This is a genomic window from Corynebacterium gallinarum, assembly GCF_014837045.1.
GTDB classification, from domain to species: Bacteria; Actinomycetota; Actinomycetes; order Mycobacteriales; family Mycobacteriaceae; genus Corynebacterium; species Corynebacterium gallinarum.
Genome location: NZ_JACSPR010000007.1, coordinates 114,528 through 155,092, shown reverse-complemented (window position 1 = coordinate 155,092; position 40,565 = coordinate 114,528). Strand labels below are relative to the sequence as shown.

The window sequence follows — 40,565 nt, the reverse complement described above, 5'->3', positions numbered from 1 at the left end:
AGCTAAGCCTGGTTACGCTGATGGTACTGCACTCGGGAGGGTGTGGGAGAGTAGGTGACCGCCGACCAACAACTTAAAAAAGATAGATATGTGTGTGACCGTATCACCCCGTGGTGGGTGATACGGTCACACATTTTTATGTGTCCACTATGCGGTAGTAGGGGGTGTGGTGAATTCACGGGGTTTCCCGGGGTTCACCACACCCCCTTTTTTGATGTCTAACCCCCGGATTATGGCAGGCTGACCACGAATGATTTCGCGGCATGAAATAGAGTTGCCGACATGAAGAACAAGTACGTCGTCAAGCGTCTGCGTCCCTTCGGGGAGACCATCTTTGCCACCATGACCCAGCGGGCCAACGAGGTGGGTGCCATCAACCTGGGGCAGGGATTTCCCGATGAGGACGGGCCGGCACAGATGCTCGAGATTGCCTCCCAGCAGATCCTCGGGGGCAACAACCAGTACTCCGGGGGCAGGGGAGAGCTGGGCCTGCGCACGGCTGTGGCAAAGGACAGACATAAACGCTTCAAACTCGACTACAACCCCGACACCGACGTCCTCATCACCGTCGGCGCCACCGAGGCGATCTCCGCGTCGGTACTCGGACTGGTGGAACCCGGGGACGAGGTGATCGTCCTGGAACCCTATTACGATGCCTACGCCGCAGCCATCGCCCTGGCTGGCGCGACCCGCGTGGCCGTGCCCCTGAAGGAGGAGGACAACACCTGGGTGCTCGACACCGATGCTGTCCACGCCGCGGTGACGAAGAAGACGAGCATGATCATCGTCAACAGTCCGCACAACCCCACGGGGTCGGTGTTCTCCAAGCGGTCACTGGAAGCCCTGGCGGGTATCGCCCGTGCCTATGATCTGCTGGTGCTCTCTGACGAGGTGTATGAGCATCTGACCTTCGACAAGGTCTCCCACACCGCTGTTGCCAGTCTGCCGGGCATGTGGGATCGGACGATCACGGTCTCCTCGGCAGCCAAGACCTTCAACGTCACGGGATGGAAGACCGGCTGGGCGCTGGCACCCGCCCCGATACTCGATGCGGTCATCCGGGCGAAGCAGTTCATGTCGTACGTGGGGGCCACACCGTTCCAACCCGCTGTCGCCCATGCCATCACCCATGAGAAGCCGTGGGTCAAGCAGATGCGCAAGGGGCTGCAGACCAAGCGGGACATCCTCACAGACGCGCTGACCGAGGCGGGCCTGACGGTCCACGACTCCCACGGCACGTACTTCGTCGTCGCAGATATCGGCGAGCGTGATGGTGCGGAGTTCTGCTTCGATCTCATTGACCGGGTCGGGGTGGCTGCGATCCCGGTGCAGGCGTTCGTCGACAAGCCCGAACAGTGGTCCTCGAAGGTACGGTTCGCGTTCTGCAAACAGGAGGACACACTGCGGGAGGCGGCACAGCGGCTGCGCGCGGCCGGCTCCCTGTAACGACAGAAGGTCGCCCCGGGGTCCACCCAGGCAGACAAAAAGCCGGTGGCAACCACCGATTTCTCAGCGGCCGCCACCGGCAGCAGGTTCCTTCGGAAAACTCTCTAGAGCACCAGCAGGTTCATGCGGGTGTTCTTGACCTCGTCGAGCCTGCTGCGGTTCTTCTCCAGCTTGCTCCACAGGTCGTGGGGGATGGTCTTCTCGGCGCGACGGACAACATCGGCATCCGTGGTGCCCCAGGTGATCGGCATGGGGCTGACCTCATCCCAGTGGTCCTGGTCGCGCATGGTGCGTCGGCCACTGACGGCGACGGATGGCACACGTTCACCCAGTTTGCGCTCATGCACGCCCAGGCGGTTGATGGTGCGCACCGCCAGGCCCCAGCGTGGGGGCAGGGTCTCATCCACATTGGTGTTGACCAGGGTCAGCAGCACCACATCGCGGGGATTGATCTCGGCAACCACGGCCGGGACCAGGGGGTACCGGTTGTAGAGGGAGGCCGCGGAACCGACCTGGCGGGGCAGGATCGGGATCATGATGAAGCTCAGGGCCGCCATGATGCCCATGACGATGAGGACCATCCAGCCCCAGACGGCGCCGTCGGCGAGGTAGTACAACACCCCGCCGATCGCCAGCAGCACCAGGCCGAAGAAGAATGCGGAGATCTGGAGGCGTTTGGTGTCGCGGAGGAACTCGTTGTTCTTCCGGGCGTAGGCTTCGTCGACGTCAAAGGAGAAGTGCTTCATCTATGTTTCTTTCTCGGTAATGGGGAAGAGGAGATCGTCGGCGTCGATGATCCGGTAGGCATAACCCTGTTCGGCGAGGAACCGCTGTCGGTGGGCGGCATACTCGGTGTCCAGGGTGTCGCGGCTGACCACGGAGTAGAAGTGGGCTTCGCCGCCGTCGGCCTTGGGTCGCAGGAGCCTGCCCAGACGCTGGGCCTCCTCCTGGCGGGAACCGAAGGTGCCGGAGACCTGGATGGCCACGGCGGCCTCGGGCAGGTCGATGGAGAAGTTCGCCACCTTGGACACCACCAGCACATTCAGTTCGCCGGAACGGAATTTATCAAACAACTCCCCGCGTTTCTTGTTGGAGGTCTTACCGTCCACGACGGGGGCGTCGAATTCCGCCCCGAGGTCCTCCAGCTGGTCCAGGTACGCGCCGATGATGAGGGTGGGTTGACCCTCATGCTGTTCTAAGATCCTGCGAACCACACGCGTTTTGGTGTGGGCGGTGGCGGCCAGACGGTAGCGGTCGGCGGTCTCCGCGGTGGCGTAGACCATGCGTTCGGCATCGGTCATGGTGGTGCGGACCTCCACGCAGTCGGCGGTGGCGATAAAACCCTGGGCCTCGAGGTCCTTCCACGGGGCGTCGTAACGCTTCGGGCCGATCAGGGAGAACACGTCCCCCTCGCGGCCGTCCTCGCGCACCAGGGTGGCGGTCAGGCCCAGCCGACGCCTGGACTGCAGATCGGAGGTCATGCGGAACACCGGGGCGGGCAGCAGGTGTACCTCGTCGTAGATGATCAGACCCCAGTCGCGGGAGTCGAACAGCTCCAGCGCCTTGTATTCGCCCTTGGTGCGGCGGGTGACCACCTGGTAGGTGGCGATGGTGACCGGGCGGATCTCCTTGCGTTCACCGGAGTATTCGCCGATCTCCTCCTCGGTGAGGGTGGTGCGGCGCAGCAGCTCATCCTTCCACTGGCGCCCGGCGACGGTGTTGGTGACCAGGATGAGGGTGGTGGCCTGGGCCCTGGCCATGGAGGCTGCACCCACCATTGTCTTGCCGGCACCACAGGGCAGCACCACCACGCCGGAGCCACCCTCCCAGAAGGAGTCGGCGGCGTATTGCTGGTAGTCGCGCAGCGACCAGTCCTCCACCTCGGTGGACAGCGCGATGGGGTGCGCCTCACCGTCGACATATCCGGCCAGGTCCTCGGCCGGCCAACCGATCTTGAGCAGTTCCTGCTTCAACCGGCCCCGCTCGGAGGGGTGCACCGCGATGGTCTCGGGATCCAGCTGCTGTCCCAGCATCGGCTTGATCTTCTTGTGGCGGGAGATCTCCACGAGGATCGCCGGTTCGGCGGATTCCAGAATCAGACCATGGGCGGGGTGTTTGTGCATGCGCACACGGCCGTAGCGGGACATGGTCTCGGCGACGTCGACAAGCAGGGGTTGGGGGACGGGGAAACGGCTGTACCGCTCGAGGACGTCGACCACCTGCTCCGCGTCGTGGCCCGCGGCGCGGGCGTTCCACAGTGCCAGCGGGGTGATGCGGTAGGTGTGGACGTGCTCAGGTGCGCGCTCCAGCTCGGCAAAGGGCGCGAGTGCGGCGCGGGCTTCACCGGCCAGCGCATGACCGGTTTCCAGCAGAACGGTTTTGTCGGATTGGACGATCAGAGGTCCATCGCCAAAGGCCACTAAGTGTGTCTCCTATCGATATACAAACCTCCATTATGTCACTGTTTTCCCACTAGTCCACTATCACCTCTGTGATCCTGTGCAACATGAAACGGTGCACGGCGCCGGTGCTTTCATCCAGCGCGTCGACCTGGCCGGCGTTGACCGTCAGGGGCTTGACCGTCCGGTGCACCGCAACCCCCTGCTTATCGACGAACCCCAGCGTCACCGTCCGCTGTCCCCGCACCGCCGCCTGCAGCACCGCCAGGGTGGGCTGATCGGAGACCGTTCCGGTTCGGGCCACCTCCTCACGTCGGATCGCGGCCACCGCCGCCCTGATGCGACTCTCATCCAGCGGGCCGGCGGACCGGGGTTGTTCCGCGGACGGCACACGGGCCGGTCGCGGTGCCAGATCGAGGCTGGCCCCCAGGGCATCTTCCGCCACCGGCTGCATACCGGCCTTGCGCAGGGCGGTGATCACCTCGATGAGGGAGGCGTTGGACACCGCCACGGTCGGCGCGATCTGGCGCAGCCCCAGTGCACCTGCGGCCTCCACCGCGGAGTGCAGCAGGGCCGGATCATCACTGCGCAGATAACACATGGCGGGTCCACCACGCAGCGTGCCGTGCCGACGGGCGATGTCCTGCAGCAGGTACGCCACCGACTGGGGCAGCCCGGTGGCGCTGTGCTGGGTGAGGAAATCCTCGATCTCCGCGGCGGTGAGCCCCAGATCCATCGCCTGGCGCAGCGACGCCTCACTGATGCGATACACACTGGCCAGACCCGGGGACTCCAGATCGGCGAGCTGCCCGATGATCTTCTGCATCTCCGGTTGGAGGGGACCGGGCACCATGACGGTGTAATCGGCCTGGACGATGAAGTAATCCACCGGTTTCGGGGCCCGGACCGCCGCGGCGATGTCCGCGATCTCAGGGATCACGCCCGCCGGGGACTTCGCCAACACCCGCGCCGGCGAGGTCACGCCCCCCTCAGCCACCGCACCGATCCAGCGGGCCTCCTCCAGGAGGTGACTGATGGTGTCCCGCGGAATACGGGATGCAGCCAGGGGATGGTGGAAGAACAGATCCGCCTCCAGATCATCCTCGTTGACCCGGGTCAGGGACTGCAGGATCATGGCGCGGGTCTCCGGCAGCGTATCCCGTCGGGAGGCCGGACTGAGCAGGTGGATGGGTTTGTTCTTCTCATCGGCCTCGCCGACCAGCCAGGCGGCGAAGGTCTGCGTCCACCAGCCACGCATCAGGTGGGCGAGTTGCTCGGCCAGGGGGGCCTGCAGCCACTCATCGGCCGCCGGGGTCGGCGCGATATAGTCACCGCCGTCGTCATCGGCCGGGAGGGGATCAGGCACCCCACGGCGCAGCAGTCCGCTGGCCACACCCAGGCCGACCACCCTGGCGACCTGCTGTTCATCCACCTGCAGCTCGCGGGTCAGGCGGGTGACCATGCGCACGCCGAGCGCTCCCTCCTTGAGGGTGGATACCGGGGCGGTGGAGAGGGCGTCGATAAGCATCCGTTGCAGGCGCACCACCTCGAGCCCCGCGGCGATACCCGCATCGTCTGCGCCCGGGACCGCGCTGGGTTCGACGGGCACCACACGCCAGGCGGTGTCCTCCTGGCCCTCCAGCACGCGCCGCACCACGCCCGGCAGCTTGACGGTCTGCTCATCCACACGCGAGAGCAGACCTGCCTTGATCAGCTGGGGGATCGGGCGTGCGGGATCCGCGGACAGCGCGGCATCACGGGTGAGCCCCAGCCCGTTGGAGGTGACCAGCGTGACCAGGATCTTGCGGTGACGCGCGGGCAGCGCCTCAATGCTTTGCGACGCCTCCCCAAACGTCAGGCTCATCCCGTGCTCCTCCGGCAACAGCTGCCAGTTGGCGGGAAGCGTGGCCATGGTCTCGGGGAGGATCATGAACCGCTCCCCACCGAAGACCAGAGCCAGCTGCCGGAGACGGTCCAGCGCCTTACCGATCTGTTCGGCGGTGGGCACGGCGGTGGAATGACGCAGGGCCCGGTGGAGTCGGTCCACCACTTCGGGGGCAGTAATCGGGTTGAGTTCCGCACCCGCGTTGGCAGCGGCCTCCAGCACGGCCAACTCGAGGGCGGACAGTTTGTGGACAGCACGCTGGATGGAGGCACGCAATTGCAAACGTGCAGCAAGGGAGCCTAAACCAGGAGGTAGAGGCAGGGCAGTGTCAGGTCGGTTACGGAGAATTCCAGACAGTTGGTCATCGTCGAGCTGCTCCAACCACCCCGTGAGGGTGGGAACGGGGGAATCTTTTTTCATGATGTCCCCAAGTTTAGGTGCAGTTGAGGTGACTTTTGTTCGCCGGATTTGAGACAATGGGAAACATGGCAAATGTAGAGAAGAAGGGTTACGTTGATCCGGCTTGGCCCGATCACGACCCAAGCGAAGGTCACGTAGTCACTGAACTCATTGCTCCCTACGCTGGTGCGTCCAGCCCATGGGGCGACGATTTGGAACTCCCGGTCCCGGCCGAGACTATCGGCTACGTCCACCCGTACACCCGTATCAACCGCTAGAGAGTTTTCGCGGGTCCTCAAGCAGACCCCCGCCTGACGGACCTGATGGTCCGCCAGGCGGGGGTTTCTTTATGGCTGCGGTGCGCGGGGTGGGGCAGGTGTGGCCTGGGGGCTCCGATTGGCCGAGCGCATACGCAAAAGGGCGGGCCCTCCCATGCTGTGGGAGGGCCCGCCCTTCTGGTGTTGTCAGTGCAGGTGTTTCTAGCGGCCGACGAAGGCGTTGTAGTGTGCCTCGACCTCTGCGGGGATCTGCACACCGTACTGCGCCAGGGTGCCGGCGACGGTGTCGTAGATGCCCTGGACGGAGTTGAGGTCGCTGGAGCCGACAGCCGGGTTGGTGTTGGCGCCCACGGTGGCACGGTACTCGGCCGGTGCTGCTGCAGGGGCCGGAGCCGGTGCAGGTGCGGGAGCCGGATTGAGGTTACGCGGGGTGGGGGCGGAGTTCAGTCCCAGCTTGCTGGAACAGGCTGGCCATGCGCCCCAGCCCTGGCCGGCGAGGGTGCGCTCGGCGACAGCGATCTGCTGCTCGCGGGAGGCCTGGTAGGCGAACGGTGCGAACTCAGCGCCACCGTAGGCACGCCAGGTGCCGGCGGAGAACTGCAGGCCACCGTGGTAGCCGTTGCCGGTGTTGATGGCCCAGTTACCACCGGACTCGCAGTTTGCGAGGCGGTCCCAGTCAGAGTCGGGGGCTGCGGAGGCTGCCGGGGCGAAGGCCACAGCGGCGGCACCGAAAGCAACGGTGGTGGCAGCCATCTTGACGAACGGGGTAGCGGTCTTGGCGGAATGACGTCCCATGAAAAGCATGTCCTCTCATCTGTCGCCGTCGAGGTTAGCTGTCGGGTTAGGGCGGAGGATGTGCCCTGCCGAAGAAGAACTTCGGCTTCACCCCAAGGAGTTACCTCCGGTGCCCGTGATGGGCAGGTGGGTTCCCCGTCCCTGTCTGCAAGTCTTCTACCGGGTAGAAGCGTGTGTGGTTTTTTAAGGTCTGATGCATCTGCGGTAAATGTTCACCCTCCAGCCCCAGACAGGGTTTGGCGATGAGCCGGATGTGACGAACTGCTGCAGTGCCTGAGGGACACCGTAGCCGGTAGGTCACGATTGTGTCACGTTTTTTATACGTTCTTCACCAAGCGTGGGGTGGGGGAGGTGGGATTTGCGCAGGTCACCCCAATGGCTGACGGGTCTGTGAGGTATGTCACAAAACGGTTCTTTCCGTAACTCAAGGGGGCTTTTGACGGATTTTAGTGGCACCGGGCGAGGTGTATAATAGTCTCTTCGTACTTTTAGCTAGTGGTTGGTTTTCTCGAGGAAGAAAGTGGTGAGGGCACGTGCCTGTCGGAACTGTGAAATGGTATGACCCTGAGCGTGGTTTCGGCTTTGTCTCCAATCCGGGTGAGGAGGACTGCTTCGTGGGCAAGCAGGTCCTGCCCAAGGGGGTCACCGAACTCCACCAGGGGCAGCGCATCGAATTCGACTTCGCCGCGGGGCGTAAAGGTCCCCAGGCCCTGCGCGTGAAGGTGCTGGACACCCCACGCCGTCGCCCACAGCACGCCCATAAGCCCGAGGAACTCAACGGGATCATCTCCGACATGGTGACCATGCTGGAGGGAACCGTGCAGCCGGCGCTGCTCAAGGGCCACTACCCGGACCGCAAGGTCGGGGAGCAGGTGGCCAAGATCCTGCGCGCCGTGGCCAAGGAACTCGAGGCATAACAACGAGGTGTAGCAGCCGGGTACGGCAACCTGATACGGCAACGGTCCCCGGGGTTCAGCGTGATCTGAACCCCGGGGACCGTTGTCATATCTGCGGGTGGGCTGGTGCAGCGGTGTCGCGGCTCCTACTGCTCCACGGTGGCCAGGGACCAGGTGGTGGTGTAGGGGGTCTCCTCACCATTATCATCCGTGCCGATCATCACGGAGGTCACCTCCACGACCACCAGGCGGGGACGTTCGCCGCCCTCTGTCAGGGGATCAACCGAACCGGGAATGGTGGCCTCGGTTGCTTCATAGCTGGTGTGGTAGATCTCGTCGTTGGCTGCCGGGTCATCGTAGATGGTCAGCAGGTACCAGTCATGGTCGTGGACGGTCTCGGGGATGGTCAGTCGCAGTTCCTCATCCGCACCGACCGCGAGGGTGGGAACATCGTTCTCCTCGCACTCCACACCCGGCTCGCAGATGCTGTACGGGAAGACCTCGATCTCACCGGCGGGGGAGCTGGCGGTGAGGGAAACGGTCTCCGGTTCCGGTTCGGGGCGGCTATTCCACCAGTTCTGGAATACGACAGAGATCACCACCACGATCACCACCGCCACCAGGAGCGCCGCGATCTGGATGAAGTTCTTGCGTTTGGTCTTCCGACTAGCCATGGGATCTGATTCTAGTCAGCGTTGATCGGCGTCGACGAACCGGACCTCGTAGAGGTCGGGCCAGCGTTTACCGGTGAGGTAGAAACGATCACTCCCGGGGATGTGGGCGATGCCGTTGAGCACGTTGTTCGGATCGGGCAGGGCATTGTTGGGCAGCGCCGAACCGTCGATGACGGCGGTGACCTCGCCGGTGTCGGGATCGAACCGGAGGATGTCGGTGGCGAGGAAGATGTTGGCGTAGACCTCGCCTTCCACGCACTCGAGCTCATTGATGCCGGTGACCGGTTGTCCGTCGAGTGTGACCGCGACCCGGGAGGTTTCCTCGAAAGTGTCCGGATCCAGGTGTCGGATTTCATTGGTGCCATCTGACATGATGAGGGTGTCCTGGAAGGAACACAGTCCCCAGCCCTCACCCTCATAGGAGACACGGTCGATCTCCTCCAGGGTCCCGGCATCCCGCTTGAAGGCGGTTCCCGCCTTCCAGGTCAACTGCCACACATGGTCATCGGTGCGGGTGATGCCCTCACCGAAGAACCGGTCCTCCAGCGGCTGGATATCAACGCGTTGACCGCCGGGCGTGGTGCGGAAGATCTCCGAACCGCCGTACTGGCCGGTGCCCACCAACAGCTGATCCCCGTCGACCTCCAGGCCCTGGGTGAAGACGGTGTCATCGAAAGGATGGACAGTGATGATCTCCGGGATGAGACGCTCAACCGTTCCCGTGGGTGACGGGGAGGAATCGGGGGAACCGGGGGCATCCATAGCCGTGGAACACCCGGAGGACAGGGCTGAGGACAGGGCGACGGACAGCACCCCGGGGAGGACAGACAATTTATTGGGCAGCATGCTTGCTGATTCTAAACCGTCTCCGCCTCATCCCACAGGTGTTGGTTCACCTCGGAGAAGGTCGGCATGAACGCCGCCACCGGTCGCTTCTCCCCGATGCGGAAGACGCTGCCGTATTCCACCCAGGCCTCCACCAGCTGGATGCCTCTGAAGGAACTGATGAACCACACCTCGGCGCTGCGCATCTCCTCGATGTCAAAACCATCCGGGCGGGCCTTGGGGGTGGCGCCCTGGGTGAGGAGGTAGTTCATCACCGGGGCCTCCGACACCGACGGCAGGGCACGCTCGTGGGTGGAGTGGAAGACCATGTCACCCCGGAGGACGAGGAATGATCCCTCAATGGGGCTGATGGCCCTGCCACGTTCGTTGATGAGCAGGCCGGTGTCGGCGCCACGACGACGTGACGCGGCGTGGGTGCTGGACTGCCAGGCCTGATCACGGCCCCTGACACCGGGGCTTTCCCGCTCATCGGCGTGCCCGTGGGCATCTACGGTGATGGTGGGGGAGAAGGGGCGGGACGGACGGGCCTCTACATTGAAACCGTGGTTCTCCGCCAGGATGGTGACAAAGACATCGGGTCCTGCGGAGCGCAGTCTCGCGCGGATCTCATCCTCGTACGCAGCTGTTGCAGGGATCTGGGTGACCAAACGCTCCATATGGGCGGAAAACGCCCGGACTCGGCCGTTGATCATGTGAAAACTTGTGGCCACCACGGTGTGTCGATGCACCTTCCGTTCTAGATCTGACGGCTGCCAAATAACTTCCAAATTAATGGAGGACAGCCAAATAGTAGCATCTCAGCCATGGGTTTAGTTGACGTGGGCCGTTATTCACCCGTCTTTCTGCCACAGGAGTTGCCTGCCAACGGGTAGGGGTGAAACAATTTCCACGCACTCATAGCACCTAACCGATTGCCGGTTGTGGACGCCCACCATGGATGGACCAATGGATGGACCGATGGATGGACCGTGTACCGCAGGCAGTGGGCGGGATGCAGACGCGTCGCTTTCAGTGCGTCCCCAGCCGGGGCGCTTCCCAGCATAGAAACAGGTTTGCGGTAATGACGTCGAAAAACACAACGGGAACCAGGGGTGCCCTGGACCGTTATTTCTCCATCTCCGAGAGGGGGTCGACCATCGCCACGGAGATCCGTGCCGGTGTGGTCACTTTCTTCGCGATGGCCTATATCATCATCCTCAACCCGCTGATCCTCGGTACCACCGAGGACATCAACGGTAATACCCTCGGCATCCCCCAGGTCGCGGCGGTCACTGCGCTGGCCGCCGGTGTCATGACCATCGCTTTCGGTCTGATCGCCCGGTATCCCTTCGGTATCGCGGCGGGCCTGGGCCTCAACACCCTGGTCGCAGTCACCCTCGTCGCCAGTGAGGGATTGACCTGGCCGGAGGCCATGGGCCTGGTGGTCATCGACGGCATCGTCATCGTCATCCTGGCGGTCTCGGGATTCCGCGCCGCTGTCTTCCGTGCCATCCCGCAGTCCATGAAGGCCGCCATCAGTGTCGGCATCGGCCTGTTCATCGCGATGATCGGTCTGGTGGATGCCGGTTTCGTCCGTCGTATCCCCGACGCCGCCGGAACCACCGTCCCCGTCACCCTCGGTATCGACGGGTCAATCGCCTCCTGGCCCACCTTCGTGTTCATCATCGGTGTCCTGCTGTGCGGCATCCTCGTCGTCCGTGGTGTTCGCGGTGGCCTGTTCATCGGCATCCTGGGTACCACCGTCATTGCCATCATCGCCGAGACGATCTTCGGTGCGGGCGCCTCCTTCGAGGACGGCGAACCCAACCCTGAGGGTTGGTCGCTTGCGGTTCCGGGCATCCCCAACTCCTTCGGTGGTGTTCCCGACCTGTCCCTGGTCGGTGCATTCGATCTCGTCGGTGCATTCACCCGCGTGGGTGTCCTCGCCGCCAGTCTCCTGGTGTTCACCCTCGTGCTGGCCAACTTCTTCGACGCCATGGGCACCATGACCGCGCTGGGCAAACAAGGCAACCTCACCGATGCCGACGGCAATCTGCCGGACATCAAGAAGGCCCTCGTCGTCGAGGGTGCCGGAGCCATTGTCGGTGGTGCGGTTTCCGCATCCTCCAACACCGTCTTCGCAGATTCCTCCGCCGGTGTGGCCGACGGTGCCCGTACCGGCCTGGCCAACCTCGTCACCGGTGGTCTGTTCCTGCTCGCGATGTTCCTCACCCCGCTGTATGAGATCGTCCCGATCGAGGCCGCCGCCCCGGTCCTGGTCATCGTCGGCGCGATGATGATGGGCCAGATCCGCGAGATCGATTTCTCCAAGTTCTACATCGCCCTGCCGGCCTTCCTCACCATTGTCACCATGCCGTTCACCTACTCCATCGCCAATGGCATCGGTGTCGGCTTCATCATGTATGCCGTCATGGCCGCCGCCGCGGGTAAGGGCAAGCAGGTCCACTGGTTGATGTGGCTGGTCGCCGCCCTGTTCGTGGTGTTCTTCGGCATCGATCCGATCATGTCCGCGGTGTCCTGACCGTGATAGACGTAGAGCGCATCACCATCACCGACCCGGCTGATCCCCGGCTGGATGACTTCCGCGATCTCAACCATTCCGATTCACGCCCCGACCTCCCCGGTGGCAAGGGCCTGGTCATCGCGGAGGGACCACTGGTGACCGGCCGCCTGCTGGAATCCCGGTTCCCGGTCCGCGCACTGGTCGGATTCCGGGGCAAGCTGGATGCCTTCCTCGCCGAGCACGAGGTGGGTGACATCCCCGTCTACGAGGTCACCCGGGAGGTGCTGGCAGAGGTCGCGGGATTCGACATGCACCGCGGTCTCCTGGCCGCCGCAGACCGCGTCGAGGAACCCACCGTGGCAGAGGTGCTCGAGGACGCACGCACGGTCGTGATCCTGGAGGGCGTCGGCGACCATGAGAACATCGGCTCCATGTTCCGCAACGCCGCGGGCATGGGAGTGGATGCCCTCCTCTTCGGCAACGGCTGCGCCGACCCGCTCTACCGACGCGTCGTGCGGGTATCCATGGGGCACGTCCTCCGCCTCCCGTACGCGCATCTGGCCGGCACCTACACCACGTGGCAGCGGTCCCTGACCGAGCTTTCCGACGCCGGCTTCCACCTCGTCTCCCTCACCCCGGATCCGGAGGCCGTCCACCTGGAGGACGCCCTGGCGGGGAGGGAGAAGGTTGCACTCCTCGTCGGCGCCGAGGGGCCGGGACTGACCGAACACGCCATGAGAGCCACAGATGTGCGCGCCCGGATCCCCATGGCACCCGGGACGGACAGCCTCAACCTGGCGACCTCCGCGGCCATCGCCTTCTATGAACGCGATCGTTCCCAGCGCCACCGGGACTGAAATACCGGCCCTGAGGGCCTACTCCCTGGAATCTCCGGCGGAGTCTCCCGTGTAGAGGTCCTCATCCGCGCCGGGACGACGGTCCCTCGGGCGGGCGCTGTTTCTGTCCCGGCCTCGGGTGGCTTCCGCACCAGTGCTGCGCTCTGCCTCCGGAGTCCCGGGAGTCGCCGCAGCCCCCGAAGAAGAAGCTGTTTCCGGTGGGGCCGGGGTTGTCTTGCGGTCGGTGTTCCTGAGCCGTTCCGCCATGGTGGAGCTGAGTTCCCTGCCCGCCCTGAACAGGGTTTTACCCAGGCTCTGGGCGGCGCGGGCGACCTTGCCGGCGCCGTCGACGACCCGGTGGGGCACCACCCGGTCTGGGATGTCATGCCGTTCGTAGTCGTCGTAGTCCGCTGATTCGCGCAGACCGAGTTTCTCGGCGGCGTTCTGGGTGATCTCATCCACGGATACCTGCCGTCGCGGGGCGGCGATCCGGGGTTCCGGACGTCCGTCCACGGCGAAGGCGACCACATTGATATCGGGTGAGGTGGCGGGATCGAATCCCAACCAGGCGCGCTGTGCCTCCCGGACCAGTTCGATCGGGTTGAAGGGCAGGGACAGTGGGCTGGTCCGTTCACCCTTCTTACCGGCCCAGTAGGGTGCCTCGAAGCCCCCGGGGACCCCGATGTCCTCAAAGACGCGTTCCTCGCGGGCGATGAAGGAACGTTTGATGGTATCGCCCCTGATGTGGGCGAACCCACCCAGGGTGGTGTGCTCGTTCTCGGCGAAGACATAGATGTCCGAGGCCGGCACGGATTTCAGGATGCGGGGATCGAGTGACTCCATGGAGGAGACATCCTCGAGGGCGGTCTGGATGATGGTGACACCGGGAAAACCGGCGATGTAGAACTCATTCGCCGAGGCGGGGGCGGACCTGCTCAGCGAGAACTGGCCGATGGGTGTGATCGGCCACGCGGGGTTCAGCTGCGCCAGATACTTGCGGCCGAATCCGCGGTCGGCACGTGGTCCCGACCGGATGATGGCGTGCGGATCGGCTGCCGTCACAAACCAGAAGGTGACGATGGCCGCATTCTCTCCCAGCTGTTGAGGCATGACTGATCAGTCCTATTTCTTCGGGCGCCGGGTGTTGGCGCGAACTCCCAGCAGAACATCTTCCCAGTGTGGGGTGACCGCTTTACGACGCCGGTTTCGTGGTGCCTCCTCCGTCGCGCGTCCGGTCTCACCCTCGGCTGCGGTGACGTCGTCATCCGCGTCGGTGGGGTCGGTCTGTCCGTCGGGGATGTTCCCGTGCTCGTCTGTGCGACGGTCATCCTCGCCGGCATCCTTATAGTCCGAACCGTCATCCCCCGGATAGTGTCCACCGCGGACCGAGGTCAGGGTGCGGACGGGCTGGATGAAATCAGGATCAATGAGGTCGGCTGCCACCGGGGTGCGTGGATCAGAGGTGGGGGAACTGGTGTTGTGCAGGTTGAGGGACCATTCAGCGTGGTTGTCGCTGAGTCCGGCCTTCCAGTCCACCCGGACGATCCACTGGTTGGAGGTATCCCGGTAGGCATCCCACACCGCGGAGGTCAGGTCATGACCGCGGGCCGCGAAGGCGGTGGCGAGAATCTCCCACAGGGTGAGCTTGGCGGGGCCGTTCTCGCGTACGGGATGTGACTGCTTGGCCAGTTCCGCGATGCGGGCACGCTCCAGGAGCACGGGGTGGGCATAGGGTTCGATGCGGGCCTCGGTCACACCGTTTTCCTCAGCGACATTAGCGACGGTGGCACCGGCGCGGATACGTGACTGGATTTCCCGCGGGGACATGATCAGGGGTGCGCTGATGCGGGGGTCGATCTCCCGTTCCTCCCGCGGGCTGCGCGCCGTGGGGGCCGGGGGAACCTCGGCAGGGTCAGTGGCAGCGGCATCCGGGGTCTCCGGATCCTCCGGGGTAACCGGGTCGGTATCTGCACTGACGGGGGAGAGGTGCACGGCACCTCCGGGAACGTAGACACCGTTGGCATCCGTGTCAGCGACGGGGGCGGGTGCCGGGTGACCGGCCACGATATCCCGGAGCTCGTCGGTGACTGCGATGAAGAATTCCTCGGCACCGTCCTCGTGGGAGGTCTTGAACACCAGGGACGATTCGGTGGAATCACCGCTGACGAGGAAGATTTCCCGCATGTTGACTCCTTTGGCTTCAGTGATGACGGTGAGTTTACTTCAAGGGGGCACCACCGTGATGTGTTTACCCAGCTTAACGAAAAAACGCGCTGCTCCGTGGTACCGGGGTGGTACCGGGGCAGCGCGTCCTGCAGGAAAGGCCTGCGCGGGTGTTACTTCTTGGCGAAGCCACCCTCGAGGATGTGGTCGATAGCCTTGGTCAGCTTCTCCACATCAACGGTGTCGATGGCGGGGAACATACCCACGCGGAGCTGGTTGCGACCGAGCTTGCGGTACGGCTCGACATCGAGGATGCCGTTGGCGCGCAGGATCTTGGCCACGACGGCTGCGTCGATGGAGTCATCGAAGTCGATGGTGCCCACGACGAGGGAGCGCTTGGCTGCATCCGCAACGTACGGGGTGGTCTCCTCGCGTGCCTCGGCCCAGTCGTAGAGGACGGAGGAGTTGGCGGTGGTGCGGGCAACCATGCCGTCCAGACCACCGTTGTCGTTCATCCACTTGACCTGGTTGTCCAGCATGAGCAGGGTGCCCACGGCCGGGGTGTTGTAGGTCTGGTTCTTCAGGGAGTTGTCCACTGCGGTCTGCAGGTTGAGGAACTCGGGGATGAAGCGGTCGGAGGAGTTAATCTTCTCGATGCGCTCCAGGGCGGCCGGGCTCATGGCAGCCAGCCACAGGCCACCGTCGGAGGCGAAGCACTTCTGCGGGGAGAAGTAGTAGACATCGGCGTCGGCGATGTTGACGGGCAGGCCACCGGCGCCGGAGGTGGCGTCGATGGTGACCAGGGAGCCCTCGGAGCCCTCGGGACGGGTGACCGGGACCATGGCGCCGGTGGAGGTTTCGTTGTGGGCCCAGGCGATGACGTCCGCACCCTCGAAGGCCTGTGGCTCGGGCGCATCGCCCGGCTCTGCGGTGACCACGTCGGGCTCCTCCAGCCACGGTGCCAGCTTGGAGGCCTTGGCGAACTTGGAGGAGAACTCACCAAACGAGAGGTGACCGGACTTCTTCTCGATCAGGCCGAAGGTCGCGGCATCCCAGAATGCGGTGGCACCACCCAGGGAGAGGATGATCTCGTAGCCCTCGGGCAGGGAGAAGAGTTCGGAGAGTCCATCGCGGACGGATCCGACGACGTTCTTCACGGCCGGCTGGCGGTGTGAGGTGCCGATGATGGAGGATGCGCCGTCAACGATCGCCTGGATCTGCTCGGGGCGGACCTTGGAGGGACCGCAGCCGAAGCGGCCGTCGGCGGGGATGAGCTCGGAGGGCAGGGTGGGGAAGTCGGTCATGTCTTCGGGCAACTTTCTGCGCTTGGAAGTGAGGCGTAGGTAAGAGGTCGGTTAGCGGCCCCCGCCTTATCTGACTTGATCACTATAACCCCACAGCACCCCGGTGCCTGTGTCCACGTCCCACAAAACCCGCCCATTTCGGGGGATTGTCCCGAAAAATGCGCGGGGGTTCCAGACCGGGTATGCCTATCGACGCATCACCCCTCCCCGGTACGTCCGGTAGGTGATTTATCACCATATTGGGGGTAGTGCCTATTACTGCGCCGGATTTTGTTTTCAACCCTGCGAATATCCCCTGTAGTTGGGTTTTGAACACATGGTTTACATGCGGAAAGAAAAAAGTTCGGGTTTTTTGTCGCACACATCACAACCTTTGCTAAACTGTGCCATGCTCCACTCCTTGGCGGAATGGCGCTAATGGAAATCAGGTGGAAAAGTACGGTTTTCCACCTGCAATTGATATGACGAAACACAAGTGAATAGCAGGAAGACGGCACAATTCCCGGCGTGACCGCACCTACTGACTACGGTGGGTGTGGGTGGTTGGGAAAGGTGGGTATCCAAGTCCGCAGAGGGGGGAAGTGGCCCTTAACCGGGATATGGCTAAACGGCATTTGTCGGTATAGCGTGTTAAACGGACCGGTTTGGAAACTTTTGTGTCGCGCAACAACATTCTGGCTGCACGTGATGCGTCCGACCTGGTTATTGAATCTGGTGAACTCCCGCAACCCGGGGGGAACCGACAAAAAGTTTGAAAGGGAAATCGTGGCTTCTGATAACAACAAGGCTGTACTGCACTACCCTGGCGGCGAATTCGAGATGGACATCAAGCAGGCCACCGAGGGTAACTCCGGTGTCATCCTGGGTAAGATGCTGTCAGAAACCGGCCTGGTCACCTTCGACCCCGGTTACGTCAGCACCGGTTCCACCGAATCCAAGATCACCTACATCGATGGTGATGCAGGCATCCTGCGCTACCGCGGCTACGACATTGCGGATCTGGCCGAAAACGCCACCTTCAATGAGGTCTCCTACCTCCTGATCAAGGGTGAGCTCCCGACCCCGGATGAGCTTCACAAGTTCAACGACGAGATTCGTCACCACACCCTGCTGGACGAGGACTTCAAGTCCCAGTTCAATGTCTTCCCTCGCGATGCCCACCCGATGGCCACCCTGGCTTCCTCGGTTAACATCCTCTCCACCTACTACCAGGATCAGCTTGATCCCCTGGATGAGGCTCAGCTGGACAAGGCAACCGTCCGCCTGATGGCGAAGGTTCCGATGCTGGCTGCGTACGCACACCGTGCCCGCAAGGGTGCGCCGTACATGTACCCGGATAACTCCCTCAATGCCCGTGAGAACTTCCTGCGCATGATGTTCGGTTACCCAACCGAGCCGTACGAGGTTGACCCGATCATGGTCAAGGCCCTCGACAAGCTGCTCATCCTGCACGCAGATCACGAGCAGAACTGCTCCACCTCCACCGTCCGCATGATCGGCTCCGCACAGGCGAACATGTTCGTCTCCATCGCCGGTGGCATCAACGCACTCTCCGGCCCACTGCACGGTGGCGCCAACCAGGCTGTTCTCGAGATGCTCGAGGAGATCGCAGCCAACGGCGGCGACGCAACCGACTTCATGAACCGCGTGAAGAACAAGGAGAAGGGTGTCCGCCTCATGGGCTTCGGACACCGCGTCTACAAGAACTACGATCCGCGTGCAGCCATCGTCAAGGACACCGCCCACGAGATCCTCGAGCACCTCGGTGGCGACCCGCTGCTGGATCTGGCTCTCAAGCTGGAGGAGATCGCTCTCAACGACGATTACTTCATCTCCCGCAAGCTGTACCCGAACGTGGACTTCTACACCGGCCTGATCTACCGCGCCATGGGCTTCCCGACGGACTTCTTCACCGTCCTGTTCGCCATCGGCCGTCTCCCGGGCTGGATCGCCCACTACCGCGAGCAGCTCGCTGATCCGGGTGCCAAGATCAACCGTCCTCGCCAGATCTACACCGGTGAGACCGCACGCAAGATCGTCCCCCGCGAAGAGCGCTAGGCAACGGGTCTGACGCGCCTTCGGTGCGACCCGCTTCGGCCGGAGCCAGTGAATCTGTCATAATGACAGGCAATGGTTCCGGCCTTTGCTGTGTCCCGGGAGACCCCGTCAGGGGCCACACGGGGACACGGCATCCGAACCCCACCATCGTCACGATCTTTCAAGGAGCATGTGAACCTCATGGAAAAGCCACAGATTGAAGCCCAGACCGGACCGGTGCCAGACGACCTGGTGATCAAGGACCTCATCGTGGGTGAGGGAGCCGAGGCGCAGCCCGGTGGCGTCGTCGAGGTCCACTACGTCGGTGTCGACTTCGAGACCGGCGAGGAGTTCGACTCCTCCTGGGACCGTGGCCAGACGAACCAGTTCCCGCTCACCGGCCTGATCGCCGGTTGGCAGGAGGGCATCCCGGGCATGAAGGTCGGCGGACGTCGTCAGCTGACCATCCCCCCGGAGGCCGCCTACGGCCCTGAGGGCAGCGGACACCCCCTGTCCGGCCGCACCCTGGTCTTCATCATCGACCTGATCAGCGCCTAGTTCAGTTCAGCCAGGCGCTCATAGTGCCTGAAACGCTGTTCCCGCCCCACCCTCTCCGGATTGGTTTCCAATTCGTGGAGGGTGTTGTCAATGGCGGCCACGACCTCGCCGATGAAGTCGTTGTTTTCCGCGATGAGCCCGTCGATGATCCCGGAGTCCAACATCGCGTGTGCGGACACCCCCTGCCGTTCCATCATCTCCGGGGCGTGGGATGTGTCGCGGTAGATGATCGCCGAGGCGCCCTCCGGGGGGAGGGGGGACAGCCAGGCGTTCTCCGCCGCCAGCACCCGATCGGCGGGCAGCATGGCCAGCGCACCGCCCCCACAGCCCTGGCCGAGGATGATGGAGACGGTGGGCACCGGAGCGTCGACAAGCTCGCCTAAGGTCCGGGCGATGGACCCGGCGAGCCCGCGCTCCTCCGCCTCCTGCGACAGTTCCGCGCCGGGCGTGTCGATGATGCTGATGATCGGCAGCTGCAGCTCCCTGGCCAGGGCGATACCGCGGCGCGCGAAACGCAGGGCCGCCGGCCCGAGCGGGAGGTGGTGCCGGTCCTGCCCGATGAGTACGACCGGACGGCCCCCGATTCGGGCCAGCGCCACCGTGGTTGCACGCGAGATCCGACCGTCGCCCGTGCCGGAGAGTGTCACCACATTCCGTCCCAGGCGCGACACCAGGTCGGCCACCCCGGGGCGACCGGGTTCCCGGGTGATCATGATCGACTCCCACGCGCCACGGGGTTCCCCGGGTGCGGCGAGCTCACGGGGCGTGCTTGGCGACGCCTCCCCCAACACCCTCATGATCTTGACCACCGCCGCACGCAGCTGGGTGGGGGAGACCACCCCGTCGATGACCCCGTGCCCGGCGAGGTTCTCGCCACGCTGCACGCCCTCCGGCATGGGGGTGCCGGTGGTCAGCTCCACCACGCGGGGACCGAGGAAACCCAGGAGCGCATCCGGCTCGGCATAGGTGAAATGACCGGCGGAACCCCATGAGGCCATCACCCCACCCATCGTGGGGTTGCGCAGGTACACCAGAAACGGCAGATGGGCATCCTTGTGCCGGTAGACGGCCGTGGTGATGGAGATCATCATGGCGAAGGCCGGGGTGCCCTCCTGCATCCGCGTGCCACCCGAACACGGGGAGATCAGCAGCGGGAGACGCTCCTGCGTCGCCCGGTGGATGGCCTGGATCAGGCGGCGCGAGGTGGCGGCACCGATCGAACCGCCGAGAAAGGCGAACTCAGAGACGATGAACGCCACGCGGGAACCGTCCACCGTGCCCTCACCCGTGATCACCGCCTCATCGACCCCGGATTTCTCCCGGGCGCGGGCGAGTGCATCCCGGTAATCATCACCTATCTCCCCGTACTCCGGGGGAGTGTCCCAGAAGCGGAAGCTGTCCTTGTCCAATACCTGATCGATCAGATCCCTGGCGGAGGTTCGTGTCATGGTCTCAACATTAACGATTCCGGGCCTGTTATTTCGGAGGTTGAGGCTGCTCGGGGTGGGCGCGGGTGGTGTTGAATGAGGGTATGACACACCACGATGCATCAAATCCGATGATGAGCCCGACACCGAGTCCGACACTGAGCCTGACCGACGGGTCCGAGATCCCCCAGATCGGGCTGGGGACCTGGCAGATGTACGGCGAGGAAGCCTACCGGACCGTCCGTGAGGCCATCAGTATGGGGTACCGCCACATCGACACTGCGAAACTCTATGACAATGAGGTGGAGGTCGGTCGCGCCGTCGCCGATGCCATCAGGTCGGGTGAGGTCACCCGCGATGAGCTGTTCATCACCTCCAAGGTGTGGAACGACGACCACGGCCGTGACCAGGCAGCCCGGGCCTTCCAGGCCTCACTGACGCGCCTGGGCCTTGATTATCTCGATCTGTACCTCGTCCACTGGCCGTGCCCGCGGCAGGGACTGTACAACGAGACCTTCGAGGCGATCGCGAAGATCCAGGGGCTGGGGCAGGTGCAGTCGATCGGCGTGGCCAATTTCTACGCCGGGGTGCTGGAGGATCTCGTGGCCACCACGGGGATCGTCCCGGCGGTGAACCAGGTGGAACTGCACCCGGGATTCAGCCAGGCATCCCTGAGAGCGTTGCACGACAGGCTCGGCGTGGTCACCACCGCATGGGCGCCACTGGCGCGGGGTGGGGTCCTGTCGCATCCGGTCATCACCGGGATCGCGGGCCGACACGGTGTCCCGGCATCCGCGGTGGTGCTGCGATGGCTGGTCCAACTGGGGGTGGTGGCCATCCCGAAATCATCCGATCCGGGGCGTCTCCGCAGCAATCTGGATGTGCACGGCCTCGAACTTTCGATGGAGGAGATGGGCCATATCACCGCACTCGATGATGAGCCGGGAATGGGCCGTCTGTTCCATGACCCCGAGGAATTTCCAGCCTAACCTGCCCGATATTAACCCCAGAAACGGAAAAGGTGCCAGAAAAGCCGGTATGTGAAGCCCGTTAACTATTGCAACCGTACGTTTACAGAGTTAACAAAGTCATCACTCTGTACTCTTTTGGGGGTAGATCGTCAGCGTCTATAACCGCTGGTCAGAATGGTTTTCGGGTGTATCGGGTGTGGAAGTTTGGGAAAAGTTTCTTTAATCGCTATCGCATTGCAATGTGAGTTAGGTAACTTCACATTCACACGTTTAGCTGTGACCGACAACATAATTTTCCGGTCGTTGGCGAAATGTAGTGAGATCATTCAGTTCCCGGGGGAGGCCGGCACCTCCCCCGGAAACCGGTTACCAACACCCTGCTCGAGGGATATGAAAGCGAGATGAATTTCCAGTGAGTGCAGAACCTTCAATCCGGGAGCGTCGCCAGCCGACAGCTCAAGAATTCCGGGACATGCAGAACAGCCAGGAGTTCGGTGAGCTCCGCAGCAAGTTCCGCTCCTTCGCATTCCCGATGACCATCGCGTTCTTCGTGTGGTACATCGCTTATGTGCTTATTGCGACCTTCGCCAGTGAGTGGATGTCCACCCCGGTGTTCGGATCCATCAACATCGGCCTGATCTTCGGACTGCTCCAGTTCGTCACCACCTTCGTGATCACCTACGTCTACATTCTGTTCGCGAATAAGAACCTTGAGCCCCGCCAGGCTGCAATCCGCAAGAAGATGGAAGGCTAAACCACAATGAACTCAACCCTTCTCCTCGCACAGGAAGCGACACCTGAGGGTGTCGGTAACCCGATCCTCAACATCGCTGTCTTCGTTGTCTTCATCGTCGTCACCATGACCGTGGTGATGCGCGTCGGTAAGAGCTCCGGCGAATCCACCGACTTCTACACCGGTGGCGCCTCCTTCTCCGGCACCCAGAACGGCCTCGCCATCGCAGGCGATTACCTGTCAGCCGCCTCCTTCCTCGGTATCGTCGGCGCCATCGCGTTGAATGGTTACGACGGATTCCTCTACTCCATCGGCTTCTTCGTGGCCTGGCTCGTGGCCCTGCTGCTGGTGGCCGAGCCACTGCGTAACGTCGGTCGCTTCACCATGGCGGACGTGCTGTCCTTCCGCCTGAAGCAGAAGCCGGTCCGCGTGGCCGCCGCCTTCGGTACCCTTGCCGTGAGTCTCTTCTACCTCATCGCCCAGATGGCCGGTGCAGGTTCCCTCGTGTCCGTTCTGCTCAACATCCACGAGTTCGTCTGGCAGGCCCTTGTGGTCGGCATCGTCGGTATCGTGATGATCGCCTACGTCCTCCTGGGCGGCATGAAGGGCACCACCTACGTCCAGATGATCAAGGCTGTCCTGCTGGTCGGTGGCGTGGGCGTCATGACTGTCCTGACCTTCTGGAAGGTCAAGGGTGGTATCTCCACCCTGCTGGATGATGCCGTGGCCACCCACGCTGCATCCGATCACCTCGCCAACAAGGGCTACGAGGCCACCCAGATCCTGGAGCCTGGCCTGCAGTACGGTGCGAACCTGACCTCCCAGCTGGACTTCATCTCCCTGGCCATCGCCCTGGTGCTCGGCACCGCCGGCCTGCCCCACGTCCTTATGCGCTTCTACACCGTTCCCACCGCCCTCGAGGCACGTAAGTCCGTCACCTGGGCCATCGTCCTCATCGGTGCCTTCTACCTGATGACCCTCATCCTCGGTTACGGCGCTGCCGCACTGGTTGGACCGGATGATATCCTGGCTGCGCCTGGCGCGCAGAACGCCGCAGCCCCGCTGCTGGCCTTCGAACTCGGTGGTTCCATCTTCATGGCGCTGATCTCCGCGGTCGCCTTCGCCACCGTGCTCGCCGTGGTCGCCGGCCTGGCCATCACCGCCTCCGCAGCTGTCGGCCACGACATCTACAACGGTGTTCTCCGTGACGGCAAGTCCACCGAGGCCGAGCAGGTCCGCGTCTCCCGCATCACCGTTATCGTCATCGGTGTCATCTCCATCGTCCTGGGCATCCTGGCCATGACCCAGAACGTCGCCTTCCTGGTCGCCCTGGCCTTCGCTATCGCAGCGTCCGCCAACCTGCCGACCATCCTGTACTCCCTGTACTGGAAGAAATTCAACACCACCGGTGCCGTCGCCGCCATCTACACCGGCCTGATCTCCGCACTGCTGCTGATCTTCTTCTCCCCGGCAGTCTCCGGCACCGAGACCTCCATGGTTCCCGGCGCTGACTGGGCCTTCTTCCCGCTGAAGAACCCGGGCATCATCTCCATCCCGCTGGCATTCCTCGCCGGCTGGATCGGCACCATGGTTGGTAAGCCAGACAACATGGATGACCTCGCAGCCGAGATGGAAGTTCGTTCCCTCACCGGCGTCGGCGTCGAGAAGGCTGTTGACCACTAGTCATCACCTGAACCAGAACCGGCGTGGCGTCGTCCGCACCCACTAGATTCCACCACTGTTCCCCCGCGGGAACGGTGGTGGTTTCTTTATGCATTAGGATTATTGGGCGTGTCGTCATCTTCCTACGTCCACCCCGGGTGGCGTCTTTCCACGTTTCTGCTCGCGGTGGTCATCGCCGTGGGCGGTCCGCTGATTATCCTCACCGGTGACGGGGGGAATGCCGGGGAGGTTACAGGGCAGCAGGTGGAGAAAACCGCGGTCTCCGCCGGGTCGGACATCACGGGTAATTCCAGCTATTCGGATTTTGTGGAGAACTCCACCGGCTCCCAGGTGACTTATGTGCAACTGGACGGGGACTTCCGGACGGGGACCGCCACCGAGCGGTTTGCCCGTCCAGCCCTCAGCCTGATCAAGCTCTACATCGCCGATTACGTTCTGGACAATGGCACCGTGGAAGAGAAGTACACTGCGGTGGATATGATCAACAGTTCCTCCGATGCCTCGGCCAGCCAACTGTTCGAGAAGTACCCCGCCGCTGTCGATGCCACAGCTGATAAATATGGTCTGCTATCCACCCGGGGGGCGGACCGCTGGGGATACTCGGTGACCTCCACCTATGATCTGGCGAAATTCGTCGCCACGCTCCTGGAGGAGGCCCCCACCTCGCCGATCCTGGTGGCCATGGCCGCGGCCGACCCGGTCGCCGCGGACGGTTACGAGCAGGATTGGGGCACCCATGTGTTGCCCGGTGTCATCGGCACCAAGTGGGGATGGTCCGATGATCGCATGCTGCACTCCTCGGTGTCCTTCGGTACCGACTTCGTCGTGGCGGCCGCGGTGACCGGTGATGCGGAGGATCTCACCCGGCTGGTGGAGAATCAGCTGGGGGATGTCCGGGAGCAGGCGGCGGGGGACTAGCGTGACCGCCTGCACACGAATGCACCCGGGCCGGGACACCACATGGTGTCCCGGCCCGGGTGCATTGGATGTGTGTGAGCTAGCTGGACAGTGTGCCCAGTACTTTCATGACCTCGGAGATGGTCTCCGGGTTGAGGGCGGGCTGGGGGAGGGGCTGCTGGGACCCCTGCAGCGGCGGGACCGCAGCATCGACCACGTTGCCGGGGGTCCACTGGCCCCAGTCGTGGGCGTAGACGTGATTGATGTCGATGCCGACCCCGTCCAGGCGGTCCTTGTCGATGCGTACCTGGTGCAGTGTGGTGCGGGGATGGATACGGCCGTTGGAACCCCAGTTGTGCATCCAGAAGAACTCACCGAGTCGGTCGTTGACGGCCCAGTCGATGACGTTGTAGTTTCCGTAGACGCCCAGGCTGTATCCGGCGGCCTCGAGTGCGGTCTTGAAGGCCTGGAGGTAGGGGCGGATCTGGTTGACGTACTGGGTCCACGTCGGGTTGTCATCGATGGCGACGTAGATGGGCCGGCGGGTGGGTCCACCCGCCGCCACGTGGAGGGCAATGGCCTGTGGTGCATGGACCGCGGCGCCGGCGGCCCCGTTGAGCCAGTCCGCGTTACCGGCCTTGCCGTACTGGTAGACCGAAGCCGTCTTCAGTCCCAGGGAGGCGAAGCTGCGGGTTTCAGCGAGGGTGACGGGCTTGCCGATCATCCATGACTCGGTGCCGGGTCGACGCTGGGAGACATACCGCACCGCGCCCAGGTGGCCCGCCGCCTTGATGGATGCCGCGCTGGGTAGACCGGCGGCGTAGTCGATGACGGTTCCCAGGATGGGGCCGAGGGCCGTCGCCTTCGGTGCCACGAGGATGCCCGCCGCGCCTGCTGCGGCGGCACCGGCGGCCACCTTGAGGAACGTCCTGCGGTTGATGGGTGTGTTCATGAGTCTCCGATCCCACTTGGGTCCCAAAAATAACGGTGAATAACACTGATTGACAGTGGATCACAGGGGATAACAGTGGTTAACAATAACAACATGGGACCATCGTGGCCAGAGGTCGCAGAAAAGCGCCCCAATCACGCCCATTATTTGTGATGTTCCACACAATGACAACCATGTTTCCTGCGAAAACTACCTATTGCCAGCTAAACGTGAGGGTTCATTCACCTTTCTCGGCTACGTTCGCGTAACCTACGCATTCGTAAGTGGTCATGGGACGCCTGTGCCCATTCCAAGACTTAGGAGCTTTATTTCGTGAGCATCTCTTCACTGACACCGCTGCATTCCTTCAAGGAGCCAGCAATTCTGTATGCAGGTCAGGCTTCCGCCTGGCAGCAGGTGATCGCCGACGCCAGTGTCGACCACATCGCCGCCTCCCATCTCCGCGAGCTGCTGTCCCGCGCCCGGGCCAGGACTGCCCCCTTCGCACGCCAGGTGACCTCCATCGTCCCCGGCTCTCTTGCACGTCTGGAGGAGCTGACCCGCGAAGGCGCGGATCACGAATCCGACGTCGATCCGCAGCCGGCCGTCTCCATCCCGGGCATCGTCCTGGGCCAGGTTGCCGCCAGCCGTCAGCTGCGCGATCTGGGACTTGATGTGGACAACGCCACCCGCCTGGGCCACTCCCAGGGCATCCTCGGTGTCGAAGCCGCCGTCAACGAGGAGGACGTCCTCGCGTTCGCCATCCTGCTCGGTGCCGCCGCCTCCCAGTTCGCCGGCAAGGGCTCGCACATGCTCTCCGTGCGCGGTCTCGACCGCGACACCGTCCACGGCGCTGTCGCCGATGTTGAGGGTGTCGAGGTCTCCCTGCGCAACGCACGCGCACACTTCGTCCTCTCCGGTAAACCGGATCAGCTGAAGAAGGCCGCCGCAGCCCTCCAGCACGCAGCCGACGCCTTCAATGAGGACATCAACAACAAGCGCAAGGGCGGCTCCCTGCTCGAGCCGAAGTTCGACTACCTGCCTGTTGCCATCCCATTCCACCACTCCTCCATGCAGGAGGCGGTCAACATCGCCGTCGAGTGGTCCGAGACCTGTGGTCTCAACGTCGACGCCAAGAAGCTGGCCTGCGCCATTCTGGTCGACCACTCCGACTGGGTTGCCCAGATCGCCCAGCTGAAGGCCGATTACGTCCTGACCCTGGACGCCGGTCTCGCACGCTTCACCGCACCCCTGCTCGACGGCACCGGCATCACCCAGCTGCCCGCCTACACCGCCGCAGAGCGCGACAACCTGGCACGCCCGGGTTACCAGATCCCGACCTCCGACGACTGGTCCGAGTTCGCACCGAAGCTGGTCAAGCTCCCCACCGGTGAGACCAAGGTCCAGACCCGCTTCTCCACCCTCACCGGTTACTCACCGATCCTGCTCGGTGGCATGACCCCCACCACCGTGGATGCCACCATCGTCGCCGCAGCCGCCAACGCCGGCTACTGGGCTGAGATGGCCGGCGGCGGACAGTACTCGGAGGAGGTGTTCAACCGCAACAAGGAGAACCTGGTCAAGCAGCTGAACCCGGGCCGCGCCGCCCAGTTCAACTCCATGTTCTTCGACCGCTACATCTGGAACCTGCAGTTCGGTGCGCAGCGCATCGTGTCCCGCGCCCGCGCTGCCGGTACCGCCATCGACGGTGTGGTCATCTCCGCCGGTATCCCCGAGCCCGAGGAGGCCACCGAGCTGATCGAGGGCCTCAACGAGGACGGCTTCCCCTACATCGCCTTCAAGCCGGGCACCGTGGACCAGATCCGCGCCACCCTGGCCATCGCCGAGAACAACCCCGACCATGACATCATCATGATGGTCGAAGACGGCCACGCCGGTGGACACCACTCCTGGGTCAACCTCGATGATCTCCTGCTGACCACCTACGCCGAGGTGCGTGCACGCAAGAATGTCGTGCTCACCATCGGTGGTGGCATCGGCACCCCCGCCAAGGCTGCCCACTACCTCACCGGTCAGTGGTCCGCGGACCTCGGTTACCCGAAGATGCCTGTCGACGGCATCATCATCGGCACCGCAGCCATGGCCACCAAGGAGGCCACCACCTCACCAGAGGTCAAGCAGGCCCTGGTGGACACCCCGGGTATCGACCCGCAGGATGCCGGTGGCTGGGTTGGCCGCGGTGATTCCCGCGGTGGCGTCACCTCCGGTCTGTCCCACCTGCATGCCGACATGTACGAGCTGGACAACGACTCCGCAGCCGCTTCCCGTCTGATCTCCTCCATCGACTCCGATGATGTCGACGAGCACCGCGAGGAGCTCATCGCCGCCATCAACAAGACCGCCAAGCCGTACTTCGGTGATCTCGAGGAGATGACTTACGCCGAGTGGATCGAGCGCTGGGTCGACCTGGCCCACCCATCCCAGGATCCGACCTGGGACGATCGTCTCTTCGACCTCGTGCACCGCCTGGAGGCACGTCTCCACGACGCCGACCACGGTGAGATCGAGACCCTTTTCCCGGACCTGGCCTCCATCGAGGACGCACCGGCCGCCGTCGAGAAGCTCCTTGCCGCCTATCCGCACGCCCGCGAGATCAAGGTCTCCGCACGCGACGCCGCGTGGTTCATCGGTCTGTGCCGCAAGCACCACAAGCCCATGCCGTGGGTCCCGGCCATCGACGCAGACCTCGCCCGCTGGTGGGGTCTGGACACCCTGTGGCAGGCACACAACCCGCGCTACAGCGCCCACGCCGTCCGCGTCATCCCCGGCCCGGTCTCCGTCGCAGGCATCGACCGCGTCGATGAGCCCGTCGCCGATCTGCTCGGTCGCTTCGAGGAAGCCTGTGTCGAGGCTGTCGACGGCGAGCCCGTCGAGATCTACGCCCGCCTCAACGAGTCCAAGAACGAGCGCGACCTGCTGCTGGCCGCACCGCACATCGTCTGGCACGGCAACCTCATCGACAACCCGGCCCACGTCCTCAAGGACGGTGCCTTCGAGCTCATCGAGGAGGACGGCTACTGGATCATCCGCATCCTGGCTGACTCCGTCTTCGATGACATCCCCGTTGAGCAGCGCCCCTACCTGGTCAAGCATGTCGACATCCCCGTCGAGCTGAACGATGCCGTGGCCACCGGTGCCTCCCCGGTTGTCTCCCGTGAGAAGCTGCCCGAGTCCGTCTACGCACTGCTCGCAGGTGTGGCCGGTGTCGGTTCGGTCTCCGCCGCAGGCGACAAGATCGAGGCACTGCCCACCAAGATCGACGATGGCACCGAGTTCGGCTATGTCCGCGACTCCTTCACCCTGCCGCGCGAGCTGCTCACCGCCCACACCGCCGTCACCGGCGCAGCGCTTGAGGAGCACAACGTCGGCACCGGCGACGTGCTGGTCGGCGTCTGCTGGCCCGCCCTCTACGCCTCACTGGGCACCGGCAAGCTTGCCGACGGTTACCCCGTCATCGAGGGTCTGCTCAACGCCGTCCACCTCGACCACCTCCTGGACCTGCGCGTCCCACTGGAGGAGCTTGCCGACGGCCGCACCATCGACGTTGAATCCCGCTGTGCCTCCATCGAGGAGTCCTCCTCGGGCCGCATCGTCACCGTGCGTCTGACCCTGTCCTCCGAGGGTGAGGTGGTGGCCAAGCTGGTCACCCGCTTCGCCATCCGTGGCCGCATCACCACCACCGACATGGCACAGCCTGCCGAGTCCTACGGTGGACGCGACGAGGTCATCGAGGACACCCCACGTTCCTTCGTGCGTTCCGCCACCGTCACCGCCCCGGCCGACATGACCCCGTTCGCCATGGTCTCCGGTGACTACAACCCGATCCACACCTCCGCCAACGCCGCCAAGCTTGTCGGTCTCGATGCGCCCCTGGTGCACGGCATGTGGCTGTCCGCCACCGCCCAGCACCTGGCAGGCCTCGGCTCCGAGGTTGTCGGCTGGACCTACTCCATGTACGGCATGGTCCAGCTCAACGATGTTGTCGACATCACCGTCGAGCGCGTCGGTCGCGCCGGACTGATGCCGGCCTACGAGGTCACCTGTCGTATCGACGGCAACGTGGTCTCCCGTGGCCAGGCACTGCTCAAGGCTCCGACCACCGCGTATGTCTACCCGGGCCAGGGCATCCAGGCCCAGGGCATGGGCCAGGGCGACCGCAACGCCAGCCCGGAGGCCCGCGCCGTCTGGGAGCGTGCCGACGCACACACCCGCGCCAACCTCGGATTCTCCATCCAGCAGGTCATCGACGAGAACCCGGTGGAGCTCAAGGTCGGGGACACCACCTTCGTCCACCCGAAGGGTGTCCTCAACCTCACCCAGTTCACCCAGGTCGCGCTCGCGGTCGTCGCCTACGCACAGACCGAGCGTCTGAAGGCTGCCGACGCCATCGTGGACAACTCCCTCTACGCCGGTCACTCCCTCGGTGAGTACACCGCCCTGGCTTCCCTGGGCAACATCTTCGAGCTCGAGGGTGTCATCGATGTGGTGTTCTCCCGCGGTTCCGCCATGCACTCCCTGGTCCCGCGTGATGAGCAGGGTCGCTCCAACTACGCCCTGGCCGCCTTCCGTCCGAACATGATCGGACTGTCCGGCGCCGAGGTGGAGAACTGGGTCGACCGCATCGCCGAGGAATCCGGTGAGTTCCTGCAGATCGTCAACTACAACGTCGACGGCCAGCAGTACGCCGTCGCCGGTACCCTCAAGGGTCTGAAGGCTCTCAAGGCCTCCGCCAGCGCCAACCCACGCGCCTACGTGGACATCCCCGGCATCGACGTGCCGTTCCACTCCAGCGTCCTGCGCCCGGGTGTCCCGGCCTTCGCCGAGAAGCTCGACGAGCTGCTGCCACAGGTCATCGACATCGATGCCCTGCGTGGCCGCTACATCCCGAACCTGGTCGCCCGCCCATTCGAGCTGACCCAGGACTTCGTCGACGCCATCCTGGCTGTCGTCCCGTCCGAGCGCCTCAAGGGTGTCAAGGTCGAGGAGATGGAGGAGAACAAGCTCGCCCGTCTGCTGCTCATCGAGCTGCTGTCCTGGCAGTTCGCCTCCCCGGTCCGCTGGATCGAGACCCAGGCCCTGATCATCGGCATGGTCGATCAGATCATCGAGGTCGGCCTCGCAGCATCCCCGACCCTGACTAACCTGGCACTGCGCACCATGGATGTCATCGGCGAGACCCGCCCGGTGTTCAACGTGGAGCGCGACCAGGACCAGGTCATGCTCAACGACGTCCGTCAGGCACCTGTTGCTGAGGTCGAGGAGGATGACGCCCCGGCGGCTCCCGCCGAGTCCTCTGCACCCGCCCCGGTCACCGAGTCCGTGCCCGCACCGGCCGCACCTGCTGCCGCACCGGTCGCCGTCGCCGATGCCCCTGAACTGAAGTTCAACGCATCGAACGCGATCATGACCCTGTTCGCACTGCAGAACAAGATCAACATCGACCAGATCACCCCGGCGGACACCTCCGAGACCCTCACCAACGGTGTCTCCTCCCGCCGTAACCAGATGCTCATGGACATGTCCACCGAGCTGTCTGTCCCCACCATCGACGGCGCAGCCGACGCCGACGTGGCCACCCTGCAGGGCCGTGTCGTCACCGCCGCACCGGGCTACAAGCCCTTCGGTCCGGTTCTGGGCGAGGCCATCCGCGCCCGCCTGCGTGCGCTACTCGGTGCTGCCGGCCTGAAGGCCTCCTACGTCGGTGACCGCGTCACCGGCACCTGGGGCCTGCCGGACAGCTGGACCGCGCACGTCGAGGTCGAGCTGCTGCTGGGTACCCGCGACGGCGAGTCCGTCCGCGGTGGCACCCTGGGTTCCCTGCCCGAGTCCGCCTCCAACAAGGGTGAGGTTGATTCCCTCATCGACGCCGCCGTCGGCAACGTCGCGGCAGCCAACGGCACCTCCGTGTCCCTGACCGCCGGTGGTTCCGGTGGTGGCGGTGGAGTCGTCGACTCCGCAGCCCTGGACGCCTACGCCGACACCGTCACCGGTGAGGACGGCGTCCTGGCGAACATGGCACGCGGCATCCTGACCCAGCTTGGACTGGACACCCGGGATGACGCACCGGCCGCCGAGGCCGACACCGAGCTCTACGAGGCCGTCGAGGCCGAGCTGGGTGCCGGTTGGCAGAAGATGGTCACCCCGGTGTTCACCGCCGAGCGCGCCATCCTCTTCGATGACCGCTGGGCCTCCGCACGTGAGGACCTCGCACGCCTGGCCACCGGTGCCGATATCGCCGTTGAGCGTTTCGTGGGCACGGGTGAGACCGTCGCAAAGCAGGCAGCCTGGTGGGCTGACCACGTCGAGGATAAGACCCTCGCCGCAACCCTGACCGAGGTCTCGAAGGTTGCCCTCGAGGCAGCCGACGAGCCACACGTCGAGGATGTCGCACTGGTCACCGGTGCCGCCCCTGAGTCCATCGCGGGTGCCGTCGCCGGCCGCCTGCTGTCCCAGGGCGCAACGGTCATCATGACCGCCTCCAACGTGTCCCAGGCACGCAAGGAGTACGCACGTCAGCTCTACGCCCAGCACGCCTCCCCGAGCGCGAAGCTGTGGATCGTTCCGGCGAACATGTCCTCCTACCGCGATGTCGATGCCGTCATCGACTGGATCGGCAATGAGCAGCGCGTCACCGTCGGCGGCTCCGCCACCGTGACCAAGCCTGCCCTGACCCCGACCCTGGCGTACCCATTCGCCGCACCGTCTGTCTCCGGCAACCTGTCGGATGCCGGTCCACAGACCGAGAACCAGGCACGTCTGCTGCTCTGGTCCGTCGAGCGCACCATCGCGGGTCTGGCCGACCTGGCCTCCCGCGGTGCAGGTAACCGTGTCCACATCGTCCTGCCGGGTTCCCCGAACCGTGGCATGTTCGGTGGCGACGGCGCCTACGGCGAGGTCAAGGCAGCCTTCGACGCCATCCTGGCGAAGTGGGGCTCCGAGACCGGCTGGCCACAGTACGTCACCCTGGCGCAGGCACGGATCGGCTGGGTTGCCGGTACCGGTCTGATGGGCCGCAACGACGTCCTGATCCCGGCCGCTGAGAAGCTGGGCATCCACGTCTACACCCCGGAGGAGATCTCCACCGAGCTCCTCGGACTGGCTTCCGCCGAGTCCCGCGAGCAGGCGCTGACCGCGCCGATCGACTACGACCTCACCGGTGGTCTCGGCGGCGGTATCTCCATCGCCGAGCTGGCTTCCTCCCTGGAGCAGGATGAGGTGGAGCAGGACTCCTTCGACTCCACCACCATCAAGGCCCTGCCATCACCGAAGAACCCGGTCCAGGCACCGGGCGCAGAGGTCGGCGAGGTCAGCGTGGATCTGGACGACATGGTCGTCATGGTCGGTGTGGGCGAGATCTCCTCATGGGGTTCCGGCCGCACCCGCTTCGAGGCCGAGTACGGCATCCAGCGTGACGGCAGCGTTGAGCTGACCGCCGCCGGTGTGGTCGAGCTCGCCTGGATGATGGGCCTGATCACCTGGTCCGAGGACCCACGTCCGGGCTGGTACGACGCCGACGGCACCGAGGTTCCGGAAGAGGACATCTACGACCGCTACCGCGACGAGGTTGTCGCCCGCTGTGGTATCCGAGAACTGGTCAACGACGCCTTCCTCATCGACGGTGGTTCCATGGACGCAGCCGAGATCTTCCTCGACCGCGACATCACCTTCACCGTCACCAGTGAGGAAGAGGCCCAGGCCTACGTGGATGCCGACGCATCCGCCGAGATCGCCGAGATTGACGGCGAGTGGACCGTGACCAAGAAGAAGGGTTCCACCTCCTTCGTGCCACGCAAGGCCACCCTGACCCGCTCCGTCGCAGCCCAGCTGCCGACCGATTTCGATCCCGCCAAGTGGGGTATCCCGGCCTCCATGATCGATGCGATGGACAACATCACCGCATGGAACCTGGTCACCGCCGTCGATGCCTTCCTGTCCTCCGGCTTCAGCCCCGCTGAGCTGCTGCAGGCTGTCCACCCGGCTGATGTGTCCTCCACCCAGGGCACCGGTATCGGTGGCATGCAGTCCCTGCGCAAGCTGTTCGTCAACCGCTTCCTGGGCCAGGATCGTCCCTCCGACATCCTCCAGGAGACCCTGCCCAACGTCGTGGCTGCCCACACCATGCAGTCCTACGTCGGTGGCTACGGTCAGATGATCCACCCGGTTGCCGCCTGTGCCACCGCGGCTGTGTCCGTGGAGGAGGGTCTGGACAAGATCCGCCTGGGCAAGGCCGACTTCGTGGTCGCCGGCGGTATCGACGACATCCAGGTCGAATCCCTCACCGGCTTCGGCGACATGAACGCCACCGCCGATACCCAGAGCATGCTGGACAAGGGTATCGATCCGCGCTTCATCTCCCGCGCCAACGACCGTCGTCGCGCAGGCTTCCTCGAGGCCGCCGGTGGTGGCACCGTGCTCCTGGCACGTGCTTCGCTTGCAGCCGAGCTGGGTCTGCCGGTGCTGGCCGTGGTCGCCCACGCCCAGTCCTACGCCGACGGTTCCCACACCTCCATCCCGGCCCCGGGCATCGGTGCCCTGGGTGCCGCACGAGGTGGCGAGAACTCCCGCCTGGCCAGGGAACTGAAGAAGATGGGTCTGACCCCGGACGATGTGCGTGTGGTGTCCAAGCACGACACCTCCACCAACGCCAACGACCCGAACGAGTCTGAGCTGCACAGCATCCTCTGGAAGACCATCGGCCGCGAAGCGGACAACCCGATGTTCGTCATCTCCCAGAAGACGCTGACCGGCCACTCCAAGGGCGGTGCCGCACTGTTCCAGATCGGTGGTCTGGTCTCCGTCCTCGAGACCGGTAAGCTGCCGCAGAACGCGGCCCTGGACTGTGTGGATCCGGAGATGCAGGCCAAGGGCGAGAGTCTGGTCTGGCTGCGTGAGCCACTCGACCTGGGTGCCGGTGCCATCAAGGCCGGTGTCCTGACCTCGCTCGGTTTCGGTCACGTCGCCGCCCTGGTGGTCATGGCCACCACGGGTGTCTTCGAGCAGGCTATGCGCAACGCTGGTCTGGACGTGGAGGCATGGCGCAAGCGCGCCACCGAGCGCCTGCGCGCCGGAGCCAACCGCCTCGAGGCCGGCATGGTCGGTCGTGCACCACTGTTCGAGCAGGTCGACGGTCGTCGCCTGCCTGAGCGTGGCGCACACCAGGCTGAGATCAACATGCTTATCGACGCCGACGCCCGCCTCGGCGCCGACGGCACCTACCCGGCCGCGCGCTAGGCAGGTGGTGCGGGTCAACCCACCAGGTTGACCGGCACGAGAGCATGATTCGAACCGCCCGCCCCTTGTTTCTCCTCAGGAGAGCAGGGGGCGGGCGGTTTTTGTGTGGGGGGAGGGCGGTGGAAGCCAGGAAAAACCCGCCTGCACCGTGGTCCCCATCAGTGTGGGGGCCGGGGTGCAGGCGGGCGGATATAGGAGTAATCGTCTAACGGCTCAGGCTGTAGGCCTTCTTGGACACGGTGGAGGTGGTCCGATCGTCGGACTCCGACTGGGTATCAGCCTTGTCCACCCGTGGTTCACGGGCGAAGAGGAATCCGAACCAGGCGACGGCGGCAATCGCGGCCAGCACCATCCAGCTCCAGCGGGCACCGACGTATCCGGTGGCCACCGAGTAGATATAGGGGAAGAGGAAGGCACCGATATTGCCCAGGGACAGCACGAGGCCGAACGCCGTGGAGTAGTTTGCCGGGGAGATCTCATCCGGGTATTCACCGTGCGCGACGGTGGCGGGGGAGAAGTACATCGATCCCAGGATGCCGATGAGCGGCAGCGCGATCCACAGGCCCGCACCACTGACGAACGGCAGGATGGCCAGCATGATCACGAGCAGACCCGCGGGGATCCACAGGGTAGGCAGGAAACGGCGTGCACGGTCCGCGATGACACCGCTGGCCAGTGCGGCCGGGATGCCGAGGACCAGCATGAGGGCACCGAGCAGGCCGGCGTTTTCAGCGGAGAAGCCGAATTCGCTCTCCACGTAACCGGGGCCGAGCTGGGAGACGGTGAAGAGCACACCATAACCACAGATACTTCCGATACCGATAGCCCAGATGGAACGGGAGCGCAGCACCTGGCCGGTTGCCTTGAGGGTGAAATGGCCACCGTCAAGTTCATCGGTGTGGCGGGGCGTGGTGATGAGGAACACCGATGCCACAGCCACGATCAGGCTGATGGCGGCGGCGATGAGCGTACTGACGCGCCAGCCGTAGGAGTTGATGAGCAGCGTCCACACGTACAGGCCCAGAGCGGAGGCGCCGGTGAAACCGACACCGTTGACCAGACCGCCGACGATGAGGCGTGAGTGCTTGGCCGGTGCCCAGGCGGTGGCCAGTGGGAAGGCCGCACCAGCCATGAAGGACATGGCCACACCACCGAGTCCACGGGAGAACACGATCATCCCGTAGCTCTGGGCGAAGGCGAAGATGAGGGTGGAGATCGTCAGGGCGAAGGCGCCCCAGACAGCAACGCGTTTCACACCCCAGGCCGCGGCGGCGAAACCAGCCGGGACGTGGGCTACCGCGTAGCCGAGGAACCAGATGGACACCAGGAAACCGATCTGGGTGAGGTCGAGGGAGAATTCTTCAGCGAGCGCTCCGAATGCCGGGACTGTCGCATACATCTGGAGTCCATAGGCGAAGGACAGGAGCACTGCCATGGTGATGGAGGCATAACCCCGGAACCCCAGTCCGGGTGAGGTTGTCTCTGTGTGTATAGGCGGCGTCAAGAATAAGCCCCTTCTTTTGATCGAATGACAGGAACCTATCGACCCTAACAATAATGCTACCTATTATAAAGGCTTCGATTGGCGAAAGTGCCCGGAAGTGGAGGTAAAACCTATTGAAAAGGAGCAGTGGGTCGGCTGTGGAAATAGAGGTAATTGCCCGCCCGGGAAATTAAGTAATTCTTATGTTTCTACTGTTAACACCCCATGATCATCGGCTGGGGTTCGGTCAGGGCGACGGCGATAGGAGTCGCCCGGGGAAGCAGAGAAAGGGCGGGGGAGAAAAATCTTGCTGAAACGTGAATAAAATTCCCTGGGGGCGTGATTTTCCCCTCATGTCACCGGAGGTGGCGGGCTATCCGGGGCGTGCTGGACGCATGCGCTCCCGCCCCCGTCGACACTGCCGGTGGTGGGGGCATCGACGGGGAGACGAAAAACCTCCTGAACACACAACACTGGTGTTCGGGAGGGTAAATGGTGCCCTGGAGAGGAATCGAACCTCCGACACCCGCTTTAGGAGAGCGGTGCTCTATCCACTGAGCTACCAAGGCGTACCCGACTAGATTAGCGCATCCCCACACCCGGGGTGAAAAGGGGGCAGCCTAAACGGTAATACCACTCTTAACGTGGTGTTACGACGTAGACTGGAAAGGTATTCGAAACTTACCTCAAGGAGTGGTCATGTCTGAGCTGAAGCCCTCGTTCCACGATGTGCAGCGCCGACCAATCGTTGTCCGCCAGATCACCAAGGACAATGTTCCTGCCCTGGCTGTCGATGAGATCCAGGAAGACGGTTCCACCCGTCGCATTCTTCTTCTGAACAAGTACGATGCCAAGCAGCTCAGTGCCGCTTGTGATCGTTACCTGCAGGAAATCTTCTCCGTCACCTTCTCCGGTGTGAACACCGATCTCTCCCCGGAGGATATGGCGCGTATGTTCGGCGAGGACGACGAGTAGAAATACCGTCCCCACACTGCACAACGCATAAACGGCGCCCGACACCAGCCCACCAGGCTGATGTCGGGCGCCGTTGGTGTGTCGGGGAGGTGTCGACAAGCAGGCTTTTAGGACAGGTCCTGGATCTTGGCGATGACCTCCGCCGCCGGCGGGTTGGTGGCGTGGGTACCGTCGGAGAATTTCACGGTGGGCACGATGCGGTTGCCGTCATTGACGGATTTCACCCACTCGCCGGCCTCCTCATCCTGATCCACGTCGATGACCTCGTACTCGGAGGGGTCGAGGTCCTTGAGGCCCCGCATCAGCGATGCGCAGTAGGGGCACCAGTCGGTGGCGTAGATGGTTGCATGTGCCATGGTTGTTCTCCTTATCAGGCGGTACGGTTGTTGTTCACCCAGCGCTGGAACCTGAAACGGTGGGTGTCACTGTCCTGCCACCCGGTTTCAGATTCGAGGGTGTAGAAGTCGGGGATCTTGGGGGCGTAGACCGCACGGTCACCGAGTGCCTCGGCGAAGGTGGCATCGATGACGGTGACCTCCAGAACGTCGGTGTCCTTGATGGTGGCCCGGTAGACCTCACCACCGCCGATGATCCACCCCGCTGCGGGCAGTTCCCATACAACGGTGGCACCTGTGGACCAGTCACCGGGTTCGTGGCGTGAGAGCACAAAGTTCTCCCGGCCCGGCAGAGGCCGGAAACGCTCCGGCAGGGATTCCCAGGTCTTGCGTCCCATGATGACGGGCTGGCCCATGGTGACCTCCTTGAAATGCCGGAGATCCTCGGGGATGTGCCAGGGCATGCCGTCTCCGTCACCGATGACTCCGTCAAGGCCCTGAGCCCAGATCGCGCCGATCATACGGCGACCTTGCCGCGGATGAGCGGGTGCGGATCGTAGTTGCTCACAGCAATGTCATCGAAGGTGTAGTCGAACAGGGACGCGGCTTTGTTCAGCTCCAGGGTGGGGTAGGGGCGCGGCTCGCGGCTCAGCTGCTCCTCAACCTGTTCGGTGTGATTGTCATAGATGTGGCAGTCACCGCCGGTCCAGATGAACTCACCGACCTCCAGGCCCGCCTGCTGGGCGAACATGTGCGTCAACAGGGCATAGGAGGCGATGTTGAAGGGCACACCGAGGAACATGTCGGCGCTGCGCTGGTAGAGCTGGCAGGAGAGTTTCCCATCGGCGACATACAGCTGGAACAGGAGATGGCAGGGGGGAAGTGCCATGTTCTCCAGTTCGGAGACGTTCCATGCGGAGACGATGTTGCGGCGGGAATTCGGATTGCTCTTCAGCATCTCCAGCGCGCGCGAGATCTGGTCGATGTGGCGACCGTCCGGGGTGGGCCAGCTGCGCCACTGGACGCCGTAGACGGGGCCGAGTTCGCCGTCCTCATCGGCCCATTCATTCCAGATGCGGATGTTGTTGTCCTGGAGCCAGCGGACGTTGGAATCGCCACGCAGGAACCACAGCAGTTCACCGACCACGGAGTGGAAGTGCACCTTCTTGGTGGTCAGGAGGGGGAAACCCTCCTGCAGGTTGTAACGGATCTGCTGGCCGAACAGGGAGGCGGTGCCGGTGCCGGTGCGATCGTCCTTATGGGCGCCTTCGTCTCTGATGGTGCGGAGGAGGTCCTCATATGGGGTGGGAATGGCAGTCATGATTCCCGAGTGTAACCGCCGGAGCGCAGAGGCAAAAGCCCAGCCGAACTAGTAGGCCCCGTTCTCCTCGCGGTATTTCGCGGCCAATTCGAGGATCTCATCGGCCAGCTCCGGGCGGCAGATGAGCACGTCGGGCAGGAAGGTGTCCTTGTGGTTGTAGGTCAGTTCGGAGCCGTCGAGGCGGGAGCAGTGGAGGCCGGCGGCCTTGCACACACCCACCGGGGCGGCGGAGTCCCATTCGTACATGCCACCGGCGTGGATGTAGGCATCGTAGTCACCGAGCAGGACGTGCATGGCTTTCGCGCCGGCGGAGCCCATGGCCTCGGTGTCGAAGCCGAGCTGCTCGGCGATATGTTCCGCCACCTGTGGGGGACGGTTGTGGGAGATGGCGACCTTCCGGGAGAAGGGGCCGGAGACCGCACGGGCATCGGCGGAGTGGAAGACCACACCCAGGTCGGGCAGGCCGACGGCGGCGTGGGTGGGGATGCCGTCCTCCACGAGTGCGATGTGGACCGCCCAGTCCTGACGTCCCGTGGCAAATTCCTTGGTGCCGTCCAGGGGATCGATGATCCAGACGCGGTTCTTGTTCAGACGTTCCAGGTTGTCGGCGGCCTCCTCGGAGAGGAAACCGTCATCGGGGCGGTGCTGCTCCAGAACCCGGGCGATCCAGTTCTGGGCCAGGTCATCACCGGCATCACCGAGGTTGCGTCCCCGCAGCACACCCACATTGCGGACACCCTTGAGAATTTCACCGGTTCCCTGCGCCAGGCGCTTGGTCAGCATGGAATCATTGATCTGAGCAGTCATGACACTGATTCTAGACTTTTGGTTACATTGGGGCATGGCCAACAGCATTCTCTCCAGGTTCCGTCCCCAGGTGTCGGAGTGGTTCCGGGACGTCTTCGAAGCCCCCACCCCCGTGCAGGAGGGGACCTGGCGCGCGGTGGCCGATGGGGAGAACGCCCTCGTGGTGGCACCCACCGGTTCCGGTAAAACCCTCGCGGCCTTCCTGTGGGCACTGAACTCGCTGGTGGAACAGACAGGTCAGACGGTTCTGGACACCGGCAGCCCCACCCCGGTGGAGGGGCGTCACGTCAAGGTGCTCTACATCTCGCCCCTGAAGGCGCTGGGTGTGGATATCGAGAATAACCTCCGGGCACCCCTGACCGGCATCGCCCGCACCGCCTCCCGCATGGGGCTGGATGTGCCCAACATCACCGTCGGTGTCCGTTCGGGCGACACCCCTGCCGCCGAGCGGACCCGCCAGGTGCGCAAACCCCCGGACATCCTCATCACCACCCCGGAATCCGCCTACCTCATGCTCACCTCGAAGGCCGGGGCCATCCTCAAGGATGTGGATGTGGTGATCATCGATGAGATCCACGCGATGGCGGGCACCAAACGCGGTGTGCACCTGGCACTGACCCTGGAACGCCTGGAGAAACTCGTTGCCCGGCCGATCCAGCGTGTTGGCCTGTCCGCCACGGTCCGGCCCCTGGAACGTGTTGCACAGTTCCTCGGTGGGGACCGTCCTGTGA

At 63.9% G+C, this 40,565-nt stretch carries 30 protein-coding genes, 1 tRNA gene, 1 pseudogene and 1 riboswitch (1 of these 33 only partly in view); of the genes and pseudogenes, 14 read left to right on the top strand and 18 right to left on the bottom strand.

Translation table 11 applies throughout. The annotated features are described in order from the left end of the window. The first annotated feature begins 282 nt into the window (after window positions 1-282). Window positions 283-1,446: a pyridoxal phosphate-dependent aminotransferase gene (locus tag H9627_RS10790; RefSeq protein ID WP_191734038.1), complete on the top strand. Its 1,164-nt coding sequence runs from the start codon at window positions 283-285 to the stop codon at window positions 1,444-1,446. 104 nt (window positions 1,447-1,550) lie between these two features. Here the strand turns inward: H9627_RS10790 and H9627_RS10785 are convergent, their stop codons facing one another. The 3 genes from H9627_RS10785 to H9627_RS14315 are packed head-to-tail and all read right to left on the bottom strand — an operon-like array spanning window position 1,551 to window position 6,150. Then, a complete protein-coding gene (locus H9627_RS10785) occupies window positions 1,551-2,192 on the bottom strand; it encodes a DUF3239 domain-containing protein (protein WP_191734037.1) in 642 nt (213 codons plus the stop codon). Further along, window positions 2,193-3,866, bottom strand: a complete 1,674-nt coding sequence (locus H9627_RS10780) for a DNA repair helicase XPB (protein WP_191734036.1) — start codon at window positions 3,864-3,866, stop codon at window positions 2,193-2,195. A gap of 52 nt (window positions 3,867-3,918) precedes the next feature. Further along, entirely contained in the window at window positions 3,919-6,150 is a 2,232-nt protein-coding gene (locus H9627_RS14315) for a helicase-associated domain-containing protein (RefSeq protein ID WP_191734035.1), read from the bottom strand. A 65-nt stretch (window positions 6,151-6,215) separates the two neighbouring features. Between H9627_RS14315 and H9627_RS14230 the strand changes: the two genes are divergently transcribed. Further along, the gene (locus H9627_RS14230; protein ID WP_225213759.1) at window positions 6,216-6,407 is read left to right on the top strand and encodes a hypothetical protein; all 192 of its coding nucleotides are present in this window, start codon (window positions 6,216-6,218) and stop codon (window positions 6,405-6,407) included. Window positions 6,408-6,608: 201 nt separating this feature from the next. Here the strand turns inward: H9627_RS14230 and H9627_RS10770 are convergent, their stop codons facing one another. Beyond that, window positions 6,609-7,202 carry a resuscitation-promoting factor Rpf1 domain-containing protein gene (locus tag H9627_RS10770; RefSeq protein ID WP_191734034.1) on the bottom strand — a complete coding sequence of 198 codons (594 nt, stop codon included), beginning with the start codon at window positions 7,200-7,202 and terminating at the stop codon, window positions 6,609-6,611. Window positions 7,203-7,209: 7 nt separating this feature from the next. Beyond that, window positions 7,210-7,384: riboswitch (cyclic di-AMP (ydaO/yuaA leader) on the bottom strand. 351 nt (window positions 7,385-7,735) lie between these two features. Here H9627_RS10770 and H9627_RS10765 point away from each other — a divergent pair. After that, window positions 7,736-8,119: a cold-shock protein gene (locus H9627_RS10765; protein WP_191734033.1), complete on the top strand. Its 384-nt coding sequence runs from the start codon at window positions 7,736-7,738 to the stop codon at window positions 8,117-8,119. Between the two features lie 125 nt (window positions 8,120-8,244). Here H9627_RS10765 and H9627_RS10760 read toward each other — a convergent pair whose 3' ends face one another. From H9627_RS10760 to H9627_RS10750, 3 genes are read right to left on the bottom strand one after another with little or no spacing between them, the layout of a single operon-like run. Continuing rightward, entirely contained in the window at window positions 8,245-8,772 is a 528-nt protein-coding gene (locus H9627_RS10760; RefSeq protein ID WP_191734032.1) for a DUF2771 domain-containing protein, read from the bottom strand. A 15-nt stretch (window positions 8,773-8,787) separates the two neighbouring features. Beyond that, on the bottom strand, window positions 8,788-9,618 hold the full coding sequence (locus H9627_RS10755) for a glutaminyl-peptide cyclotransferase (RefSeq protein WP_191734031.1): 831 nt from the start codon (window positions 9,616-9,618) through the stop codon (window positions 8,788-8,790). A gap of 11 nt (window positions 9,619-9,629) precedes the next feature. After that, entirely contained in the window at window positions 9,630-10,310 is a 681-nt protein-coding gene (locus tag H9627_RS10750; protein ID WP_225213758.1) for an aminotransferase class IV, read from the bottom strand. A 485-nt stretch (window positions 10,311-10,795) separates the two neighbouring features. Between H9627_RS10750 and H9627_RS10745 the strand changes: the two genes are divergently transcribed. Both H9627_RS10745 and H9627_RS10740 read left to right on the top strand, forming a co-directional pair. Then, window positions 10,796-12,139: an NCS2 family permease gene (locus H9627_RS10745; RefSeq protein ID WP_318247783.1), complete on the top strand. Its 1,344-nt coding sequence runs from the start codon at window positions 10,796-10,798 to the stop codon at window positions 12,137-12,139. 2 nt (window positions 12,140-12,141) lie between these two features. Next, window positions 12,142-12,978, top strand: a complete 837-nt coding sequence (locus tag H9627_RS10740; protein WP_191734028.1) for a TrmH family RNA methyltransferase — start codon at window positions 12,142-12,144, stop codon at window positions 12,976-12,978. A 216-nt stretch (window positions 12,979-13,194) separates the two neighbouring features. Here H9627_RS10740 and H9627_RS10735 read toward each other — a convergent pair. The 3 genes and pseudogenes from H9627_RS10735 to serC form a co-directional block, all read right to left on the bottom strand. Further along, window positions 13,195-14,067, bottom strand: a pseudogene (locus H9627_RS10735) (DUF6928 family protein); the annotation flags it as partial. A 12-nt stretch (window positions 14,068-14,079) separates the two neighbouring features. Beyond that, a complete protein-coding gene (gene sepH / locus H9627_RS10730; protein WP_191734026.1) occupies window positions 14,080-15,141 on the bottom strand; it encodes a septation protein SepH in 1,062 nt (353 codons plus the stop codon). A 152-nt stretch (window positions 15,142-15,293) separates the two neighbouring features. After that, window positions 15,294-16,424, bottom strand: a complete 1,131-nt coding sequence (serC, locus tag H9627_RS10725; protein ID WP_191734025.1) for a phosphoserine transaminase — start codon at window positions 16,422-16,424, stop codon at window positions 15,294-15,296. 765 nt (window positions 16,425-17,189) lie between these two features. On the opposite strand from serC, the gene H9627_RS10720 reads away from it, so the two are divergent. Beyond that, window positions 17,190-18,482, top strand: a complete 1,293-nt coding sequence (locus tag H9627_RS10720) for a citrate synthase (RefSeq protein WP_191734024.1) — start codon at window positions 17,190-17,192, stop codon at window positions 18,480-18,482. 180 nt (window positions 18,483-18,662) lie between these two features. Next, a complete protein-coding gene (fkpA, locus tag H9627_RS10715; protein WP_191734023.1) occupies window positions 18,663-19,019 on the top strand; it encodes an FKBP-type peptidyl-prolyl cis-trans isomerase FkpA in 357 nt (118 codons plus the stop codon). On the opposite strand, the gene H9627_RS10710 is transcribed toward fkpA, so the two are convergent. Beyond that, window positions 19,016-20,467: a carboxyl transferase domain-containing protein gene (locus H9627_RS10710; RefSeq protein ID WP_191734022.1), complete on the bottom strand. Its 1,452-nt coding sequence runs from the start codon at window positions 20,465-20,467 to the stop codon at window positions 19,016-19,018. The genes fkpA and H9627_RS10710 overlap by 4 nt on opposite strands. A gap of 110 nt (window positions 20,468-20,577) precedes the next feature. Between H9627_RS10710 and H9627_RS10705 the strand changes: the two genes are divergently transcribed. The 4 genes from H9627_RS10705 (at window position 20,578) to H9627_RS10690 (ending at window position 24,751) form a co-directional block, all read left to right on the top strand. After that, window positions 20,578-21,435 (top strand): aldo/keto reductase, encoded by an 858-nt coding sequence (locus H9627_RS10705; RefSeq protein WP_404826209.1) that lies wholly within the window; start codon window positions 20,578-20,580, stop codon window positions 21,433-21,435. A 454-nt stretch (window positions 21,436-21,889) separates the two neighbouring features. Beyond that, the gene (locus H9627_RS10700; protein WP_191734021.1) at window positions 21,890-22,171 is read left to right on the top strand and encodes a DUF485 domain-containing protein; all 282 of its coding nucleotides are present in this window, start codon (window positions 21,890-21,892) and stop codon (window positions 22,169-22,171) included. 6 nt (window positions 22,172-22,177) lie between these two features. Further along, complete coding sequence (locus H9627_RS10695) at window positions 22,178-23,833, top strand: solute symporter family protein (RefSeq protein WP_191734020.1); 1,656 nt, start codon at window positions 22,178-22,180, stop codon at window positions 23,831-23,833. A gap of 108 nt (window positions 23,834-23,941) precedes the next feature. Continuing rightward, window positions 23,942-24,751 (top strand): hypothetical protein, encoded by an 810-nt coding sequence (locus H9627_RS10690; protein WP_318247782.1) that lies wholly within the window; start codon window positions 23,942-23,944, stop codon window positions 24,749-24,751. Between the two features lie 79 nt (window positions 24,752-24,830). Here the strand turns inward: H9627_RS10690 and H9627_RS10685 are convergent, their stop codons facing one another. After that, complete coding sequence (locus H9627_RS10685; protein WP_191734019.1) at window positions 24,831-25,682, bottom strand: DUF1906 domain-containing protein; 852 nt, start codon at window positions 25,680-25,682, stop codon at window positions 24,831-24,833. Between the two features lie 312 nt (window positions 25,683-25,994). Here H9627_RS10685 and H9627_RS10680 point away from each other — a divergent pair, with 312 nt between their 5' ends. Continuing rightward, window positions 25,995-34,913 carry a type I polyketide synthase gene (locus H9627_RS10680; protein WP_191734018.1) on the top strand — a complete coding sequence of 2,973 codons (8,919 nt, stop codon included), beginning with the start codon at window positions 25,995-25,997 and terminating at the stop codon, window positions 34,911-34,913. Window positions 34,914-35,118: 205 nt separating this feature from the next. On the opposite strand, the gene H9627_RS10675 is transcribed toward H9627_RS10680, so the two are convergent. Both H9627_RS10675 and H9627_RS10670 read right to left on the bottom strand, forming a co-directional pair. Continuing rightward, window positions 35,119-36,348: an MFS transporter gene (locus tag H9627_RS10675; RefSeq protein WP_191734017.1), complete on the bottom strand. Its 1,230-nt coding sequence runs from the start codon at window positions 36,346-36,348 to the stop codon at window positions 35,119-35,121. A gap of 541 nt (window positions 36,349-36,889) precedes the next feature. Beyond that, window positions 36,890-36,965, bottom strand: a tRNA-Arg gene (locus H9627_RS10670). Between the two features lie 130 nt (window positions 36,966-37,095). On the opposite strand from H9627_RS10670, the gene H9627_RS10665 reads away from it, so the two are divergent. Continuing rightward, window positions 37,096-37,371: a hypothetical protein gene (locus H9627_RS10665; protein ID WP_191734016.1), complete on the top strand. Its 276-nt coding sequence runs from the start codon at window positions 37,096-37,098 to the stop codon at window positions 37,369-37,371. Window positions 37,372-37,478: 107 nt separating this feature from the next. Here H9627_RS10665 and H9627_RS10660 read toward each other — a convergent pair whose 3' ends face one another. The 4 genes from H9627_RS10660 to H9627_RS10645 are packed head-to-tail and all read right to left on the bottom strand — an operon-like array spanning window position 37,479 to window position 39,834. Then, on the bottom strand, window positions 37,479-37,727 hold the full coding sequence (locus tag H9627_RS10660) for a mycoredoxin (RefSeq protein WP_191734015.1): 249 nt from the start codon (window positions 37,725-37,727) through the stop codon (window positions 37,479-37,481). Window positions 37,728-37,741: 14 nt separating this feature from the next. Further along, on the bottom strand, window positions 37,742-38,227 hold the full coding sequence (locus H9627_RS10655) for a dihydrofolate reductase (RefSeq protein WP_191734014.1): 486 nt from the start codon (window positions 38,225-38,227) through the stop codon (window positions 37,742-37,744). Next, the gene (locus H9627_RS10650; RefSeq protein ID WP_191734013.1) at window positions 38,224-39,027 is read right to left on the bottom strand and encodes a thymidylate synthase; all 804 of its coding nucleotides are present in this window, start codon (window positions 39,025-39,027) and stop codon (window positions 38,224-38,226) included. The genes H9627_RS10655 and H9627_RS10650 overlap by 4 nt, the downstream gene beginning before the upstream one ends. Before the next feature lie 48 nt (window positions 39,028-39,075). Next, window positions 39,076-39,834: a 3'(2'),5'-bisphosphate nucleotidase CysQ gene (locus H9627_RS10645; protein ID WP_191734012.1), complete on the bottom strand. Its 759-nt coding sequence runs from the start codon at window positions 39,832-39,834 to the stop codon at window positions 39,076-39,078. Window positions 39,835-39,868: 34 nt separating this feature from the next. Here H9627_RS10645 and H9627_RS10640 point away from each other — a divergent pair, with 34 nt between their 5' ends. After that, window positions 39,869-40,565, top strand: the start of a protein-coding gene (locus tag H9627_RS10640) for an ATP-dependent helicase (protein WP_191734011.1). It continues 4,076 nt past the right edge of the window; 697 of the gene's 4,773 nt are visible here — the first part of the coding sequence; its start codon is at window positions 39,869-39,871; its stop codon lies beyond the right edge, outside the window.

Coding starts and splice junctions, on each gene's coding strand:
- H9627_RS10790 (WP_191734038.1), top strand. CDS start 283: ATGAAGAACAAGTACGTCGTCAAGCGTCTGCGTCCCTTCGGGGAGACC.
- H9627_RS10785 (WP_191734037.1), bottom strand. CDS start 2,192: ATGAAGCACTTCTCCTTTGACGTCGACGAAGCCTACGCCCGGAAGAAC.
- H9627_RS14315 (WP_191734035.1), bottom strand. CDS start 6,150: ATGAAAAAAGATTCCCCCGTTCCCACCCTCACGGGGTGGTTGGAGCAG.
- H9627_RS14230 (WP_225213759.1), top strand. CDS start 6,216: ATGGCAAATGTAGAGAAGAAGGGTTACGTTGATCCGGCTTGGCCCGAT.
- H9627_RS10770 (WP_191734034.1), bottom strand. CDS start 7,202: ATGGGACGTCATTCCGCCAAGACCGCTACCCCGTTCGTCAAGATGGCT.
- H9627_RS10760 (WP_191734032.1), bottom strand. CDS start 8,772: ATGGCTAGTCGGAAGACCAAACGCAAGAACTTCATCCAGATCGCGGCG.
- H9627_RS10755 (WP_191734031.1), bottom strand. CDS start 9,618: ATGCTGCCCAATAAATTGTCTGTCCTCCCCGGGGTGCTGTCCGTCGCC.
- H9627_RS10750 (WP_225213758.1), bottom strand. CDS start 10,310: ATGATCAACGGCCGAGTCCGGGCGTTTTCCGCCCATATGGAGCGTTTG.
- H9627_RS10745 (WP_318247783.1), top strand. CDS start 10,796: ATGGCCTATATCATCATCCTCAACCCGCTGATCCTCGGTACCACCGAG.
- sepH (WP_191734026.1), bottom strand. CDS start 15,141: ATGCGGGAAATCTTCCTCGTCAGCGGTGATTCCACCGAATCGTCCCTG.
- serC (WP_191734025.1), bottom strand. CDS start 16,424: ATGACCGACTTCCCCACCCTGCCCTCCGAGCTCATCCCCGCCGACGGC.
- fkpA (WP_191734023.1), top strand. CDS start 18,663: ATGGAAAAGCCACAGATTGAAGCCCAGACCGGACCGGTGCCAGACGAC.
- H9627_RS10710 (WP_191734022.1), bottom strand. CDS start 20,467: ATGACACGAACCTCCGCCAGGGATCTGATCGATCAGGTATTGGACAAG.
- H9627_RS10705 (WP_404826209.1), top strand. CDS start 20,578: ATGATGAGCCCGACACCGAGTCCGACACTGAGCCTGACCGACGGGTCC.
- H9627_RS10700 (WP_191734021.1), top strand. CDS start 21,890: ATGCAGAACAGCCAGGAGTTCGGTGAGCTCCGCAGCAAGTTCCGCTCC.
- H9627_RS10695 (WP_191734020.1), top strand. CDS start 22,178: ATGAACTCAACCCTTCTCCTCGCACAGGAAGCGACACCTGAGGGTGTC.
- H9627_RS10685 (WP_191734019.1), bottom strand. CDS start 25,682: ATGAACACACCCATCAACCGCAGGACGTTCCTCAAGGTGGCCGCCGGT.
- H9627_RS10675 (WP_191734017.1), bottom strand. CDS start 36,348: ATGGCAGTGCTCCTGTCCTTCGCCTATGGACTCCAGATGTATGCGACA.
- H9627_RS10665 (WP_191734016.1), top strand. CDS start 37,096: ATGTCTGAGCTGAAGCCCTCGTTCCACGATGTGCAGCGCCGACCAATC.
- H9627_RS10660 (WP_191734015.1), bottom strand. CDS start 37,727: ATGGCACATGCAACCATCTACGCCACCGACTGGTGCCCCTACTGCGCA.
- H9627_RS10655 (WP_191734014.1), bottom strand. CDS start 38,227: ATGATCGGCGCGATCTGGGCTCAGGGCCTTGACGGAGTCATCGGTGAC.
- H9627_RS10650 (WP_191734013.1), bottom strand. CDS start 39,027: ATGACTGCCATTCCCACCCCATATGAGGACCTCCTCCGCACCATCAGA.
- H9627_RS10645 (WP_191734012.1), bottom strand. CDS start 39,834: ATGACTGCTCAGATCAATGATTCCATGCTGACCAAGCGCCTGGCGCAG.